Raw genomic sequence first — 57177 nt, 5'->3', positions numbered from 1 at the left:
AGCCGCAGCAACGCCATTTCCTCGTCCCAACCGATAGCGCCAATCTTTATCTTCACACAGCGGAAGCCCTGGCGGAGCTTCTCTTCCATGCGCTGCAACATCTCGTCGTAGTTGCCCATCCACACCAAGCCATTGATAGGAATGCCCTCTTCACCACGACTAAACGGCGTGTTGAACAACGCCAAAGAGCCTCTTTGCGCATGAAGGACAGCCGTTTCCAGACCGAAGACCATCGATGGGAACGGGCGCAACTCGTCAAAATCCGTCTGTCCGGAGCGTGCCACCACTTCACAGGCATCCGCCAGCATCTTCTCATAATCCGGCAAATCATCGCATGAGAGCTGCGGAAGCGGTGCACACTCGCCCACTCCCATGCGCCCTTCCTCGTCCGTCAGCCGCACCAGCCACGACCGCCGCGTCCGATAGACACCGCGCGAAGTGCCCGCCGGCTCACGGAAATGAAACGTCCGCTGCTCTATTTCATACACGTATTTCATTCCTCCCTCATTTTTAGATGGATACAAAAATACAGAAACTTTGCCTATCACGCAAAATAAATACACCTTTGTTTTGCATTTTCCAACAAATCTTTTTATATTTGCAAACAGCTTGGGGGGAATCGTGGCACTTGCCATCGCATGAAAATCCTGAGCAAAAATGCATAAGCTTATTATTTCGCACTTAACCGAAAAGACCTCGGAAATCTGTTTGGAATAGTTCGATATAATAACAAGGGGAAACCTATGTGGGATTTTTTCCTACTCACAAACGTAACTATGCACACGCTTTGGCGTAGTACATTCTTATTTGTGAGTAGGGGTTCCAATCCGAGGTCTGCCCCTCAGGTTAAGTGCATAAGAATGGCTGCGCCATTATTCATGTCCTTACCTTTTGTGCATAGTGGTGAAATCGAACTATAACATTTTTAATTTTAAAATATTCGAACTATGGAGGAAACAAAAAAGTGTCCATATTGTGGCGAAGAAATCAAGGCAATAGCCAAGAAGTGTAGATACTGTGGCAAATGGATGGAAACTTCAGAATCATCCACTGAAACTCCCCATGCGTCCAATTCTACAAATATGGCTTCAAATGAGTCTGAGACTGGCACAAATCGAGTAATGGAATTGTATCAATTTAACCCATGGAAATATGCCAACATAGCTTTTGTTCTCGTTGTTGTTGGCAGCATTTTATCCTTCTTGGGTACTGCCTACGAATTTGAAAATGACATAGACGATAGTTGTGCTCTGTCTGTTTTAGGTGCCTTTCTAAACACAACAGGTTGTGTGTATTTACTTATTTCTTTAGCCAATGCTATTCAAAAAATAAATGAAGTTATGGGCACAAACAAAAGAATTGACATCTACATATATATATTAGTAGGAACTACAATCCTTTATCTTTTTATTGATGATATAGACTTTATTATCCCATTTTTAATTGATACCTTACTTTGTGCTTTCATTGGTATTGAACTCATGCTAAATTACACAAAGAGGATAAAAAAGACTGGTATGGCTTTTTTACTATACGCATTTTCTTTTGGTACAGCGATTGGCTGGATGTCATTTGCTATGAGTGCTATAACTATAGATGGTATTCTTGAAGAACTTGGAGAAAAAACTATTTTTGAATCTACCAAGCATTATTTATCTGTTCTTTTAGCGGGAGAATTTATCTTAATGGTAGTAGAAATCTATGTTTACAATGTAATAAGATTGGCTCTAACGAAAAAAGACGATATAAACAACAATATTATTTAATTTAAATATTAGAGTTATGAGAAAGAAAGTAATCATTTGCTTGTATGCACCTGCAAACAAAGGGAAAACGAGCACCATCAGAAAAGTTTATGAACTTCTCGGTGGAAAAAAAGAAGTCCTCGAGTCGAGTTATGAAATCTCCGACGTTGTCATGCGTGGAGACATTAAGATTGGATGTGAAAGCCTTGGAGATCCAGATTCCGATCAAAAAGAATGGCTTGAAGATTTGCTGAAGAAACAATGTGATATTATTGTCACCGCATCCCGCACAAAAGGGGACACTGTAGGCAACGTAGATGCATTAGCAGAACAATATGAATATTCCATTAAATGGATTTCTCCAATTTATGGATATGAAATAGAGAAAGATGATATATTAGATATATTCCATCAAGCTAATGCTGAAGTTGTTATAAGTTTAATTGATAAAATAATAGGAGGAGAATTATGAACGGAGAAACAAAACAATGTCCTTATTGCGGCGTGTGGATTCGTAGAAAAATATATGCTTAATGCCACTGTCAATATTTCTAAAAACATTCGTAATATAAAAATAACTTAAAAAAAGAAAAAACATGAAAACAAAGATTTTAAGAACAATTTCAGTGATAATATTTGTTGTTACTGTACTATTAAATTATTCATGCAGTCAGTCCAATAATTCTGTAGAGTATTGGAAACCAACTGTTTTTAAGAAGTTCGCGTATTCTAAAGCTTGCGATGTCATAGATGATTATTTGGACGAAAGATTTAATTCTTTCCTGACTTCGTCAATGCGCCACCCAAATTAAGATTTGTTGCCAGATATGTCGAAAAGTGGTTTCACTGCGAGGTGCTTCTCCGTCAAGAAGAGTGTCTTAGTGAAGTAAGTCCCGTTTTTAGGCATCCTTACCCTGATTGTCGTGATAGTTTTGGCTGCCTCAAGCACCTTATCGACACTCATCCCAATCTTGTTAATGGCAATGAGTCGCTCCAGTTCCTTATATACCTTATAGGCGATGAAGCAAATGCAGACATGTGCCTCTATCCTACGTTCTGTAAAATGAAACATCGGACGCATTTCCAGAGTTCCTTTTGAAATACGGAATGCACGTTCCACCACCCAGAGTCCATGATACTCGGCAATGACACGCTCGGCGTCAAGGTCTGTATTGGTGATGTAGCCCTTGAGTCCGTCCCACTGGCAGTCCTCTGCAATCTTCTCTTCGCTGATGACGACTTCTATGTCCTTGCTGATTTCAAGAAACTTGTTGTAGCCACGCTTGTTCACCTGACTCTTCGTGATGCGTCCGGTCTTATAGGCTTTTCTCAATCGGACAATTCCGCGGTCACGGTTGTAGGCATCCTTCTTTGCACGCTTGTCGGAATAACTGACGATAAGTCTTTCCCCATTCTCACGTTTGTAGTCGTAACAGGCTTTATCAACCTTCTCTAAAGAGAGAATCCATTGCTTCACGCTTGCGCTCTCGCTCTTGATGCGGGCTCCAAGTATGTAGTTGTAGCCAGCCTCCTGCAGCAAAGTGACATTGTTCTTGTTCATCAAGCCTGAGTCTGCCACCACAACAAAATCTTTCCCCAGATTGAAACGCTGCTTGAAGTCATCTATCATTGGTATCATGGTGAAGCCCTCATACTGGCTGCCGTTGAACAGAGAGTATGAAAGCGGGTAGCCTCCTTCTGATACAAGCAGACCGAGTATAACCTGTGACTCTGCCGTCTTTCCATCCTTTGAAAACCCCGGTTCACGCAATACGTCCGTCTGTGCTGTCTCAAAGTAGAGCGTCGTCACGTCGTAGAACATCAATCCAATCTTGCCTCCGAACAGTTTCCGGGTGTGCTCTACGCTAATCTGCTGCGCAAGCTCCATCTGGGTATTGTAGAGCTTGTCCATGTAGCGATAGATGTGGTTGAGGTCAACATCTTCATCATAATATGACTTCAGGTAATCTACTGTGGCAAGTTTGCTTCTGGGCTGCGACACCCTTGCGATTACCAAATGACGCAGAATCTCATCGGGAATCCGGTTGAAGCCGATGCTGTCATAGACTTGATCAAGCAGAAGCCGAGTACCGTTTATCAACACGTTGTCAATATTGCTAAGGAAACGCTCTGTCTCCTCGACTTCCTTTCCCTTGCGGTCATCAAAGTCAAGTTCTTGCTGACCGCCAAATGAACGTATCCATGCAGCAGCCTTATCGCATAATGAATGTATTTCCTCTTCGGATGTAGAGGAGCCAAACGATTTTATTTCTTTATACTTTCCACTCGCTTTACTGACCACTACCACACTTGTAGAGCCGGAACGATTGTGTTTCTTGCGTACATACATGGTGCAAAGGTACACGTTTTTCGCTTGCGCCACCCAAACCACCCAATAATTTTACGTAACTCGCTGATTATCATTGTGCGCTATATGATGGCGCAAAAAAGTGATGAAGTCAGGAGTATTGGAAACCAACTGTTTTTAAGAAGTTCGCGTATTCTAAAGCTTGCGATGTCATAGATGATTATTTGGACGAAAGATTTAATTCTTTGGTAAAAACACCAAATGAATATCAGTCTGCATATTTAGAGATAGCTAAAGAGTTTTGTAAACGTAAATTGGATTTAAGAGGTGAAGAAAACTTGCCAGAAAAGATTCAGAATTATATAGGTTCTATAACGATAGAAGATGAAATCGTTATGGCTAATCTAAAATCTCATCCAGATTTGTATGTTGAGAATGTTCTTAAAATTATCGGTTCTGTGGATGATTTGAGAAAAGCTCTTGCAGAGCATGTAAAAGTGGAGAAAGTTGTCAACGAGAAAGTCTCTGGCTATAAGCGGCATAATGTGTTGTACAACATAGCAAATGAAGCGTATGCCATCTGCTGTATAACCGAAAAAGATAAAATACATAGTGAAATACAATTTATTGAAAATAGCAATAGCATAAATGACATTCTCGATTATTGGCAAATGTATGAATCGTTAAAATAAGTTTGAAATATGAGAAAGATAAAAGAAATAGCATTTATATATATTGCTGTATACATCTTTACTGCATGTCAAGGAACTAGCAGTTCGAAAAGTCAAGGTCTTAGTTATGATAAATCGCTTAGCAACGAGCAACAAATAGAGTTGTTGAAGTCTCAAGCAAAGAGTTTTGCAGACTCAATTCGCTCAATAGGTTATGATGTTTTAGGAACTTTTATAGATAAAAAAAATCATTCTGTATTTTATATTAAGAAGGGATTGACAATAAACTATGAAGAAGGTCATATGCGTTTGCTCCCGATAAAATGCAAAGATATCAAGACTGGGGAAGTGAATGATTTAAAAATTCCTGCAACGATGGATGGTCATACTGTTAAAGTTAATTTGTTATTGGGCTCTTATGCAGCAGATAACAAGATGCTATTATTATCAACAAATAAGAACTCTGCGGAAATAAATGATGATTATTCGCGACCATTTAGTCAAGAACCGATTGACGTCTTTCTCATTGATGTTAATGATTTATCGTTTCATTATGTAATAGGAGGACGGCATTGGATGATAGGTAAAGAAGGTTATGGTGACGATGCTATTCCTTTCCTTACTTGTTATGATGAAAGGAATTTAAAGATTCCTTTGATACAGATTTTTGACGGGACTTATAGTAAAAAAAACGTAGTTGAAAACTCTAAATCGTTCTCATTGACTCCAGATGCTGGTGCATATTCAATGGATGTATCGGAAGAGAGCAGTGCAAACGGCTATGAAAGCGTGTTGTCCAAAAGAAAATTATCTTATTCTGACTTGAGTAATAAGACGACAAAAGAACTTGAGATAATGAGAAATAGTATCTATGCTCGTCATGGCTACAGATTTAAGCGTGATGATTTGTTTAGCCATTTCTCGCAGTATTCTTGGTATAAGCCAACGACAAGCGACGTGTCAGCCGTATATAATTCAATGTCTGCCATAGAGAAATACAACGTTGATTTTATCAAGAAACATGAATAAAACAATGCGAATATTCTTGATTTTTTCTTGTTTATTGCTCATCTTTTTTGACAACATGTCAGACAAGCAAATATATTCAATATTGTCTTCTGATACTATTGATGTTTCAGAAAATAGTATTGTTGTTAATACTGATACGATACCATTGTTTGCAAAAAAGATTATTAAAGCTTATCTTGACTTTGATATCAAGTATTTAGATAATTCTCTTATTTTTTCTGATGGAACTAAAATCATATATGACGATGGTAAAGATAAGAGTTTTATTGAGAAATTGGATAACTGTGACATAGAGGATATGTTTTCAATGACCTATGACGTCGAACGTTCAGAACCATTGTATCTAAATGATTGTGGAAGAGGACGGTGTGAAGCTTTTTTCAAAAAGATGTATGGCAATAATGAAGCGGCAGTTCGTAAGAATTTAGTTCCCGTTGATTGGTTTGGTCAGAAAGTGCCATTTACGAAAATCAATGGTGCTGCTGACAAGTTAGGGAAGGTTGCATCAGAATTATCACAACACCCTGAGTTTCATAAATATCTCAAAAACGCTTCTTCTTTTTATTGGAGAAAAATAAAAGGTACAAATAGACAAAGTGCACATAGCTATGGAATTGCAATAGACATAAATACTCAATATTCAAATTATTGGTTGTGGTCTAATCCTAAAAGTTCCGAAAAAGACAAACTAAAATATGAAAACCATATCCCACATGAAATAGTTAGGGTATTCGAGAAGTATGGTTTTATTTGGGGAGGTAGGTGGTATCACTTTGACACTATGCATTTTGAATATAGGCCTGAAATTTTAAATTCCGAGTCACTATTGTGAGATTTTGGACCTAACTTCAAAATCGTGATTAAGTGAGGGCAAAGTGAATGGGTGTTTGACTAATGCCCTATTATCATCAACAAGAGCCACCCGGAAAAAGGTGACTCTTGTTGTTTAATCATCTATAATCTCTCAGCCATCTACACAATATCTCCTTCCCACAACTGATGCAGGAAATCCATTGCATATAGACATTCTATATTGTCTATTGTACGATTGAAAATATCGAGAGACACTATGATTCGGCGGCTATCGGGATATTCAGCGGCAAACGATTTCAAATTCTTTAAATGCTTGTTCAATACTTCCTCCACTGATTTTATCTCTATGGCAATGCGTGCCTCTCCCACTATAAGATCCACTTCAACACCAGTATATGTGCGCCAATAGCTAAGTTTCTCATCACAATGGAAATAATGCATATAAGCCACCAGTTCTTGAACAATGAGATGCTCAAAGGCATGTCCATATTCAGGAGTTCCTCGTTTAAGATCTTTGCGATGCAAGAGATGATTCATTATACCAACGTCAAAGAAATAGAAACGGGGAGATTGTACTAATCGACGCTTCATGACCTTCGTATAAGCAGGAATACGTCTCCCGACAAGTGTATCTTCAAGAATATCAAAATATGCGTTTACCGTAGTGGCACTGACTCCACATTCTTGAGCTATGTTATTGTAATTAACCACTTCACCATTCGTAAGTGCTGCCACTTCCAAGAAACGTTGAAAAGCATTGAGGTTGCGTACCAAAGCTTCTTCCTTGATTTCTTCTTTGAGATAGATGTCTATATAACCAGAGAGTAAACGTGACGGATTATTTGTAGCCAGATAGTGAGGAGGCAACATTCCCACAGTGACAGCCCTGTCAATATCGAAATTAGGAATTTCGGCACTTACCAAAGGGAAGAGATAAGCAGGAAAGGCACGTCCGCCCAATGTATTATGCCCCTTCCGCTTTAGCTTTCTGGCACTTGAACCGCAAAGAATAAAACGCAGGTGATGCTGAGACATCAGCCGATGAACCTCATTAAGAAGCTCTGGAATTTCAGGAATCTCGTCAATGATAACCAATGTGTTTTCTGCTTTATCTTTAAGCATTTCATAGAGCAGGAAAGGATGACGTTGAAGTCTTCTTTTCATTTCAGTGTTAAGCAAATCTATAAAAATGGCATGAGGGAATTGTTGCCTGAGCAATGTTGTCTTCCCAGTTTGACGTGCCCCAAATAAAAAAACACTTCCTTCTAATTCATGATTTAATTGGTAAATACGCGTTAACATAATATTTTCCCTTTCTGTTTTCAGTAGAGATTATTCATTTAAAATCACAAGTACAACTTTGGATTTTCATTTAAAATCACAAGTATAACTTTGGATTTTCATTTAAAATCGTGCACAAAAATACAATTATATTTGAAAACGACAATAAAAAATCGCTCTTTTTTCAAACCTCTGCTGCAGATTGGCGCAAGTTTGTTGTATATTTGCACAAAAATCGTTGAATGATGATAGATCACGAACGAAGACAAACTTATTTGATTTTTGTCGAGAGCAAGTTATATTTATTGAAATATAAGGAGGATTGAAAATGCGAGATTTTGCAGCTATAGATTTTGAGACGGCTAACAATGAGCGCAGCAGCGTATGTTCTGTAGGAATCGTCATTGTTCGTAACGGTGAGATTGTAGATTCGTTCTACTCTCTTATCCAGCCAGAGCCGAACTATTATAATTATTGGTGCAGTCAGGTTCATGGCCTTTGTTGTCATGATACGGATGATGCTCCTATATTCCCTAAGGTGTGGGAGCAGATAGAACCATTGATAGAAGGTCTTCCACTGGTAGCCCACAATAAGCCTTTCGACGAGGGTTGTCTAAAAGCCGTGTTCCGTGTTTATCAGATGGACTACCCTGACTATGAGTTCTACGATACGCTGGCAGCCTCACGCAGAGCCTTCCGCTATCTTGAGAACCACCAACTCCAGACTGTTGCAGCCGAATGTGGTTACTGCTTAGAGAACCATCATAATGCCCTTGCCGACGCAGAGGCATGTGCATGGATAGCAAGAGAGATATTGTAATGAAGTATCAAACAAAATAATATATAAACAATTACAGATATTACAACTATGAGTAGAGATAACGCAAGAACTATTTTTACGACGGCGGAGTTTGAACAGATAGAGATACTTGTCCGTCAGCTTGAGAAGGCCCCAGCAGACAAACAGAAGAGTATTCGTGGTAAGATACGGCGTATTGGCTTGTATTGGAGCGAGGTCGCTAGTGGAAAGTCATATACAGTACAGAATCTACAACGCTTAGTTGATAAAGCCGTTATCAAGGTTAGTGATGCAACTAAACCTGGCTCTCAAATTACTAAAACTAAGGGAAGGTCCGGTTCAGATGAATACTATATTATTGGTTTGTGTAATGAGGCACTGGGGATGAAGGCTGAGCAACAATATAAGTTTCCATTCCTTCTGGGCGATTCAGGAAGAGCATTACCGGTGGATGCGTATTACCATGAACTGAACCTGGTTATTGAGTACTATGAGAGGCAGCATACTGAAGATGTGAAGTTCTTTAATCGCCGGATGACTGTGAGTGGTGTTTCTAGGGGTGAGCAGAGGAAGATTTATGATGAACGCCGCAAGACAGAACTTCCTAAACACGGAATAAAGTTCGTGGTCATTAGCTATACGGATTTTGGAACCTCGAAAACACTTAAGAGGGAACATGATGCGGATCTGGCTGTGGTGAAAAGATTATTGAGGAAGAATGGGATTAAAACGAAATAGAATATATTATTGACCATATAATAATTTGAGGGATGTTCTAAAAATTAACAAACTGATAGTCAGATGTTTCTGACGATAATTTGATATAATTTTGTATCTTTGCAGTACCAAACGACGTAATCATGAAGAAAACGACGGTATATAGGAGACCGATGGATGAGAATCTCTTTGAGGGTGGACTCACCATAGAGGCTCTGTCTGCAATGGGTAATCCACTTGAGCAACTATCTTCCCTTGTGGACTTCGAGATGTTCCTATCAAATGGACTATCCTGACTATGAGTTCTACGATACGCTTCGTGTTTCACGGCGGGTACTCCCTGATTTAGAAAACCATCAACTCCAGACAGTCGCTGCTGCATGTGGCTTTAACATGAAAAATCATCACCACGCCCTTGCCGATGCCGAAGCATGTGCGTGGATAGCAAGGGAGATATTGTGAATGAACTAAAAGTTCATCCTATTTGTGAGGCGCTATAATTCCCAGATTACAAGTCTTCCCCACATGACCAGTTAAACCCGAATCGGTCATTAGAATGCTATCAGATATTTTTGTGGTTATTTTCTGCTCTTCGTGTCATAACATTATTTGCTTCGGCATCTGCCTCCAACCTTTCTCTCACCGTAGCCCGCTACGCCGTCGAGAAAGGTTGAATACATCTGCACAAAGCAAACAACATTCTGAACACAAAGTCTAATGACCGATTTGGGTCAAATAGGCATCCTCACGGAATCTTCGGATATTGCTCGAAGTCGGGCTTGCGCTTTTCGAGGAATGCCTTGCCGCCCTCCTGCGCTTCGTCAAGGAAGTAGTAGAGCATGGTGGCGTCACCGGCAAGTTGCTGGATGCCAGCCTGTCCGTCGAGTTCGGCGTTGAGACCTGCCTTAATCATGCGCAGCGCTATGGGCGAACGCTCCATCATCTCCTCTGCCCAAGCCACGCACTCGTCTTCCAATTTGTCTTGCGGAACCACCTTGTTGACGAGTCCCATGCGCTCGGCTTCGCGTGCGTCGTACTGCCGACAGAGGAACCATATCTCGCGCGTCTTCTTCTGTCCGATGCAGCGTGCCATGTAACTTGCGCCGAATCCGGCATCGAACGATCCCACTTTCGGTCCTGTCTGTCCGAAGATGGCATTCTCGGAAGCGATGGAGAGGTCGCAGACGAGGTGCAGCACATGTCCACCACCGATGGCATATCCGTTGACCATGGCGATGACGGGTTTCGGCAGTCGGCGTATCTGCATCTGCACATCAAGCACCGAGAGACGTGGCACGCCGTCATCGTCGATATATCCGCCCCGTCCTTTCACGTGCATGTCGCCGCCCGAACAGAAGGCTTTGTCGCCCGCTCCTGTAAGGATAACCACTCGGATGCGTGCCAGTTCCCGACAGATAGCGAACGCCTGCGACAGTTCGAGTGTCGTCTTTGGTGTGAAAGCGTTGCGATAACGTTCGCGGTTGATGGTGATTTTGGCGATGCCGTTATACTCTTCGAACAGGATTTCCTCAAAATCCCTGATTGTTTTCCATTGTCTCATATCTTCATTGTTTTATAATATTCTTTATAGATGCGGTCGTCCTCGCTGCTGTCGGTAAACACTTCGAGCAGCATCGGGCGGTCGCTGTCTCGCTGCAGCAGCCATTCGATGCCGTCTGCCAACTCTGAAAGATTGTTCACACTGCGATAGTAAACATCGTTTTGCTGGCAGATTCCCGCTGCCGACGTCTGGTGCGAAGCCGCAATATAGCGGTCGCGGGCTTGACTTTGTTCCAATCCGCGCAACTGTCGGAAGATTCCGCCGCCACCGTTGTTGAGCAGCAGGATGCGGAAATTGCCACGCAGATTCTGGTTCCACAGCGCATTCTGGTCGTAAAAGAAACTCAGGTCGCCAATGACGCAAAACGTTTTTCTCTCCGAAACGACCGAGAAACCGGCTGCGGTAGAGAGCGAGCCGTCGATGCCGTTCACACCGCGGTTGCAACAAACCGGCTTTGCGGCATAGATGTTCGCCAGGCGGATGGCTGAGGAATTGGCGTAATGAACAGCCGCTTTCGCTCCGCATATACGTTCTTCAAACAGTTTCACTGCTGCCATCTGCGAATATCCAGGCATGAAAGTCTCTTTTTTCGTCGCGACTTGGTGGAGCAATGCTTGCCATTTCTCATAAAAAGCCTGCTTCTCCTCGAATTTTAGCGCATCAGCCTGTTTGCGTTTTTCGTAATCAAAATAGCCACAAGAGATGACCCATTCCGTCAAGAAACGTTCAAACGAGCCTATTTCTATCACCCCTGCCAGCCGCTTGAACACGTCGTTCACCGCGCCGTCGGCATTCACATGCCACACTTCGGCTTCCGAATTGCGGATGAACTGCTTCACCCGCTTGCTCACGAGCTCGCCTCCCAGAAACACCAACAAGTCGGGCTCGTAACTTCTGTCGTCGCCTATCACATACAGCGCCTCATCCATTCCCATCGCACCGATGCTCAATGCTTCGTGAAGAACGGGCACACATGCGCTGACGGTATTCAGGTTGCTGGTCTCGTGCAGGAGCGAGCCGTCATCGCTTTGTCCCAAAATGACCATCGGACGCTCTGCCTGTTCGAAGTCGTAAACGAATTCTTCGAACGCCATCTCGGCGGGTACATCGTCTTTCTCTATCAGACTGATGCTGCGCTCGTCGGGCAATTCTCCGGTCTCGAACTCGAACAGCGGTTCCGAGATTGGCACATTGATGTGTACCGGACCGCCTCCGTGCCGCTTTGTTGCCAGCAGCGCCTCGTTCACCAGGCGGTTGCAGTACCACCGTTCATCATCGTTGTGCGGCTCGGGCAGCGTGACGGCACGTTTCACGAAGCGTCCGAGGGCATCCGTTTGTGGCAGCGTCTGTCCGTCGAGCTGGTCAATCCACTGCGGCGGACGGTCGGCAGAAACGATTATCAGCGGCTGTTTCCGATAGAATGCCTCTGCCACGGCAGGCAAAAGATTGAGCAGTGCCGTGCCCGAAGTGACACAAACGGCAACAGGTGAGCACGTCGCCTCTGCCATTCCCAGTGCATAAAAACCCGCCGACCGCTCGTCGGTGACCGGAAAACACGCAACATCAGGGCATGCGTTCAGGTTGTGAACGATGGGTGCATTGCGACTGCCGGGACACACGACGGCATGACTGACACCGTGTTTTGCCAGCAATGCCGTGAGTATATTTACATTTTCTTTGTTCGAATACATCGCAGGTTCTTCTTAAAAATACTTGATTTTCTATCAATCAGCAAAGGAATTGAAACAACATCGGAAACGAGACTGGCGACATCGGCTTCCCCTCCATTTGCTTTCACCTGCAAAAATAGCAAATAATTCCCACACTTTCACCATTCAAAACAAAAATTTCTGCAACCCGTTTCTTGATGTATCAAAAAACAAATTCAGTGAATTTGAAGACCAAATTCAGTGAAATTGGTGAGCAAATTCAGTGAATTTGGTTTTCTGAAGTTGAACTTTTATTTCTCAAAAAGCTGCCGCATTGCCTCCATTTTGGCTTCCGTCTCCAGCCATTCGCTCTCCATCACGCTCTCACGGAGCAGTCCGCCACCGGCATATAGGCGAATTTTGTTGCCAAGCATCTGCATGCAGCGCAGGGAAACATAAAGAGAGGTCTGGCTGTTGGCATCGAAAAGCCCACAGAAACCGCTGTAATAAAGGCGTGGAGAATGTTCGTTGGCAAGAATAAACTGCCGCGCTTCGGCTTTCGGAATGCCGCAGACAGCGGGCGTCGGATGCAGTTGTTCCACCAACTCCGCCACTTCCATCCGCTCATTCATGGTGAAACGGAAGTCGGTCTGCAGGTGCATGACGTTGGCAGCGCGGACGGTTTGTGGCTCGCCGATGCTTGTCTTTTCGGAAAAAGGAGCAATCGTCCGTGCTATATAATCGCCTACAAGTCGCTGTTCCTCCCTATTCTTATCCGTCCACACGGGTTGTTTCGTAGCCAGAATCGTTCCTGCCAGCGCCATCGTATAGCCATCTTTCCCTTCCATCCGCAACAACACTTCGGGTGTGGACATAAGCCAGATGCCATGGTCGGGCGTTTTTACAAGTGCGACAAAGGCATTCGGATAGGCACGACAAGCACGGAAGAACAGGCATTCCGGCGCCACCTCGCCTGTCACAATCCACTCACTGCTACGTGAGAGCACCAGTTTCTGGAAATCATTTGTCAGCAAACGCCCGTGAAAACGTTCAAAATCAACAGCATACGATGCCCGTTCCTCGTCAATGGAGAGTATTCTTTGCAAATGGAACTCCTGCCGTTCCACCTCAGGCAACGCACAAGTTTCCGCATCATCGGCATCGAACATCAGAATCGGCGTGTCTTTATCCGACGCGAAAGGCGCAAAGACAAAGCCTCGCCTGCCGTCCAAATCACGACAACAGGACAACGCCTCAGGTTCCGTTTCGCCCCTCCCGAGCCGTACATACTCCTTCTTTCCGGGCAATCTATACAACACTTGAGTGGTCATTTGCTTTTTCCTCTCACGCTATTTCTTCCTTCAGATAGTCGTAAATATAGGCGGGGCTTTGCAGGTAGAGTCCTGTTTTGGTATTCGTCAGCTTTTCATAGATTTGAGATGTGTACACTTTTTCAAAAGCATCAATCAGCGAAAGATGATACTCTTTTTGCAAAAGCAAAACAATTTCTTCCACATCGCTGTTAATAATAAATTGCTGTTGTTTCTTAGTCAGTCTCATATCCTTTTCAATTGTTGTATGGCATGCTCCGTTCCGAAATAATATTGGCGGTTGATTTTCTTATAAGAAAGCTCTTTCACGAGTGTATCCATCGTTATCAGCCGTTGCATGTAAAGATTCAGTTGATAGACAACGCCGTCATCGGCAACTGGTCCTACGACAATATCGTATTGATGTACAGGCTTCTTACCTGCTTTTCGGTTTTGCAGGATGAACAGTGCCCATTCTTCGCAGACTTGTTCAAAAACCTTTACGCTCATCTCTTGACTTTTTAAGAAAGTCTCATCAAACTCATAAACCTGTACAATGGGATTCCCCTTACCTTCAAATTCACATCTCCGGACAGCCATTGCTTGCGCTTGCGAGCGAATGTCAGTCAAATAAAAACCTTTTCCGAAATCTTTATTCGGGCGGCATTTGGATAATTCTATCGTCTGGAAGTCCGTATTTGTGCCATGATATAGTTTCATTCAACAGTCCCTCCATGTCGCTTACAATACGTTTTCAAGTCGCTAAGTGTATTTTCAAGGGAGAGTAAATGTTCCGCATCGTAGCATTTATCAAGGAATTCCAATCCCCGATAAGTTTTCAGATAATTGAAAGCCATTGCCGAAGACATTTTGAATTTCTTTCCAAACTCGACAATACACATATTGATATAACGTATTTTATTCATCAGAAAAAATTTTCTTTTTGCGCAAAGATAATATTTATTTTTGAAAAGCAAGCGAAAACTCCCCTATTTATTCTTCGGAGAGATGATATAGTTTGTCACGTGAACGGTGGAAATCAGGTCGCCCGCTGAGTCGGTGATATCTACCGTCCACACATGCAGCGAGCGTCCTTTCTGCACGAGGTGTGCCACGGCGGTCACCGTGTCACCCTCGGCAACTGCCTTCACATGGCTGCCGCTGACGCTGATACCCACACAGATTTTGCCTTCACAGAGTGCTGACGAGCCGACACCTGCAAGGTTTTCTGCCAATGCCAGCGACGCACCGCCACTCAAGAAGCCGAAAGGCTGGCGGTTGCGCTCATCCACCCTCATCGTTGCCATGCACATATCCTCGTCGGGAGTGGAGATAAATTCCATGCCCAATGCCGTCGAAAGGTTCGGCTGACGGTTGATTATCTCCCGTATTCTATCTACATTCATATCTGAAATATTTTCTGCAAAGTTAGGCACATTTTCCCAACCTACAAAGTTTTTATTTGAAAAACGGAAAGAACTTCTTTTTTTTTCGTAACTTTGCAGAAGGTAAACTGCATCTCAGCATAAAAAAATAAATAGATTTATTTTGTTCTGCGTTCGATTTGCATTACCTTTGCACGCAATAAACATTACGAAATCATATACGATATGAACATTTTAGAACTGAGTGAACAAGAGATTGGACGCAGGGAAAGCCTGCAGGAGTTGAAAAAGATGGGCATCAATCCCTACCCCGCAGCGGAATATCCCACGAATGCGTTCTCCACCGACATAAAGGAACAATTCAAGGACGAGGAGCCCCAACGTGAGGTCTGCATCGCCGGACGCATGATGGGACGCCGCGTGATGGGTAAGGCATCCTTCGCCGAACTGCAAGATTCGAAAGGCAGAATACAGGTATATATCACCCGTGACGACCTCTGTCCCGGCGAAGACAAGGAGCTCTATAACACGGTGTTCAAACGCCTGTTGGACATCGGTGACTTCATCGGTGTGAAAGGCTTTGTCTTCCGCACACAAACGGGAGAAATCTCCGTGCATGCCAAGGAACTGACCGTGCTGTCGAAGAGCCTCAAGCCGCTGCCCATCGTGAAATATAAAGACGGTGTGGCGTACGATAAGTTCGACGACCCCGAGCTGCGCTACCGCCAGCGCTACGTCGATTTGGTAGTCAACGAGGGTGTCAAGGAGACTTTCCTGCAGCGCGCAACGGTTATCCGCACCATGCGTCGCGTGCTCGACGAGGCAGGATACACGGAAGTGGAGACCCCTACCCTGCAATCCATCGCCGGCGGAGCCACAGCGCGCCCGTTCATCACCCACTTCAATGCGCTTGACCAAGATATGTATATGCGCATCGCCACAGAGCTGTATCTGAAACGACTCATCGTGGGCGGTTTCGAAGGTGTCTATGAAATCGGAAAGAACTTCCGCAACGAAGGCATGGACCGCAACCACAATCCGGAGTTCACCTGCATGGAACTCTACGTGCAATACAAGGATTATAACTGGATGATGGCGTTCACCGAGAAACTCCTTGAGACTATCTGTATCGCCGTGAACGGCACGACGGAGCGTGAAGTGGACGGACAAATCATCTCGTTCAAAGCACCCTACCGCCGACTGCCTATCCTCGAAGCTATCGAAGAAAAAACCGGTTTCGACTGCAACGGAAAGAGCGAGGACGAAATACGCGCATTCTGCAAGGAGAAAGGGTTGGAGGTAGATGAGACCATGGGCAAGGGAAAACTTATCGACGAACTGTTCGGAGAATTTTGCGAAGGCACCTACATACAACCTACGTTCATCATCGACTATCCCGTGGAGATGTCGCCGCTGACGAAGATGCACCGCTCAAAGCCAGGACTGACCGAGCGTTTCGAACTGATGGTCAACGGAAAAGAACTGGCAAACGCCTATTCGGAGCTGAACGACCCCATCGACCAGGAAGAACGGTTCGTGGAACAGATGAAACTGGCAGACAAGGGCGACGATGAGGCGATGATTATCGACCACGATTTCCTCCGCGCCCTGCAATACGGTATGCCGCCGACGAGCGGTATCGGTATCGGTATCGACCGACTGGTGATGCTCATGACGGGCAAGACCTTCATACAAGAGGTGCTCTTCTTCCCACAAATGAAACCGGAAAAGAAAGCACCACGCAGCACCAAAGAAGAATGGGAAACGCTGGGCATCGGTGAAGAATGGATTCCTGTGCTGAACAAATGTGGATTCTATCTGACACAAGACATCCGCGACGAAAAAGCGCAAGGACTTCAGCAGAAAATCGGGGAAGTTGTGAAGAAATACAAACTCGACATGCAGAAGCCAAGCGTCGATGAGGTACAGAATTGGATTGACAACGTAAACAAATAGGAAAAGATGTTTGATTGCGGAAAAATAGCAATCATCGGAGGAGGAAGCTGGGCGACTGCCATTGCCAAGATTGTCCTCAGTCACACGCAGCACATCGGATGGTACATGCGCCGCGACGACCGTATTGAGGACTTCAAGCGCATGGGACATAACCCCGCCTATCTGACCAGCGTGCATTTCAACATAGAGAACATTTTCTTTTCGAGCGATATCAACGAGATTGTGAAGAGTTATGACACACTTATCTTCGTCACACCATCGCCGTATTTGAAAAATCACCTGAAGAAACTTAAGACACGCATACGAGACAAGTTCATCGTCACAGCCATCAAGGGCATCGTGCCCGACGAGAATCTCGTATGCTCAGAATATTTCCATCAGGTGTATGACGTGCCCTACCAGCAGCTTGCCTGCATCGGAGGTCCTTCGCATGCTGAGGAAGTGGCTCTCGAACGGTTGTCATACCTGACCGTAGGATGCGCGGATGTTGAGAAGGCAAAAGCACTGACCGACGTGCTGTCCAGCAATTTCATCAAGACAAAAACCAGCACCGACGTGGTCGGAATAGAATACTCATCGGTGCTGAAAAACGTCTATGCCATTGCAGCAGGAATATGCAGCGGACTGAAATACGGCGACAACTTCCAGTCGGTGCTCATGTCGAACGCCGTGCAGGAGATGTCGAGATTCCTCAAGTCCGTACACCCCATCGAACGGAGCATCGAAGACTCCGTATATCTGGGCGACTTGCTGGTCACGGGATATTCCAACTTCTCACGAAACCGCACCTTCGGAACGATGATTGGAAAAGGATACAGCGTGAAAAGCGCACAAATCGAGATGGAAATGATTGCCGAAGGCTATTTCGGAACCAAGTGTATGAAGGAAATCAACCGACACATGCACGTCAACATGCCCATCCTCGATGCAGTATATAACATCCTGTACGAGCGCATCAACCCACAAATAGAAATCAAACTGCTGACGGACAGCTTCAGATAGACATTAACCAACAATAATATATATTATGAACAAAAACGAACAATTCATCATAACCATCAACCGCGAACTGGGTTCGGGCGGTCGTTCCATTGGTGAAAAACTCGCGAAGACACTTAATGTGCCTTTCTTCGACAAGGCACTCGTAAAGGCACTGAGAGACAAATACAATCTTACTATTGAAGAGATTGAAAAACTGAAAGGAAAGAAGGTGTCGTGGTGGAATGACATCGTGCGCGGAATACAGCCTTTCTACAATGCCGCCAAAGAACACTATTACAAAGAGCCTGAAGAAATCACAAGCGGCGAAATATTCCGAACAGAATCACAGATTCTTAAAGAGATTGGGGAAAAAGAATCGTGCGTCATCGCCGGAAGAAGCGGATTCTTCATCTTCCGCGACCATCCCAACCACATCAGCATCCTCATCCAGGCACCCATGGAATATCGCATCAACCGCCTGATGACAAAATACAACAAGACGCGCGAAGAGTCCATCAAATCCATACAAGAAGTGGACACATGGCGTGAGAACTATATCAAAAGGAACACGAACACATCGCGTTACGATGCACGCAACTACGACCTTGTCATCAACATGGAAGACCTGACGGAAGACAATGCCGTTGAGCTCATCCTCGACTTCATTGACAAAACAAATAGCCTTTAAGCAAATGAAAAATATTAGCCTTGACATCAGAAAAGCAGACTGTTTCCTTGAGAATGGCACAGTAAAAGCTTTCGAACAAACAATAAAAGAGGTACAGACTGCTCTTGAGAAAGGCACTTGCTCAGGCAACGACTTCCTTGGCTGGTTGCACCTGCCTTCCACGACAACCGAAGAGTTCCTCAACGACATACAAACCACGGCAGACGTGCTGCGCAAGGAATGCGAAGCAGTAGTCGTGGCTGGCATCGGCGGAAGCTATCTCGGAGCACGGGCTGTGATTGAAGCACTGGCAAATGTGTTCCCCGCATGCTGCAAAGAAGAAAACTCCCCGCAAGTGTTGTTTGCTGGAAACAACATCAGCGAGGACTATCTCTCCGAACTCTGCCATTACCTGAAAGACAAGCGCTTCGGTGTCATCAACATCTCGAAAAGCGGAACGACAACCGAAACAGCGCTGACTTTCCGCCTATTGAAGAAACAATGTGAACAACAACTCGGGAAAGAAAATGCGAAACGCGTCATCGTTGCCATCACCGACGCAGTAAAAGGAGCTGCACGTGCCGCTGCCGAGAAAGAGGGCTACAAGACATTCGTCATCCCCGACAATGTCGGCGGACGCTTTTCCGTTCTCACACCGGTCGGACTACTTCCCATCGCCGTTGCGGGATTCGACATCCGACAACTCATCAAAGGGGCTGCCGACATGGAGAAAGCCTGCGGAGCTGACGTGCCGTTCACGGACAACATCGCGGCACAATATGCTGCCGTCCGCAATGCACTCTATCGCAACGGAAAGAAGATTGAAATCATGGTGAACTACCACCCCAAACTCCATTTCATCGCCGAATGGTGGAAACAACTCTATGGGGAAAGCGAAGGAAAAGGCGGCAAAGGAATCTTCCCTGCTGCCTGCGACTTCACCACCGACCTCCACTCCATGGGACAATGGATACAAGATGGCGAGCGCACTATCTTCGAAACCGTGCTCAGCATTGAGCAACCAAACAAGGAACTGTCTTTCCCCTACGATGAGGAAAATCTCGACGGACTGAACTTCCTTGCCGGAAAGCGGATTGACGAAGTGAACAAGATGGCAGAACTGGGCACACGCCTCGCACATGTGGACGGCGGAGTTCCAAACATCCGCATCACACTGCCAGAACTGAACCCCTATTATATCGGGCAGCTGCTCTACTTCTTTGAAGTGGCATGCGCCATCAGTGGGCTCGTGCTCGGTGTCAACCCGTTCGATCAGCCAGGCGTGGAGGCATATAAGAAAAACATGTTTGCCTTGCTCAACAAACCCGGCTACGAAGAAGCATCAGCTGCCATCAGAAAACGCCTGACCGAAGAATGAACGAAAGAATCAAACAAGCCATCCGGCAATATACCGAGCGCAACGGTCTGAAAGCATTCCGCCCACGGGCAGTGCTGTTCGACATGGACGGCGTTCTCTATGACTCCATGCCCAGACATGCACGAGCCTGGCACGAAGCGATGCAGAAGTTTGGCATTGACATGCCCGAATACGAAGCATTCCGTGTGGAAGGAATGCGCGGAGTGGAAATCTGCCAGATAAAGGCACGCGAACAACTGCACCGAGAGATTACTGAAGACGAGGCGGAAAGGATGTATCAGGAGAAAGCAAAGCATTTTGCTTCATACGGCGACCCGCTCAAAATGGAAAGTGTGGAAGAACTCATGCGGAAGATGAAAGCCGACGGAATGCGCATCGGCGTAGTGACAGGAAGCGGACAGCGCCCGCTCATCCAACGCCTATGTCGTGATTTTGAAGGACTTATCGAATCTCCATTTATCGTTACGAGTTATGACGTGACACGCGGAAAGCCAGAACCTGACCCTTACCTGAAAGGACTTGAAAAAGTGGGAGCCGCAGCTACGGAAACAATTGTCGTGGAAAATGCGCCTTTGGGGGTGCGGGCGGCAGTGGCAGCAGGCATATTCACCGTTGCCGTGAACACAGGACCACTTCCCGAACAGATGCTCACAGATGAGCATGCAGACCTCGTATTCGAACGAATGTCTGATTTTTGTGAGGCGTGGGACAATTTTTCGACAAACAATGAGTTGATATAATAACAAATAAAACAAAAAACGATGAAAATGAAATGTATTAAATTGATGACATTGCTCATGGTTGCCGCTTTGGCAACGGTCACCTTCACGGCTTGTGGAGACGATGACAAAATAGAATTACCCGAGCGTACAACGGTAAAATACACTGTCTCAATCAGTGGAGACATGCTTCGCTTCTACGACATAACAATTAATTATCTCACTCCCACTGGTATTGAGAGAAACGAGACATTAAGCGAGCATACCTGGTCATATAATGAGACCGTAGAAGGACGGTATTATGAGTTCAAATTTATTGTACGCGCTATACTTAAAACCAATTTCAGAGAGCTTGTCGAGGAATACAAAAACATTCCAGACGGACCAACAACGGCAAACCTTCAGACTTCCCCGATATATAGCGCATATTTTACAAATAATACGGCAGCCAATACATACGATAACCGCAGACAAGAGGCCGAAGAACAAAATGTACATGTTACTGAGTTGGAGACGTATCTCGAAAACAACTCTTCTTTAATTCTGGTTAGCTTCCCTGAAAACGTAAAATAACATCTCCATATAACAAAAAAAATGATGAAAATGAAATGTATTAAATTGATGACATTGCTCATGGTTGCCGCTTTGGCAACGGTCACCTTCACGGCTTGTGGAGACGATGATGAGCCGATTGTACGACCAAACTACACGAAAGTGAAATATACTTGTTCGCTGGGAGAGAACTTCCTGCAGTTCTACGACGTGACCGTTACTTACACTGACATCAACGCACAGGAAGTCATTGAGCGTATGTCACAAAGAAACTGGCAATATGAAGGAAAGAAAGATGGTTTGCAGCCGGGCATGCGCTGCCAGGTTGTTGCCACACTCAAGAGCGACCACGGCGATTTGTCGGCTACATCCTACGACCTGTCGTATGCCTATACCGTGTATAAATACGATAAAGAGACAAGTGCTTTAGAGCGTAACGAGAAGGTTGAGAATGTCGTTTTGAAGGAAAACCTTGAGACATTTCTGAGTGAAAACCAGACTATTGTGATATTCACTTTCCCTGAATAAGCGAATCCATCCGATTCACATTATTATATAATATAAGGCTGGACATGCAGGAACGCCCTGATGTCCAGCCTTATATTTTTTCACTTCGGGGCTAAAGGACGACAGCCGTCCCACTACATGACACCATAAGCATCGAACCGCTTTGCCCGATTGTTTCGTAGTCGAAATCTATTCCGACGACAGCATTGGCACCAAGTTTCATCGCCTCGGTTTCCATTTCGCGCTGAGCCGCTTCCCGCGCCTCGCGCAACACTTTCTCATAAGTGCTGCTGCGTCCTCCGAAGAAATCGCGCAGTCCTGCCTTAAAGTCTTTCCACACGTTGGCTCCAATAATGGTTTCACCAGTAACGACACCCAAATACTTCTGTATCGGTTGTCCTTCGATTGTCGGTGTTGTTGAGAGTATCATTTTTCCTGTTTTTTAGTTAGACCTTTCCTTATAAAGTAATCTCACCGCTTCCGAAACAGCGGTGATGATTTTCGTCGTAGATGACGCAGAACTGCCCTGGCGCCACACCATGAATCGGAGCATCGGAATGCACCATGAAACTGTCTTCCGACGTCTTCTCTATGCGTGCTTTGAAATATTCGGGCGTATGGCGAATCTTAAACGTCACGTCGGCGGGCAGCAGATTTTCGCCACCGCTCTCACCGTTCCACGTCACGAAATGGAAGCCATGCACCTTAAAGTCACTCTGGTAGGCTGTCTCCGGGTCGTATCCTTTGCTGACATAGAGAATGTTTTTCTCCATATCTTTCTTAATGGCAAACCACGGTCCGCCGCCCAAGCCGAGTCCTTTTCGCTGTCCGATGGTGTGAAACCACAAGCCCTTGTGCGCTCCGATGCGCTTGCCCGTTTCCCACTCCACGACATCACCCTCCTGTTCGCCCAGATAGCGCCGCAGGTATTCGTTGTAGTTGATTTTCCCCAGGAAACAGATTCCCTGCGAGTCTTTACGCTTGGCGTTGACCAGATGCTCACGCTCGGCTATCTGCCGCACCTCGTCTTTCATGTAATGACCGATGGGAAAGAGTGCTTTCCGCAACTGCCAGTCGTAGATCTGAGCAAGAAAGTCGGTCTGGTCTTTCACCGGGTCGGGACTGGTGACGAGCCATTTCCGCCCGTCCGCCCATTCCGTCTGCGCATAATGTCCCGTGGCAATCAGGTCATAGTCGTGTCCCGCCTTGGCATCAAAAGCACCGAACTTAATCAGCCGGTTACACATCACATCGGGATTGGGCGTGAGCCCAGCCTTCACCTTCTCCATGGTGTAACGCGTCACCTCGTTCCAATACTCCTGATGGCAGTCAACGACCTCGAGACGACAACCGAAACGACGCGCCACAGCCGTAGCCATCTCCACATCCTCTTCGCTCGTGCAATCCCATTCCTCCTGCTCTTCAGGACCTATCTTGATATAGAAGCTGTCAGGATGCAGCCCCTGCCGAACCAATTCGTAGAGCACGACTGAACTGTCCACCCCTCCCGAGAGGAGCACAGCAATCTTTTTATCCTGCAATTCTTCCTGTTTCATCGCTGCAAAGATACAAAATTCCTATCACAATATAGGGATTTTCCGACAGAGTTTTAGGGGTTTTACTTTTCAACTGTCTGCAAAAAGCGCTTTCTTTGCCTTCGTAAACATTTAAACACACACGATTATGAAGAAGAAAATACTATTCACCGCCATGCTCCTGTGCACCATGACTGCCATCCCTGTCTCCGCACAGCGATACTATGGCCAGCGACCAGTGCCACAATACGGCAGAAACTACATCTCTCCCAACACCTATTATGGTTTGCGACTGGGCGTTATGGCATCGAAAGTGACATCTGACGACCGCTATCTGGACGGCAGCGACACGAAAGCCGGACTGAATGTCGGTGCTGCCATCGGCGTACAACTCACCCCGCGCGCACCGCTCTATTTCGAGACGGGACTCTATTACGCAGAAAAAGGCGGAAAAGGATATTTCGAGGGCGACAAGTTCACCTACAACCTCAACTACATCGAAGCCCCTCTCGTGCTGAAATACAACTTCTACGTTGACCGCGACATCTCCATCCAGCCCTTTGCAGGAGGATATTTAGCCTGCGGAGTGGGCGGAAAAATCAAGGACTTCGGCAACCGGGAAGCCTTCAACGCATTCGACGACCACAACTTCAAACGCTTCGACGGCGGAATACGTATCGGATGCGGGGCGCAGTTCAACCTACTCTATCTGGAACTGGGCTACGATTTCGGACTCGCCAATGTCTGCGACGACAATTTTGAAACATCACGCAACGGAGCCTTCTTTGCTAACATCGGAGTCAACTTCTGATACCTTCTATACTCTATATATTTCCCACGGCTGCCTGATTCCTACGGACGGGCAGCCGTTTTTCGTTGCCTTTCTCAGCATAAAGTTCAACGCCCAAAAAACAAATTCAGTGAAATTGGTGACCAAATTCAGTGAAATTGATGAGCAAATTCAGTGAATTTGGTTGGCAAAAACATTGCGATGAAACGACGAAAACACGGCGATTACGATAGAAAAATGCACACGGAGTCGGAAAAAAGTTGCACACATCTCATAAAATAATTGCAGAAAAATTTGGTCATATCAAAACAAACACATATCTTTGCAGTATCAAAATGATATCACTTATTTAACATTTAAAAAAATATGGAAACAAAAGAATTTGCTTTTAAGGGACTAACCATCAATGGTTTCCTGATGCTTTGCATCAACCTCATTCTCACACTTGGCGGCATCACACTGATTGTGTTGTCTATCATCAATGAGAATCTGCTGTTCATACCAGGCGGAATCATTCTCATCCTGTCACTTTTTCTATGGGGAGGCCTCATCAAGCTTGAACCAAACGAAACGCTTGTAATGGTGTTTTTCGGAAAATACAAAGGAACTCTTACGCGCACGGGCTTCTTCTGGGTGAACCCGTTCCTTACAACCAAAAAACTCTCGCTGCGCTCAAGAAACCTCGACATCGACCCCATTAAGGTCAATGACAAGACGGGTAACCCGATTATGATTGGTGTGATGCTTGTCTGGAAACTGAAAGACACCTACAGGGCAATGTTTGAAATCGACTCACAGACCATCGCAAAGACCGACAACCCTGCCACCGTAGGAACAAACGTGTCGGGCGTCATGCGTGCCTTCGAGCATTTCGTGCGCATTCAGAGCGACGCCGCCCTCAGACAGGTGGCTGGACAATACGCCTATGACGATACGGACAACAGCCATCAGGAAATCACGTTGCGCAGCGGTGGCGACGAAATCAACGAAGAGTTGGAAGCCAAACTCGACGAGCGCCTCGCCATGGCTGGCATCGAGATTGTAGAGGCACGCATCAACTATCTGGCATACGCACCCGAGATTGCCGCCGTGATGCTGCGCCGCCAACAGGCAAGCGCCATCATCACTGCCCGCGAGAAGATTGTCGAAGGTGCCGTTTCGATGGTGAAAATGGCGCTGGACAAACTCTCTAACGAAGAGATTGTAGAACTCGACGACGACAAGAAGGCTGCCATGGTGAGCAACCTGCTCGTCGTGCTCTGCGGAGACGATACTGCACAGCCGGTTGTCAACACCGGAACGCTGAACCATTAAGCACCGTCATGAGGGTGACTACATAAAAAAACAGCCCCGATGAAAAACAACAAGAGTTTCATTCTTCGCATCGACGCTGATACCATGAGTGCCATTGAGGCATGGGCAGCCGACGAATTCCGCTCCACTAACGGACAGCTTCAGTGGATTATCACTGAAGCGCTCCGTAAGAGTGGGCGACTGCCGAAGAAAAACAAAGAGAAAACCGACAGAAAGGATTCGCAAACATGACGCAAGAAAACAACGAAAAGACCGAGGACAAGCTCCACATACAACGCACAAAAGAAGGTACCATATTTGAAATTGTGACTGCCATTCTGACTGTCATACTATGGATTATAGCCATCGCCCTTTACAATAAGTTGCCCGATACGGTTCCGACCCACTTCAACTTGAGAGGAGAAGCCGACGGATTCGGCAGCAAATCCATTGTCTTTATCATGGCAGGCTTAAACACTCTGGTTGCAATCTTGCTTCTAACGACCGCCTACTATCCTCAGATACAGATACGCACGCCGTTCAGAATAAGGAACAACCGGCAATATGTCCCACTCATACGCATGGTGCGCTGCCTCGCTGTAGTCTGCTCCATCCTTCTAATCGGCATCGTCATCAGGATAAGCGGCAATCCTGTCGGCACCTATCTGTTTACAGCTGCGTTGATTTTACTATTCGTTGTGTGCATATTTTTCAATATACAAGCTTACAGACTAAGGAAATGAAAAAGATATTTTTTATACTTTCAGCGCTTCTTCTCACGACAACCGTTTCGTCACAAGCGCTTGATGGAACATGGAACGGAAAACTGAAGGTTGGCGGAAACAGCCTGACCGTCGTTCTGAATATTGACGGTAACAGCTGCACGCTCGACAGTCCGGACCAAGGTGCTAGGGGAATCGCGGCAGAACTGCTCACAAAGACAGAGGATTCCCTCTCCGTCCGTGTTCCGAGCATCTATGCAAGCTATGAAGGCAAGTTGCAAAACGACACGCTGAAAGGCATCTTCCAGCAGATGGGACTGCGCTTTCCGCTCACTCTGACACGGGGACTGCACGTCGTCAAGCGCCCCCAGACACCACAACCGCCATTTCCTTATCTGACTGAAGAAGTGACATTCTCCAACGAGAGCGACGGCGCAGTGCTCTCTGGGACACTCACCTACCCCGTCGGCTACACCAAGGAGCAACGCCCTACGGTGGTTGTCATGGTCTCCGGAAGCGGACTTCAAAACCGCGATGAGGAGATTTTTGAGCACAAGCCTTTCGCCGTCATAGCCGATTACCTTGCACGAAACGGCATTGCCACACTGCGTTATGACGACCGGGGATTCGGAAAGTCAACGGGAGACGTGGCGACCGCCACTACAAAGACGTTCAAAAGCGATGCCGAAGCTGCACTCCGATTCCTCCGCGACAGCAAAAAGTTCGGCAAAGCAGGCATCATCGGGCACAGCGAAGGCGGAAGCGTCGCCTTCATGCTGGCTGGAGAGAAGAAAGCCGACTTCATCGTGACACTGGCTGCTCCCGGAGTGCGGGGCGACAGCATCATCATCCAGCAGAACTACGACTTAGCCAAACACATGGGACAACCCGTCACTTATGAGCAGTGCGCCGCCTTGATGCCCAACATCCGACAACAAATGGCGCAAAACGCATGGTATATGTGGTTCCTGGATTACGACCCGGCAGCCGATATTGCCCGCATCGCCTGCCCCACACTGATTCTCAACGGAGAGAAAGACTTGCAGGTAGATGCGGCCATCAACCTTCAAGCCATCCGTTCAAAGATGAGCAAAAGCCCTATCGGCAGCACTCAACATCAAAAAACAGATGACTTCCAAATCATCAGCTATCCCAACCTGAACCACCTTTTCCAGAACAGCACGACCGGACTGCCTTCAGAATACGGGCAAATAGAGGAAACTTTCTCGGAAAAGGTCATGAAAGACATGGTTGAATGGATAACGAAACACATCGAATAGCCGTCAGAACAGGAGTTTTATCCTACAAGACCACACTGTTTGACGCATGGCAAAATACCTTCTTCTTGACAGGAAGACCGCCTCTTGATTAGCAAGATAATAATACAAAATTAACCTGCAGCAAGGCTCTATATTTACAGGAATTATGTTAAAATTCACATAACTACCACACTATTATCTTAAAAAAATAAAATAACAAACCCAAATATATTAATTTTTATCTTTTTATAAACGAAATACGTATTTTTGCAATGTCATTTTTCAGGAAATATCAATGAGTTATGAAAACCGAATTAAAACCCCTTTTGCTTTTAATCATCTTAGTGTGTATTCCCAGCCTACTTGAAGCCCAAACTTCTACTACCATCAACGGCTTAAAATATACGCTAAACACAAACGGAACAGCTACGCTTACGGGACGTGAATCTACTTCCATTACAGAGATTTATATCCCTGCTACAATCACATATAACGATGTGGTCTATCCTGTGACGGAAATAGGCAGTAGTGCATTTACTGGAGGATATATTGACAGAAGATTCAATAATATTACCAAAGTAACTTTTGAAACTCCGAGTAATGTTGCCACCATAAGACAAGACGCATTTTATAGTACAAGTTTTGGTACAATTATCAGTGATGGAAAAGTGGTAGCTCTTGGAGGTCCATTAGTAATACCTGGAAGTGTAAAAACAATTGAAGAAGGAGCTTTTCATTGGTGTGGCATGAGTTCCATTGTTTTTGAAGAAGGAGTTGAACATATTGGCAGAGGAGCATTTTATGATTGCCGCCTTGCTCTTAAATCTATTACTTTTCCTTCTTCTTTGAAATCTATCGGCTCATTTGCATTTATGTGGTGTAACAAGGTTCCAAGCATTACGCTTCCTGAAGGTCTGAAATATATTGGTAGTTTTGCCTTTGCATTCAATTACGCTTTAAAAGAACTGCACATGCCCAGCACATTGGAACACTTCGGCAACAGCGTTTTATTCAACAACTACCAATTGTCAGACATTACCATCCAACCCAATTGCCAATATTTCACCATGGGAGAGGGAAATGAAGAGGGAATTATTTTCAATAAAGATAAGACGCGACTCATTTTCTTTTCTGCCGAACAAAAAATATTAGGGCGACGCTATCAGTATAAAGTGCCTACACATGTAAAGGAAATCGGTGGCGGTGCTTTCTCCGGAGTCAGAGATGAGCTAAAGTCCATTGTTCTTCCCTCCACATTAGAACTGATAGACTCATTCGCTTTCATTATGAACCCATTGGAACGAATTACCGTTCCAGCAAATACACAATTAATGGTTGGAGCATTTCCGAGTGATTGTAAGGAAATATACATGATGGGCAATCAGGGACCAGCACAAGTCAGAGAAGCATTAAAACCTGTGTCGCTTTATCCTTGCTCTGGAGTTACCTCGGAATATTATGGCGGTGATATTACTGCAATATTATATACAAAAGAAAGCCTTCTTGATACCTATTCCAGTTTAGCGGGAAAAACTATTGGTTATGGAGCTCCAAGCAAAATTACCGCTGTTTCATCTGAAATACCTGCAACGGCAGCGAAGCGTTTAACTTCTTTATGTCGCGACTTCGATGTGGATCTTACTGATGCAACATTGGCTAACGGAGTAAAAGCTTACATTGCTACAGAAGCAAAAAAAGGTACCATTACCGAGCTGGACGGAAATGAGTTCTCTGGAACTTATATGGTCATGACACCTATTGACTATATTCCCTCGCGGACAGGCGATGAAAACGATGATTATACTGGTGTTATCATCATGGCTGAGCCAGGAACAGAATTTAAATATAAGATGGGTGAAAACGATTGCTTTAGCAGTTCACAAATCACATTAGACCAACCTAATCTACTTGAAGGAGCACCATGTTATATGCACGTCTGGCCAACAGAAAGCGACGGCGACAAGACCTATCGCTGCTTCGGACTCAACAACGGACGCTTCAAGTCCTACTCTGCAGAGGGCACTCTGTCGTGGAATAAAGCCTATCTTCGTATTCCCAACGACTACATTTATGGTGCAAAAGAAATTGTTTTCTCTTTTGAAGAAGAGGAAGATCTACAAGTAACGGGCATCTCTACATTAGAAAAAGAGCAATCAAATGATATTATTTATGATTTGCAAGGAAGACGCCTGTCGAATAAGGAGATGCTGAAACCAGGTATATATATTATTGGAGGTAAAAAAGTGATTGTAAAATAGGAAAAATATGAAAAAGAGACCATACATATCCCCTTATGCTGAAATTATCCATCTTCAAGCAGAAAAGGACATCGCAGATTTAGTCATTGCCGTATCTGGAACCACAACACCTGAAGAATCTGATGGCAAAGGAACATTCTTTGATGATGAAGATGAAAATGATAGTGATATGGCACCAATATATAAAAAATACAGGTACAATATTTGGGAAAAAGAGTTCTAATCTTTCGTTTTTATATTCCTTTTAAACACAAATACTTGACCACTAATACGCCTCCCGATACTTGCCTTCGTCCTTATCGTCGAGCATTGAGAGGTAGGAATTGTAGCGACTTTCGGCAATATAGTGATCCTCCACCGCTTGCCGAACCGCACAATTTGGCTCGTGTGTATGCGTGCAATTATTGAAACGGCAGTCTTTTGAGAAATGGAAAATCTCGCGGAAATAGCCCGTCAGTTCTCCCCGTTCGATATCAAATGTTCCAAACCCCTTGATGCCTGGTGTATCTATCGCCCACCCGCCATCGGGCAATGGCAACATCTCACTGAACGTCGTGGTATGCATACCCGTATGATGTGCTTCGGAAATTTCAGCCGTACGCAGGTTCACATCGGGGATGAGGAGATTCAGCAAAGTGGATTTCCCTACTCCACTATTACCGCTGAAAAGTGTTACCTTATCTTTCAAGAGCGCTTTCAATTCCTCGGTGCCCTCACCAGTAGCAGCCGATATAGCCACACACTGATATCCGATGGTCTCATAGAGTTCCATCATCATCTGCTGATAATGCCGCTCTTCTTTAGAAAGCAGGTCCGTTTTGTTGAATATCAGTACGACGGGAATCCGATAAGCCTCTGCCGAAGCCAAAAAACGGTCAATAAAAGTGGTGCTCGTTTCTGGATAGTTGATGGTCACGATGAGGAATGCCTGATCCACGTTCGCTGCCAGGATATGACTTTGTTTTGAGAGGTTGGATGACTTTCGGATGATATAATTGCGCCTGTCTTCTATTTCAGTAATAAACGCCGTTCCTTCTGCATTCTTCACAATACACACCCTATCGCCCACAGCCACGGGATTAGTGCTGCGAATACCCTTCAGACGGAAATTACCTTTGATTTTACTTTCTATTACAACACCGTCATCCGTAAGGACAGAATACCAACTGCCCGTATTTTTTATGACAAGTCCTTTCATACAAAATAAAACATGGCGCAAGGAATACTCAATTCCCCTCGCCATGTCTCAATCGTTCTTTTAGACGGTCATGATTTCCTTGTTCTTATCTTCGAGCAAGTCGTCTATCTGCTTGATGTATTTATCGTGCAACTTCTGCAATTCAAGTTCGGCATCTTTTTCATTGTCCTCACTAAGTCCGTCCTTGATGGCTTTCTTCAGTCGGTCTTTGATGTCGCTACGCACATTGCGCACCTCCACCTTCGCCTTCTCACCGATTTTATTGCACTGTTTTACCAATTCCTTACGACGCTCTTCCGTGGGTTGCGGAATGTTCAGGCGGATAACTTCACCATTGTTCTCGGGCGTAATCCCCACGTCCGAATCCATAATGGCTTTCTCTATATCCTTGATTTGTTTTTTGTCCCATGGCTTAATGGCAATCGTACGGGCATCGGGCACAGACACGTTTGCCACTTGATTCAACGGCACCATCGAACCATAACTATTCACCCTCACGCCGTCAAGAATCGCTACATTGGCGCGACCGGCACGCACGCGTGCCAACGACTCCTCAAGAAAAAGGGCTGCCATCTGCATTCTCTCTTCACTCTCGTTCAAAGTTTCTTTTACGTCTATCATATCTTTTCAAATTAGTTTCTTCTACAAAAATAGTGTTTTCATTTGGATTGTACAAAAAATCTTCAAAAAAGTTTCATTTATCCCTTCGCATAGAGATTTTCTGTCATCAGGCGCGCCAACTGTTCCAGATATTTTTTGTCGGTCTCATCGAACGCATTCAGTTCATCGCTGTCGATATCCAATACACACCGGAAGTTTCCCTGTCCGTCGAACACCGGGACAACAATCTCCGATCGGCTGAGCGACGAACAGGCGATATGTCCTGGGAACGCCTCCACATCAGGAACAACGATGGTTTCACCTTGTGCCCATGCCGCACCACAAACGCCTTTTCCATAAGGAATGGTATAGCAAGCCACACTGCCCTGAAACGGTCCGAGCCGCAACTTGTCGCCGTCGCGATGGGTATAGAAACCTATCCAGAAATACCCCAAACGTTCCTTTAATACGGCAGCAATATTCGCCTGCACACCCACCTCGTCGGTCTCTCCTGCCATCAGCGCTTCCACCTGCGGAAGCAACTCCTGATAAATCTTCTCCTTATCCATCCTTATCAATATTTTCTTCGTAAGTTTTATTCAGAAAAAGTCACGTTCTCACTTCCTGCAAAGATAAACAAAATCTGGCGAACCGAGTGCAAAACTTTGCAAAAAAGTATGACAATCCGCACTCCCCGCTAAGAAAAAAGCCGATTTTATGGCGACATATCAGTTTTTTTATTACCTTTGCAGGACAATAGAAAGACTAAGAACATGATAAAAAACATCATCCGCACGATAATGACCATTGCGCTGCTGACGGTCAGTTCAGCAGGTTTTGCAGACGACTATAACTACATGAACCTGCAAAAAAGCGATGCTGCCGCGACGACCGAGTCGATTGACCTGAGCACGTTCACGGCAATCAAGTTCAACAATGGGAATCTGACCGTGCTCAACGGCTCAACCACCGTGAAGACTTATGCACTATCCACACTCCGGAAGATCACTTTCGGCAAGACGTCCACAGGCATTCGCGAGCTGGACGCCGTACAGGTCAACGCCCCGGTAGAGGTCTATACTGCGACGGGCGTCCACGTAAAGAGTGGCGATGCCGACCTCAGCGGGCTGCCGCGGGGCATCTACATTGTGAAGATGGGTGGCAAGAGCGTGAAGGTGTTGAACAAATAGCGCAAGGCGAATACAAGAAAAAGCGGCTCTGACATGGTTGTCGGAGCCGCTTTTGTTTGTCATCTGTCCGTTTGAACGCCCTGCATCCGGTCAGAGTTCGGCAGCAACAAGGTTCGTCAACTCCACAAACTCTGCCACCGTCAGCTGTTCCGGGCGCCGCGTCATCACCTCCTGCGCAAAGAACGTATCCGCCGGCTTGCGCTCACTGAAGAGCGGACGGAGCGACACGCGCAGCATCTTGCGACGTTGGTTGAATGCTGTCTTCACCACACGGCGGAACAGGCGCTCGTCGCAGCCAAGCTCCGTCACCCCGTTGCGCATCATGCGGATGACAGCACTCTTCACCTTAGGTGGCGGATTGAACACCGATTCATCGACCGTGAACAGATATTCCACGTTGTACCACGCCTGTATCAGCACCGACAGAATGCCGTAAGCCTTCGTCCCCGGCTGCGAAGCCATGCGCAGCGCCACCTCGTGCTGAATCATCCCCGTGCAACAGGGAATCAAGTCCTTGTTGTCGAGCATCTTGAAAAATATCTGCGACGAGATGTCGTAAGGGTAATTGCCCGTCAGCACAAACGCCCTTCCGCCGAACACCTCGCCCAGGTCCATGCGGAGGAAGTCGGCACCGACGATATTCTCCCGCAGACGGGGAAAATGCTCATTCAGATAAGCCACCGACTCGCGGTCTATCTCCACCACCTTCAGGTCGCGCTCCTTCGCCACCAGATACTGCGTCAGCACGCCCATGCCCGGTCCCACCTCCAGGACGGGGATGGCGGGACACGCATCCACCGTGTCGGCAATGCGGCGTGCCACGTCCAAATCGGTCAGGAAATGCTGCCCGAGATGTTTCTTCGGTCGAACTCTTTTCATATCCGTCACTTACTTTTCGCCCACAAAGATATATCAAATCCGCCAATTTCGCAAGAATATCGCTACACATAAAAAAAATGTCCGCTGATAATTGGGATATTACCAGCGGACAAATCAAGTCATTATCTTCTTCACTTGATCACGACTCGTTTTCCGTTAACGATGTAGATGCCCGGGATTGTCGGTTTGCCGTTGAGTCGCACGCCGTTGAGCGTAAACCAAACGTCATTATCAATTGTCGATTGTGAATTATCAATTGAGACGATGCCCGTCGGCAAGTCTTCAACGATGTTCAGGAAATCCTTCCATATATCCGCTGCTTGGTATTTCACCTTGCTTCCGATAGGCACATGAAGCATACAGGTGTTTGTAGGAACATAACTAAATACATTAGTTGTTATCGTTAATGGTTCTTCTATATGGCAATAAATATCCGTCAGACCGCTGCAATTATAGAATGCAACCTCTCCAATGCTCGTCACGGAGTTGGGGATGGTTACGGAGGTCAGACCAGTGCATTCTTGGAACGCACCAAGACCAATGCTCGTCACGGAGTTGGGAATAGTGACGGAGGTTAGACCGCGGCAACCGTAGAACGCACCAAGACCAATGCTCGTCACGGAGTTGGGGATGGTATATGTTCCTTGTTTCCTCCTTAGATATCGAATCAGTTCTGTTTGTGATTTATTAAACAATACGCCATCTATAGAAGAATAGGCTGTATTATTCTCATCTACATTGATTTCTGTCAGACTGCTGCAACCATAGTATTTACAAGTCGCTCTGTGTCAATATTTTACAGGCTAAATGACAGAAAAGTGATGACGCAGATTCTACAGGGGTCGAAAATGATGAAGATTTAACGTATTTAACTTTTGCAAACCACAGAAATGGAGGTGGTGTGCAAATTTTGTGCAGAAGTTATTCTTGCAAGGAATAACTCTGGCTATATACGCTCTTTTATTGCCTGCAAGGCACAAAAACTCTTAATAATCTCAAAAAACACATTCATAAATGATATTTTTTGAGTGAAAGTTCTTTTATTGTCGATTATTTTGTGTATCTTTGCGTTCAAATTAAAGATATTTGTAAATGAAAGATTTGAATCGCATCAAAGTTGTACTCGTCGAAAAAAAAAGGACGGCGAAGTGGCTTGCAGAGGAACTTGGAAAAAATCCGGCTACAGTCAGCAAATGGTGCACCAATGTGTCACAACCTGACTTGTACACGTTAGACAAAATTGCAGTTCTGCTTGACATTGACAAACGAGAACTTATAACTGGTAAAGATTAACTCATGACAGATCTTATACAAATCCAAGAATCAGAGTATGATACAATTCTGCGACAGGCTGTCGCAGTTATTGACAGAACAAGAGCTATGGTGGCAACATCAGTATGCTCTGCCATCGGTAGCGCCCATTGGGAAATAGGGAAATTGCTTCACGATAAGAAGCTTGAAAGCAAACATGGTAGTGGTGTAGTCAACCGCCTGTCCTATGATTTGAAACAACGTTATCCACAGATGGGTGTTTCTCCAAGGAACCTGTGGGACATGAAGAAATTTTATGAACGTTTCTGTGAAAGCGAGCCAAAACTGCGACAGGCTATCGCAGTTTTACCATGGGGACATACTTTGACCTTGATGCGCAAGTTCGGCGAGGATGATAATACCATATTATATTACGCGCAAGAAACTGCGTCAAAAGGTTGGAATCGTGAGCTTCTATCTAGTGCCATTTCTATGCAAATGCACAAAAGGAAGAATGAACCATCGGATAACAACTTCGAGGAGACACTACCTGCCACACAGGCGATGTTTGCCAATGAGGTGTTCAGAAGCGGTTATAATTTGGGATTCCTTGGGGTTAAAGACCCCATCCTGGAATCAGAGCTTGAAGCCCGATTGGTAGAGAAGGTAAAGCAATTCCTTTTGGAACTTGGCAAAGGATTCACTTATATTGGTAACCAACACGTACTTGAATACAACGGAAAGCGAAGCAAAGTTGACATGCTTTTCTTCCATCGTGGACTACACTGCCTTGTTGCCATTGATTTGAAGATTGGTGAATTTAGACCAGAATATGCAGGCAAGATGAACTACTACCTGTCATTACTTGACCGCTTGGAACGTAGGGAAGACGAGAAACGTTCTATTGGCATCATACTATGTGCTGAGAAAGATCGTGTAGAAGTCGAGCTTGCATTGGAAGATATGGGCAAGCCCATTGGCGTAGCAGATTATCAACTGATTGTTCCGCAGGAAGAATTAAAGAAAGTAGTAGCAGAGGAGGTGGAAGCATTTGGTAAAGAATTTCCTCTTCGTACTGAGACTGAGGGACAGGAGTGATATTCGTAAAGAAAGGAAATGATTTTTGAATCAGCAAAAAGACAAGTAAGAAAAGGATATATGAAACTATCAATAAGAACAAACCTATATAGATATTGCTTGGGCAATGATATTCCGAAAGAATGGTCTACTGAATACCATAGTCCAGAATATCATAGCGAAGAATATGGGGATAAAAATCAAATAGGCGCATTCTTTTTTTATCGTAATGAAGAAACAGCCTATAAAGTTTTGACTGAAGCAATAAAAAAAGCGGCAAAGCATGGTCAGAACTTTCAGAATAGCACTCTTACTTGTTGTCAGACTATTGAAGATATTAGTATTCTTGATTTTACAGATTGTGCTAGACCCGTACAGATGTTGAATATACTTTATGATGAAGGAATAGATGTTCTTACATCTGATTTTTTCCTTCATCCAAACAAAAAGCATTCTTTTAATAACATCAGAGGTTATCATCAATATATTATGGACAACAGGAAAACGAATGATATAAAGGTCTGTTCAAAGATTCTTAATAAGGCAGATAAAATAGATAAATTCTTTAAAGAACATGTAGGATATACAGGACAACTATTAACAGATTTTGGGAATGGTATACCATTTAAACGTCAGCTAGAGGAGAAAGGATATGAAGGGTATCAGTTTATGGAAGAAAAATCAAGCCCTACGATTTGTTTATTCAATTCTTCAAAGCTAACGTTACCAGTACATAGAATAGTGTGATGAAACAATAAAAGACATCGTTATGCCAAACAGTTATATTGTAAAAGCGTTGACTTCATACATAGAGAATCCTAATCCCTGCTATGCCCTAATGCTAAAGGGAAAGTGGGGATGTGGAAAAACATATCTTGTTAATCAATGGATAGAGGATACATTCAAGAATCCAGTAAAGAAGGATGATGTGGTTCTTGAGCCTATACGTGTGACTTTATATGGAATGACGAGTACAGAGCAGATAACAAAAGCCATTGACCGTCAAATACATCCGTTTCTTTATTCAAAGGCTGCAAAGATTGGAGCTAACATACTGAAAATAGCAGGGAAAGTTGCGTTGCGTACAGATTTGGACTTTAATAGCGATGGTAAAAATGACGCGACATTAACCACTTCGCTTGATTCTTTATCTTTTTTGGCTTCAAGAGATGATACTATTAAACCCAATTCGCTGAAATTACTTGTTTTTGATGATTTGGAACGTTCTCATATTCCTATGAAACAATTACTCGGTTATATCAATTATTTTGTAGAATATTGTGGCTGCCATGTGATGATTGTGGGAGATGAGGGTAAAATAACAGATTCTAAAGATAAAAAGATACTTGATGATTTTAAGGAAAAGACAGTAGGTAAAGAGTTCGAGGTTGAACCTAACATTGACGGAGCCATTGCTCATTTCGTAGATGAACTACCACGAGTAAATTGGATCAGTAGCCAGAAAGACTTCATTAAAAAAGTATTTATAGCTAGCCAATGCAACAACCTTCGTATCTTACGTCAATGCCTTTATGATTTAAAGTTGCAATATAACGAAGCAGATACGAACCTCCTCAAGAAGGATAAAAGCGTGATGAAAGCTCTTCTTGGTAGTTTTATAGCTATCTATTGTGAATATAAAGGTCAAAATAAAAAAGTTTTGAAGTCATGGAATAGTGGAAAGTGGGCATTCCTTTATGCAAAAGAGGATTCCCCTGAGAAAAAGGATATTTCCGAATTGTTCTCCCGATATGATGCAGAAAAGCTGGATGGAATAAATGTTCTAAATAATAGTCATATTGTTCATATCGTGGCTCATATAGAGCATGGTATTTCCATGAAAACCTACATTGATGACTTACTCGCAGAAAGTCAGAAAATGGTAGGGGTATTAACCCGTTTGGAAGGTTTTCGTGATATGGAAGATGATGTCTTTGTTCATGACTGCAATGAATTGTCAGAAAATATACTTAACGGAGAGTTTCACCAATTTCATCAAATAGGAAAGGCCTTGGCTTTTTTCTCTCTTTTTGAAAAAGAAAAACTATATATAGTAAAAGATTCTGTTATAGAAAAGGCAAAGGAGACCTTAAATCTTATTTTCGACAAAGATGTTCATGATGCAGAAATGCTATATCGCTGCAGGAATGCATTCTGGCAGGGAATGAATACCGTTGAGAGCCGAAATGACGAATATCGTATTCATAAAGAGATGACCACCTTTTTCAACGAGGTATTCAAAGCCTATGAGAAAAAACTACCAAACAAAATGCAAGAAACGCTTAACAACTTGAATAATGAAAATGTCCAACATCTAATACAATTAGATCAAGAAGCGACTCCAGACAATCATTCTCCATATAGTTTGACGCCAATATTGAGAGATCAGGATGCCATTGCCCTTATGGAAAAGATAAAAGAGCTGAAGAATTGTAACATCAGGATGTTTGCACGCTTCCTTTCTCAGCATTTTATGCTTAGCTATGACCTTAGGAGTGATTTTACAGAAAGGTTCAAAGATGATCGTGATACTCTTAATATGTTGAAGTTGCTTACCGAAAGAGAATCGGAAAATACAACAGGAATCCGAATGTTGGCTTTCCAGTATTTGTTAAAAGTGATCAATGGTTGTGTCCAAAGATGTGAGGGAGTGCGTAATCCACTTAATTACATGTGATAGATGGCATCATTTATAAATGTGTTGAAGAAGAACGTAAGATACAATATGAAAATCCTATACAACGGCTGATAAGTTTGTAGAGAAACTGTAATATCTCAAGAAGTTAAGAGGAAAAATGATAATAAAGATAAATTATGTTGTTAGATAAAGAATTGATTACGCAACATATCGAATGAAAGTTCTCCGTTTATAATGTTTTCGTTCCATTATCATTGTCTGAAAGTTGAACTTTCGACTTAGCAAAGGGAAACGGTTCGGCTATCTGCATACATCTATGAGTGTATTTATACCTGTATGTGACTTGATAAATATGCGCTTAATCGATTTATTAAAGAAATAATTTTGCTTTTCAACCAATTTGCACTAACTTTGCAAAGGTAAAAACTTGTTTTACTGGTGGCAGGAAAAATTCTCAAGATAGTTCTCCCGTTGTTGTTTGGCGGCGCCATACTCTACTGGATGTACCGGGACTTCGACTTCCGGCACGTGGGCGACGTGATGCTACACGAGATGGACTGGACGTGGATGCTGCTCTCGCTGCCTTTCGGCATTCTGGCGCAGATGTTCCGTGGCATCCGTTGGCGACAGACGCTCGAACCGCTGGGCGAACATTCCCGGACTTCCACGCGCGTGAACGCCGTATTCCTGTCGTATGCCACCAGCCTAGTCGTGCCCCGCATCGGCGAGTTTGTGCGTTGCGGTGTGCTCAAGCGCAAGGACGGCGTGTCGTTCCCGAAAGCGCTGGGCACGGTGGTGACCGAGCGAGCCATCGACACGCTGCTCATGCTCTGCATGGTGGGGCTGACGCTGCTCATCCAGCTGCCCGTCTTTGCCGATTTTTTCTCGAAGACAGGCACCAGCATCAGCGGTTTCTTCGCCAAGTTCTCCACCGCCGGATGGATTGTCACCGCCCTGTGCGGCATCGTGGCTGTGGTGTTTCTGTGGTGGCTGGTCAGGAAGATGAGTCTGGAAGAAAGCGACAAGCGCGAGGGGCGGAGTAAGAACGCGCCTTATATATATAATAATGTAAAGAAGTCGCTCTGCGGAATCTGGCAGGGTATCATCTCGCTGAAAGACATGCGGCGCCCGTGGCTGTTCATCGCTCTGACGTTCGCGATATGGGCTTCGTACTTCGTGCACTACTACCTGACGTTCTTCTGCTTCGACTTCACCGCCCATCTGGGGCTGTCGTGCGCCCTCGTCACCTTTGTCGTGGGCAGCATCGCCGTCATCGTTCCCACCCCGAACGGTGCGGGTCCGTGGCACTTCGCCGTGAAATCGATGCTCATCCTCTATGGCGTAGCCGACGAACAGGCGCTCTATTTCGTGCTCATCGTGCACACGGTGCAGACGCTGCTCGTCGCCCTGCTCGGCATCTACGCATGGATAAGGATGATGTTCATAGAGAAAATACAACCTTTAAATACTAATCAAACAACTTAAAGACTATGAGTGAAATTAAAAATCTGAAACCGGAATGCATCTGGAGAAACTTCGATGCACTGACACAAGTTCCGCGCCCAAGCGGACATCTGGAGAAAATCCAGCAGTTCTTACTCGACTTTGCACAGCGCATCGGCGTGGAAGCCTTCAAGGATGATGCCGAGAACATCATCATGCGCAAGCCCGCCACACCGGGAATGGAAAACCGCAAAGGTGTCATCCTGCAGGCACACATGGACATGGTGCCGCAAAAGACTCCCGAAAGCACGCACAACTTCGAGACCGACCCCATCCAGATATGGATAGACGGCGACTGGGTGAAGGCTAAAGACACAACGCTGGGAGCCGACAACGGACTGGGCGTGGCAGCCATCATGGCAGTGCTCGAAGACAAAAACCTCAAGCACGGACCCATCGAAGCGCTCATCACTGCCGACGAGGAAACCGGCATGTTCGGCGCCAACGCACTGAAAGGCGGCATCCTGAACGGCGACATCCTGCTCAATCTCGACTCCGAGACATGGGGAAAATTCGTCATCGGTAGCGCCGGCGGCATCGACATCACCGCCACACTCGACTACAAAGAGGTGGAAACCGACAAGGAAGACGCTGCACTGAAAGTGACCCTCAAGGGACTTAAAGGCGGACACTCAGGACTGGAAATCAACGAAGGACGCGGCAATGCCAACAAACTGATGGTGCGCTTCGTCCGCGAAGCTATCGCCGAATGCGAGGCACGTCTGGCAACCTGGCAAGGCGGCAACATGCGCAATGCCATCCCGTTCAAGGCTGAGACCGTGCTCACCATGCCGAAAGAGAACGTGCAGGCTGTGAAAGAACTCATCGAGTCGTTCAAGGAAGAATTCACCGACCAGTTCAAAGGCATCGAGAGCGGCATCGAATTCTATGCCGAAGAGGTGCCCACACCAGCCATGCAGGTGCCCGTAGAAATCCAGGACAACCTCATCAACGCCATCTACGGCTGCCACAACGGCGTGCTCCGCATGATTCCCGCATACCCCGCAGTGGTTGAGACATCGTCCAACCTCGCCATTATCAACATCGAAGGCGGAAAAGTGGGCATCAAGATTCTGGCACGCTCGGCACGCGAGGACATGAAAGAATACATCACAAAGACCCTCGAAAGCTGCTTCTCCATGGCAGGAATGAAAATCGAGACCAGCGGCAGCTACTGCGGTTGGGACCCCAACCCCGACTCGGAACTGCTCCACCTGCTGTTGAAAGAATACAAAGAACTGTTCAACGAGGACGGCATCATACAGGTTGACCACGCAGGACTCGAATGCTCTATCATTCTCGGCAAATATCCGCACCTCGACGTGGTGTCGCTCGGACCGACGATGAAGTCGCCCCACACCACCATCGAGCGCGCATACATCCCGACGGTAGATCCGTTCTGGACCCTGCTGAAGAAAACACTCGAGGACATTCCCGTGAAATAAAAGCAGTGTGGCGTAAAAGCCAATCATCCAATTTCATCCGCAGTTTCTTTTTGATTCTGCGGATTTTTTGTATGTCTCAACGTAAGATAAGATGCACCTCGGCAAATTTAGAGTCCCTTGATAAGGGGCGGCTATAATGCGGGGATACAATAAAAAACGCTCGGTTTTACATAAAATTTTCATGCTCGAAAAAGAAAATACTTCTCTTTTTGCTCGCTTAACCAAATTTTTCATTATCTTTTCATAAGATAAGATGCACCTCGGCATAAAAAATAAACGAATTTATTTTGTTCTGCGCTCGGTTTTCATTATCTTTGCAGCCGTAAACCAATTTTTATAGAAAGAAATGGACGATTATCACGCCGATAGTTTTAATTCGTAAGCGTGAGGATTTACCTTCCCAAGGCTAATCCCCATGCTTAAACTAATGATGGAGATTAGCAACAATGAAAACCTTTTGGAACACAAATGGCGGACTGACACAACTCAACCAGTGGGAACCCAACTGCTGGCTGCAGGTGACTTGTCCGACAGAAGAGGAGCGGCAGCAACTGGAAGAGCAGTTCAGCCTTCCCGACTATTTCCTCTCCGACATCAGCGATACCGACGAGCGGGCACGCTATGAGTACGACGACGGATGGATGCTCATCATCCTGCGTATTCCCTACGTCAAGGAGATTCGCTCACGAACGCCCTACACCACCGTGCCGCTGGGTATCATCCACAAACGTGACGTGACCATCACCGTCTGCTACTACGAGACGAACATGATGATAGACTTCGTCAGCTACCAGCAGAAACGCAACGAGGGATTCGTCGATTACGTCGATATGATTTTCCGGCTGTTCCTCTCCAGCGCCGTATGGTACCTGAAACGACTGAAACAAATCAGTTCGCTGATAGACAAAGCCAAGCGCAACCTCGACCGCGAGGTGAACAACGAGAGCCTCATCGGACTGTCACGCCTGCAAGACTCGCTGACCTATTTCATCACCTCCATCCGCGGAAACGAGAACTTGCTTGCCAAACTGAAGTTCAAACTGCAAGTCGATGAGTTGGATGCCGACCTGATTGAAGACGTCAACATCGAGATGTCGCAGGCACGGGAAACGGCGAACATCTACTCGAACATCCTCGAATCGACCATGGACACCTATTCGAGCATCATCAACAACAACATGAACACCATCATGCGTACGCTCACATCGGTCAGCATCATCCTGATGTTCCCCACGCTCATTGCCTCACTGTTCGGAATGAACGTCATCAACGGCATGGAAACCAGCCGCTTCGGATTCATTGTCGCACTGGTCATTTCCGTCCTCGTATCGGTCGGTTCATGGTGGATTTTAAGGTACAAACGCCTTATTTAATAAAAAAAATATCAAAAAAAACGGATTAAGTTAGGTTAATTCGTTTTTTTTTATTATGTTTGCATGTTATTGTACAGCGATATATTCGAATCATAAACGAAAAAGGTAAATGATGGACTCTCAAGAAAAGACCCTCGACAAGGGACAAGTAATGGACGAAAACAAAGTTGAAGAATCTGTAAATGTGGAGAACACAGCTCCCACAGAAGATTCTCAGGTGAATAACACTGTAGCTGAAAACCCGGCTCCGGAAGAAGAGCCCGTAGTGGAGCTATCCGCAACAGAAGCTGAGGAGCAGAACGAAACTGCCGAACAGCCCGAAGTTCTGGCGGAAGAACCACAGAAAGAGGAAGAAAAAACAGCAGCAGAAGAGGTCAGCACCCCGAAAATCTACAAAACAAAGCAAGAGATTCTTGAGCGCATCAAGGAGATTGCACACGGCGAAGAACCTCTCGTCAAGGAAGAAGTTGACCACCTGAAGACCTTATTCTACAAATTCCACAACGCTGAGCGCGAGGCACAACTAAAGGAATATGTGGACGGCGGCGGTGATCCCGAGAGCTATCAAGTGCGCCCGGACGAATGCGAAGAAGCATTCAAAGCCGAAATGGGCATCATCAAAGAAAAAAGACAGAAACTCTTCCAGCAACAAGAACAGGAGAAGGAAGAAAACCTGAAACGTAAACTTGAAATCATCGAGAAAATAAAGGGAATGGTCACTTCACCCGAAGAGGCCAACAAATCATATCAGGAATTCAAGAAACTGCAGCAAGAATGGCGCGACATCAAAACCGTACCGGCAGAGCGTGCCAACGAACTGTGGCGCACCTACAAACTCTATGAAGACCAGTTCTATGACCTGCTGAAACTGAACAGCGAGGCACGGGAATATGACTTCAAGAAGAATTTGGAGATAAAGACAAAACTGTGTGAAGCTGCCGAGCGACTGGCTGACGAGAGCGACATCATCAGCGCCTTCCACCAGCTGCAGGAACTGCATCAACAATACAGAGAAACGGGACCCGTATCGAAAGACGTGAGAGAGGAAATCTGGACAAGATTCAAAGCGGCATCGACCGTCATCAACAAGCGTCACCAACAACATTTCGAAGGGTTGCGCGCCAAAGAAGAAGAAAACCTCGCACTCAAAACGGCATTGTGCGAAAAAGTAGAAACAATCGTCAAGGAAGAATGCAAAGGGGCTGGCGAATGGGAGAAAAAGACAAAAGAAATCATCGCCATACAGACAGAATGGAAGACCATCGGATTTGCTCCGCAGAAAATGAACGTGAAAATATTTGAACGCTTCCGCGCTGCATGCGATGAATTCTTCGGAAAGAAAACAGAATACTTCAAAGGACTGAAAGCCCAGTTTGCCGAGAACGCTGAGAAGAAACGCGCCCTCGTAGAGCAGGCACAGGCACTGCAAGACTCCACCGAATGGAAATCAACCAGCGACAAACTGATTGCACTCCAGAAAGAGTGGAAGACCATCGGCATTGTTCCTAAAAAACTGGGCGACCAGCTCTGGAACGATTTCCTTGCAGCATGCAACAAATTCTTCGAGGCGAGAAATGCCGCTAACGCCGGTTCACGCAACGAGGAACGCGAAAACCTGCAGAAGAAGCGCGAAGTTATTGAAAAACTGAAGGCTGTCTGCGAAGAAGGTGGAGACGGTGCACAAGAGAAAGCACAGGAACTGATTGACGAATACAACGGCATCGGACATGTGCCTTACAAAGAAAAAGACAAAGTCTATAAAGAGTATCATGAAGTGCTCGACCAACTCTATCAAAAGCTCAATATCAGCATCAACCGCAGACGTCTTGACAACTTTAAGAACGCACTGAAAAACGTGGCTAAGCGCGGTGAAGACGCACTTGACAACGAGCGTGCCAAACTGATGCACCGCTACGATCAGCTGAAACAGGAAATTCAAACATACGAGAACAATATCGGCTTCCTGAACGTCAGCTCGAAGAAAGGCAATTCACTCATCGAAGAGATGAACCGCAAAGTGCAAAAGCTCAGAGATGACCTCGGACTGGTGCGCGACAAAATCAAAGCGATTGATGTAGAGAACAAAGAAACAGAATCCGTGGAAGAATCTGCTGAAGAAACAGAAGGAGCAGAATAATTTCATTTGTCAGTAACAAAAACGCCCGTGCCCCACTCAGCACGGGCGTTTTTTTGCTTCCCCCACTGACGATGACTGCCGGCTATGGAAACAAAAAAACTTCCTCTCAAGATGAAAGGAAGTTTCCTGTTGGGATACTCGGACTCGAACCAAGAATGACAGGACCAGAATCTGTAGTGTTGCCAATTACACCATATCCCAATGTTCGTAAACAAAGTCCATTCGCTTACGAGTGCAAAATTACGGCATTTTTTTGAAACAGCCAAACTTTTTTCATAAAAAATCATTTTCGGCAGATTTAAATGCCATCTTTCCGCTTCTTGTTCATCCGTTTCTTCCTGTCGTTTTACCACCACACATATCTACCTTAGAAGAACTTCATTTATTTCTTTTTTTCTCCTCAACCACCTGCGTTATACGTAGTTGATATAATGAAATTATATGAAATAGTTATCGGTCACATGATTATTTGACAAGCACCTTGCGATTACCATTGATGTATACACCTGGTGTTGCTGGCTGCTTGTCATGTCGCACGCCCTCTATGGAATAACACTTGCTGTTTTCGCATTTGTCAACAACGGCTGAATTTATGGACGTGGTTACTGCCTGGAACAACTGCCGCCAATAGTCATCAACCCAATCATAGAAGACAGCAACCTCTTTATCTCCTGCCATGCCTGTCCTGAATTGTTCAACCAGTGCCTGTCCAATCTGACCGACATAGTTGTCGGCAGCCATTATTTTCTGGAGTATGCCTGTCTCCTCCTTGTTGATAAGTTTAGAGAGATCGATACTATCGGTTCTTTGTTCATCATTATGGTAGATGGTAAACACCCGATTCTTTAGTTCTACCGAATTGCTACACATCTCACTTTTATAAGTATCCGTTGCGCGTTTCAACACCTGCGGCAACACCAACGAGGGAGTGATGATAATGGGCACTGTCAGGGAACCACAAGGCCAACCCATCGTCAGCCAACTGATTGTATTTTTTGCGCTCTCGCCTTCTTTGACACCCTGCATGAGCGATGACGAAGTGCTGGTGAACCGAGGAATAAAATTACTGAAATACACATGGCGCACATCATTGAGACTATTGGGAAGATTGTCCCAAAGATCAACCTCCCTGTCTCCATGATAAAGATAGCGTGGCAGTTCGTGAGCCAACTTGATGGGATCTATCTTTCCGTTGACGAATGTGTCATCCATATATTTGCAAGCCGCCTTGTAGCGTTGTTCTCCGACATGATTGGTGGTATCGTAGTAAGGACTTGTGAAAGAATAGTTGGTGCGCACAATATAACCATTTGGTGCAACAGTCTCGTCATTGGCATCAAACTTGGTATAGCTTCTGTTGCTGGTCTCGAAAAACGCAACATTTCCAAGCGAATCCATCACGGCAAAATTGGTGCTTAACGTTAGAGAAGTTGCCTGTGCTTGTGTTTGTTGGAGCAGCGCTTCGAACTCATCAACGGTGGCACACTGTCCAAGTGCCTTCTTCATCAGCGAGCCAGCGCTGGTATTTGCCTTAGATGTGGCACTATTAAAATAATACGACAGTGTGTTGAGAATGGCAAATCCCACCTCATTATGTCCATACCAGATGCTGGTCGGACTTGCGGATGTTGAATAATTGACTACTCCTATAAACTGATATTTGGCACCTTTGAGGGTAACCAGAGAGTTATCAATACCTTCGCTGGCATCACGATTCTTGAAAATGAAAGGTCTTCCGTCAACGGTCACCTTACCAGAAGCGATTACAGCAGTGCATGCCTGACTCTCACAAAAAGTCATCACCAATAAAAGAAAAATAAAAATATGCTTCATCATTTGTATATTTTTTAGATTACAAACAATCTATACCGAGTACAATAAAATACCGACACAAAGATAGTAAAATTATGTTGAATAACAAAAGAAGGGGATTTCTTTTAAATAAAATATTTAGAGAGCATAAAAAACACAGGAAACATTGCTTTCAGAAAAAGAAAAATCCCTTTTTACCGCTTATGCGCTTCAGTATGCGACATTATCCTAACATGGTGCGTGCGATGGCTGAACGACATATCATGTACAACCAACAATTATTGTATGTAAGCGAGCGAGAAGAAGCTGGAGCTGCATTTGTCATACGTCCACCACACGCCCTGAATATCGGACACATTTCACACAATCCAGAAGAAATGAAAGCCGTTTACGATATCGGACGGACAACCGCCGAACAACAACTCGAACAAATCAAACGCTTTTGGGATAATGTCAGTCTAAACGAATGATTCCGTTGCGTTCAAGGATATGCTTCTTAATGACAATAAGGTTATTTCAATTTTATAAGGATTGCGCCATTGCCTCCTCTGACACCATAAATGGAAGCGGAAGCATCTTTTAACACGGTCACACTCTTCACATCGCGAGGGTTAAGATATGAAATATCGTTCACCATGATACCATCTACGACGAACAAGGGCTCGGTCGAAGAGTTGACGCTATTGATACCGCGGATATAGACAGACGCCGTTGTTGCACCATTCTTGACGACTTTGACACCTGGCATGCGACCTTCAAGATAATCGTAAATGGTAATATACCCCGACTTATCTGCCTCTTCCATATCAACAGATGATATCGCATAGGACAAAGCTTCTTGAGATGTTTCTCCATAGCCCATATCAACGGTTTTCAACTGTTTTTCGCGAGTTGTCCCACAAGCTGCCATTACAAGAGAAAGCAGAATGAGGAATGTACTTTTTTTGATTTCCATGTTCTTGAATTTTTATTGATTAATAATAGGACGAATGAGAAATGCCTACTTACCGAACCTGTGGCCTTTCCATTTCAGCGTTATCTTTTTCGGTTCGTTGTCATACCATATTGTAACCAAGATGTCTTTCCCTGTACGTGGCAAAGCGTAAGAAGCAAACACATTATCCCCTGTGTGATACACCACATCAACACCCGTATCGTCGCATTCCTTCATTTTCTTCGTTGCATTGTTATAGCGATAGAACGCAATGCCGTCATATTGACCGGGGCTATATTTTCCATTCGAGAACGACACCACGTTGTAGGCAAATAGCTTGTGCTTTCCGTCAGCCTCGTTCCAATAGCACATTTCCCACCTTCCCACATGCTCTTCGTATTTAGACTCATAGCATATATAGCCGTTTTTCTCGTCAACAGTAAGCGTTTCTCCCTCATCCAATGGAAGTCCCTTACGGTGCTTCATCCAAGCTTGTTTGATAGCATTAAACAATTCGTCGTAACAATCTTCTTCCTCATTATCGTTGGAAGAAAGGAGAGCCCATGCAAAATCGCTGATAGAGGGTTTAGCGCCTTTATAATTCACTTTTATGTCTCTATTCTGTGCTGCCAACACCAGTGTAAAACAGACAAGAATAATGGTCAATGATACTCTTTTCATATTATTAGGTTTTAGGAAAAACTAATTAAGACTTATAGGATGTAAATTACTGATGCAAAGATAATAAATTCCTTTTTGAAAGCAAAAAAGAGAGAGATAATCTTAAGATCGGAGGTGCTTGGAAGAGGCTAAAGATGCCGTTTGGATAGTTTAAATATGCCATTAACATAGTGTAAACATGCCGTTTACGTTTTTTGTCTATAACATAATACCACAAAGTTCTTTCCAAGTGAGGTCGGGGTTCTGAAATTCCGAACCACTCACATGTCGCCAAGGATAGGAAAAAGCATCAGAACGATGGGGTTAAACCTGTCTTTTGGTACCTGAGCGAGCAATATTTTGATATATTTTGTTCATTTTCTGAGTTTCGACATCTTAATCACCGAAAGTTAAAAATGTCGTATCTCATTGTATTTCTGCTCTTTAAATGAAAAAGAAATAACCTATGCGTTCCCGTTCCAGTTGTTCCAATTATTTTTTTGAGGTTCCCATACTCTCTTTAATTATTTATAACTATTTATATATTAGTTAGTTATATTCTCTATAAAGGGATATTTTCAATTTTCAATCATCAATTTTTAATTGGAACAACTGGAACAAAACTAAACGTCAATAGTTGATAATTCCTTTTATGACAAGCAGGTTAAAACTGTGTTATTAATTTACTATGCAAAGATAATTATTTTTTTTGAAAGCACAAAAAAGAGCCTTTCCAAAACTTACCCCAGATTTGGGCGAGAATATTTTTAATAAATCAAAAATAATTTTGTCATTTTCCCAAATTGGTTTATCTTTGTATCTTATTTAAATAACATCATTAAATGAACGAAACAAAAAAGCTGGTTGAACTCATTATTGAAGGTATTCAAGAGAAGAAAGGTTCTGGCATCGTGGTCGTCAATCTGGAGAATATTGACGGAGCCATTTGCCGCTACTTCATCATCTGCCAAGGCAACTCGCCACAGCAAGTGGAAGCCATTACCGAATCGATTGGAGATGTGGTACGGGAAAAGCTCGCAGAGAAGCCGTCGCACGTGGTGGGGTTGGAAAATGCCCAATGGGTAGCGATGGACTATTCTGACATTCTCGTGCACATATTCCTTCCGGAGGTGCGTGCCTATTATAATCTGGAAACCCTGTGGGAAGATGCGACTTTGGAACATATTCCCGATTTAGACTAATATAATATAGTATTGATTAGAAAAATATGGAAGAACAAAAGAATAACAAGCCGAATAAGCCTAAATTCAATTTGAGTTGGATTTACACTTTAGTCATTGTTGCCCTTCTCGTTGCTTTCTTTACGGGCAACTCGCAACAGCCCGGAGGCATCAGCAAAGAGGCATCCTATGCTGAATTCAAGACATGGGTGGCAAAGGGCTATGCGGAGAAAGTGGTTGTCAACAAGGATGCGAGCACACTGAAAATGTTCGTGAAAGCGAAGCATATAAGAGAAGTGTTCAATCAAGGAACGAAGCAGACGGGCAACAACCCATACATTTCCGTAGAATTTGGTTCCATCGAAAGATTGGAGACATTCCTCGACGAACAGACGACAGCAAAGAAATTCAACGGCAATCTCAAATACGAGAACGAGAAAAACAGTTTTCTGGTCTCCTTATTGATTAACATTCTTCCCATTCTGCTCTTCGTGGGACTCATCGTGTTTATCAACCGTCGCATCATGGGCGGAGGTGCCGGTGGCGGAGGCGGGCTCTTCAATGTAGGAAAGTCCAAAGCCAAGATGTACGAAAAGGGCGGCGAACTGGGCATCACATTCAAGGATGTAGCCGGACAGGAAGGAGCCAAGCAAGAGGTTCAGGAAATCGTGGAATTTCTGAAGAACCCGCAGCGCTATACCGATTTGGGAGGAAAGATTCCGAAAGGTGCCTTGCTCGTTGGTCCTCCGGGAACGGGAAAGACCCTGATTGCAAAAGCCGTAGCAGGAGAGGCGGGCGTACCTTTCTTCTCGATGAGCGGTTCCGACTTTGTGGAAATGTTCGTCGGTGTGGGTGCAAGTCGTGTTCGTGACCTTTTCCGGCAAGCGAAAGAGAAGTCGCCATGCATCATTTTCATTGATGAGATTGATGCCGTAGGACGTGCCCGTTCAAAAAATCCGTCGATGGGCGGAAACGACGAGCGCGAGAATACGCTAAACGCCTTGCTCACAGAGATGGACGGCTTCGGTACGAACAGCGGTGTCATCATACTTGCAGCAACCAACCGCGTTGACATGCTCGACTCGGCACTGCTGCGCGCCGGACGATTCGACCGACAAATACACGTTGACCTCCCCGACTTGACGGAACGAAAAGCCATCTTCAACGTTCATCTCCGTCCCATCAAGACCGATGACAGTCTCGATGTTGACTTCCTCGCACGCCAGACTCCCGGATTCTCCGGAGCCGATATCGCCAATGTGTGCAACGAGGCAGCACTGATTGCCGCCCGTCACAACAGCAAATCGGTTGGCAAACAGGATTTCTTAGACGCCGTTGACCGCATCATCGGTGGTCTGGAGAAGAAAACGAAGGTGATGACGGCGGAAGAGAAACGCGCCATCGCCGTACACGAAGCCGGACATGCCACCATCAGCTGGTTCTGCCAATATGCCGACCCACTGGTGAAAGTGTCGATTGTTCCGCGCGGACAGGCGTTGGGAGCTGCATGGTATCTGCCGGAAGAACATCAAATCACCACTAAAGAGCAGTTGCTTGACAAGATGTGTGCCCTGCTCGGGGGAAGAGCCGCTGAAGACATTGTGCTCGGCCGCATCTCTACAGGTGCCATGAATGACTTGGAGCGGGCTACCAAGAGCGCATACGGAATGATTGCCTATGCCGGAATGAGCGAGAAACTACCTAACATCTGCTATTACAACAACCAAGAATATCAGTTCCAGCGTCCTTACTCGGAAACGACTGCCAAGATTATGGACGATGAGGTTCTGAAGACCATCAACGAACAATATGAGCGCGCAAAGCAAATCCTCGAGGAACATCGCGAAGGACATAACGCACTGACCGAGATGCTGATTCGTTCGGAAGTGATATTCGCTGAAGACGTGGAGAAGATTTTCGGCAAGCGCCCATGGCTCAGCCGTTCGCAAGAACTCATCAATGAGGAGAAAGAAACGGCAGAACTCCCTGAGGCAGAAACCCCGAAAGAGCCTGAACTCCTGGAATCGACAACAGAACCGACAGAAACGGAAGAAGAAAATAAAGACTAATCACCATGACAGAGAAAGTGCAGAATTTCATCACCAGAACCATTACGGGCATCCTGTTCGTAGCCATCATCGTCACTTGTTTTCTCAGACCTTTTGCAATGGTGTTCCTATTTGCCTTGGTTACTGGGATGACGATATGGGAGTTTTGCGGTTTGGTCAACAACATTAAGTCAGTGCAGACGAATCGCTTTATCTGTACGATTGCCGGTGTGTATTTCTTTCTGGCTGTAGCTGGATTCTGCAGCGGCATGACTCCGTCGGCAGTATTCATCCCCTACCTGCTCACGGTGGTGTATCTTTTCGTTTCGGAGCTATACACCAAAGCCGAGAACCCTATCAATAACTGGGCTTACACGATGCTCAGCCAGATGTATATTGCACTCCCCTTCTCCATGCTGAACGTACTGGCATTCCAGAACGCGCCCGGACAGGACTATCCAGTTTACAGCTGGCTGCTGCCGCTGAGCGTCTTCATTTTCCTGTGGATGAATGATACGGGTGCTTATTGCAGCGGTATGCTGTTCGGAAAACACAAGCTCTTTCCCCGCATCTCACCTGCAAAAAGCTGGGAAGGAAGCATCGGAGGAGGCATTTTCGTACTGCTGATAGCCGCTATTATTGCCCATTTCGACGCTTCTGCCAACGGTGCCGGTGGAGCGGAAGACGGGAGCGCCCTGCTCGGTTTGCCCCAATGGCTCGGCTTGGGACTTGTCGTCGTTGTCTTCGGTACGCTGGGCGACTTGGTCGAAAGCCTCTTCAAGCGCACATTGGGCATCAAGGATTCAGGCAATATCCTGCCGGGACACGGTGGCATGCTCGACCGATTCGACTCGTCACTCATGGCGATTCCTGCTGCCGTGGTCTATATCTACTCCCTTACGCTATTGTAACATATAGATGAAGCAGATGTTCCTACTCGTTTTTCTTGCAATCATCATTGGCGGTCTGGCTTACTCGGCATGGCATGTTTGGTGTGTCCTGCCATTGGGCAAGCTCATCAAAGGCTGCATCATCGCCATCTTTATCCTCGCGTTCCTGCTTATCTTTGTCAATTTCACGGGAACGCTTGACAAACTTCCGCTCAACCTCGCAACCATTGTTTACGAGATTGGCAACTCCATAATTTTCATTCTCCTCTACACCGTCATGATTTTCCTGGTGCTCGACCTTGGCAGACTGGTGCACCTTGTGCCCAAGTCATGGCTTTACCAGAACGGATGGACATCGCTCGCCGTCACCCTTTTCCTGGTGGCGATATTCGTCTATGGCAACATACATTATTATAATAAGGTACGCCAGCCCCTGGATTTGCAGACGGAAAAGCCGTTAAGCAAGGACCTCCGCATCGTCATGATGAGCGATTTGCACATCGGTTATCACAACCGCCGCGCAGAACTGGCAAAATGGATTGACAGAATCAACGCTGAAAAGCCCGACCTCATCCTCATTGCCGGCGACATCATTGACATCAGCGTGCGACCACTCCTCGAAGAAAACATGGCTGAAGAGTTCCGACGCCTCAATGCGCCCGTCTATGCCTGTCTGGGAAACCACGAGTATTATAGCGGAGAACCTAAGGCACAGCGATTCTACGACGATGCCGGCATCCACTTATTGCGCGACACGTCGGTGGTGTTCAACAACGACATCGTGATTGTCGGGCGCGACGACCGCACCAACCGGCATCGCCGCAACCTACAGACCATTGCCAAGCACATCGACAAGACAAAATACACCATCCTGCTCGACCACCAGCCCTATCACCTGGAACAAGCCGAAAGAGCAGGCGTCGATTTCCAGTTCAGCGGCCACCCCCACCACGGACAGGTATGGCCCGTCAGTTGGATTACCGAACACATCTACGAAAAGGCTTTCGGCAGTCACCAGCGAGGCAACACACATTATTATATTACCTCCGGCATCGGCATCTGGGGCGGTAAGTTCCGCATCGGCACCCGTTCCGAATACGTTGTAGCAACCCTTCACAATCAGAGATAGGCTACTTCATTCTTCCAAAGCGCAGTCTGTCTTATATAAAAGCATTACTTTCTACCCTTATAAGTCGGCTTATAAGTGATATAGTTGCGTAGAACGGCGTGTTTGGTTGGTTTTTTGAATTCAAAAGAATAAGGACTATCCGCACGGTTAATCCATTCCGCTATCTTGTCAACCAGCATGGCATGTGCCTGGAACGTGGGATGCACGCCGTCTTTCATGCGCGCCATCTTGATGTTCGAACAGTCAAAGAAGCGTTCCTTCCCGACGACCCGCTCAATCGCAGCCCCCATCCCGCCATCTTTCACGCGCGGATGGCTCGCCGGACCAATCCAGATGAAAGGGATGTCGCCAAACGTCTTCACTATCTGGCGCACATAATTTTCCCGTGTCTTGTAATCATGGTACCCTATCTCGTTCGTTCCCAGGCTCATGATGATAAACGTGGGATGCTCCTGACTGATATGCCATGCCAACTCTTTGGTCGTAGCCCAATGCTTTGACGTAGAGCCGTACCAGATGACGGTGCGCAGATAGTGCCCGTTGGCATCGGCATAGTCCTGAAAACGGCGCGACAGCCCGTCGAGCATCGAGTCGCCAATGAGCAAGATGCGCTGCGGCTCGCCGGGTGTTTCCTCCGTTTCATCCGCATGATTCATGGCGCGCAACACCTGCGTCGCCGCCACAAACGCCAAGAGCATCAAGCCGAACAATATGTTTTTCTTCATGACAACCTAACTACTTGCAAGTTCGTTCTTCTTACGCTTCTGCCAGAGTTCCAGACTGTTGACAAGGTTCTGCCAGAGAATATAGCAACCGGGACCTACCGACGACACGGGATTGAAATAGGTGTATGCCATCCAGACGGCAAAAGCGGTATTCTTCTGACCCAATCCTTGTCCTGCCTCCGTTACCCGATTTGAGAATTTTCCGACATATCGTCCCACTACAAACTGAATGATGCACAGCACCAATGCCAAGCCGGCAATCAAGAAGAGGAACGCTAACGATGTGTCGGCATGGGCAATGTTCTTCACAGTCGTTCCCGTCACGATGGTCAGCGACGCGCCCCAGACATAGAACGACAGGTCTTTCACGCTCACTATCCACGCATGGAGGCGGTGCATGTGGTGCTTCACGATATAGGCGAGCAGCATCGGAAGAACCAACACCAGGCACACCTTATATAATATTAAGAAGAAGGCGGTCAGGAAACTCATGTCCACATCTTTGTCAATCATAGGGAAAAAGAGCGGAACCATCAATGCCGTAATGAAATTGGAAAGGAAGGTGTAGGATGTCATCTGCTCCAAATCGCCGCCCAGTTTCGCCGTGACAACTGGTGCCGCAGCTGCGCACGGACTGATGATACACGTCAGGAGCGCTTCCATTAAAATGAGGTTGTTGCCCTCTATATGAAAAGCTAAGATAGAAAAAACAATCAACAGGACGAAAGTTATCTGAAAATAGGCTATCCAATAATGCCACTTCACTGGGCGCAGCCTACGGAAATCGACCTTGCAGAACGTCACGAACAGTATCATGAACATGAAAAACGGGAAAATCTGATCGATGATTGGTCCGAGCGTGTCGCCGATTTCATCCAATGCCGGCACCCAGGCAAATATCAGATAGACAATCGTTCCGCAGCACATTGCTGCAGGAAGCGTCCAGTTTTTCAGAAAGTTCAACAGTCCCATGATTCCCGTAATATAAAGGGAAGGGAATCTTTATTTCCCCACCCTTTTCTTGTTTTCCAAAACAACCTGTCGCCTTTAAATCAGATTGTCTTTCTCAATATCCTTGAAATACTTGTAAGTGCCTACGCGCAGTTCGTCCGTTGCCGGCTCGTCGCAGACGATAATGCCATGGCGGTGCATCTGCAAGGCGCTGATAGTCCACATGTGATTGACCGAACCTTCAACGGCAGCCTGCAAAGCGCGTGCCTTATGGTGTCCGTTCACGAGAATCATCACCTCACGGGCATCCATCACCGTTCCCACTCCTACCGTCAGCGCCAGCTTCGGCACCTTGTTCACGTCGTTGTCGAAGAAGCGCGAATTGGCAATAATCGTGTCGGTGGTCAGCGTCTTCACCCGTGTACGGGAGGCGAGCGATGAGCCCGGCTCGTTGAAAGCGATGTGACCGTCGGGACCGATGCCGCCGAGGAACAGGTCGATGCCGCCAGCCTCACGGATCATCTCCTCGTAGTGGGCGCATTCCGCCTCCAAGTCCGGCGCGTTGCCGTTCAAGATATGAATATTCTCTTTCGGACAGTCGATGTGGTCGAACAGGTTGCGCGCCATAAACGAATGGTAGCTCTCCGGATGGTCTTCGGGCAGTCCCACGTACTCATCCATGTTGAAAGTCAGCACGTGCTTGAAACTCACACGTCCTTCCTTGTTGGCTTTCACAAGCTCAGCATACATTCCTTCCGGTGAGGAACCGGTCGGAAGACCGAGCACAAAGGGGCGGTCGGCAGTCGGCTTGAATTCATTGATACGCTTAATCACGTGTTCCGCTGCCCATTGCGACATTTTTTGGTAATTCGGTTCAATAATCAGTCTCATTGTCGTTTCTATTTAATTAAACATAAAAAAAATTGTTTCACAAAAGTCATTCATAGAGCTGCGAAGAATCATTCATTGCTGCAAATTCGTGAAGGAATTTGGCATAGACAGCAATCGTTGCCTCCACAAAACGTTTTCCTTTCTCTGCGGTCGATGCCATCGGGTTTCCGATGCCCGTATCTTTGGTGACACGACTCCAGTCGCGCGGCATCCAGACGCTGCCTTCTCGCAATGCCTGCAGACGGAACTGGCGCCCTTCCCCTGCTCCTGCATCCTCCAGACGGACCCACTCCGGATGGAAATACATCATCACCGAAGTCTCTATCTCATCAGCATGGTCACCGGGATGCTCGAAATAGTCTTTAGCATTCACCTGCCTATACCATTCGCTACTGGCAATCATCATGTCCGGGAACGCAACATTCAAATCGCGAATCATCCCCTTGAACTGATTGCCTCCATGCCCATTCACAATAAGCAGCCTGCGGAATCCCTGATGATGCAGCGACGCCACAATATCGTTGAGCAGAGCCTCTTGCGTCGATTGGCGTGTATGTATGCAGAAAGGCAATTCGCGCTGCCCCGGATTCTGTGCCCCGAATCCCACCGGCGGCATCACCATCGTCAGCACGCCGTCATCATCGTAGGCCTTCTTCGCGGCGGCAACGGAGATGTCGTGCGCCAGGATGCTATCCGTCCAATAGGGCAGATGCAGGTTGTGCGGCTCGGTAGCTCCCCAAGGGAGAATCACCACCTCATATTCATGCTGCCTCACCTCGC

General features: G+C 45.7%; 59 protein-coding genes, 1 tRNA gene and 2 pseudogenes (2 of these 62 only partly in view). 37 read left to right on the top strand and 25 right to left on the bottom strand.

The window, feature by feature from the left end:
- Window positions 1–497, bottom strand: partial view of an o-succinylbenzoate synthase gene (gene menC / locus GRF55_RS02930; protein ID WP_220369064.1) — the beginning only. The gene continues 553 nt to the left of window position 1, outside the view; 497 of the gene's 1050 nt are visible here — the first part of the coding sequence; its start codon is at window positions 495–497; its stop codon lies beyond the left edge, outside the window.
- A 450-nt stretch (window positions 498–947) separates the two neighbouring features.
- Between menC and GRF55_RS02925 the strand changes: the two genes are divergently transcribed.
- Window positions 948–1766: a zinc ribbon domain-containing protein gene (locus tag GRF55_RS02925; protein WP_220369063.1), complete on the top strand. Its 819-nt coding sequence runs from the start codon at window positions 948–950 to the stop codon at window positions 1764–1766.
- Between the two features lie 16 nt (window positions 1767–1782).
- Window positions 1783–2217 carry a hypothetical protein gene (locus GRF55_RS02920; protein WP_220369062.1) on the top strand — a complete coding sequence of 145 codons (435 nt, stop codon included), beginning with the start codon at window positions 1783–1785 and terminating at the stop codon, window positions 2215–2217.
- Window positions 2218–2553: 336 nt separating this feature from the next.
- Here GRF55_RS02920 and GRF55_RS02915 read toward each other — a convergent pair whose 3' ends face one another.
- The gene (locus tag GRF55_RS02915) at window positions 2554–4095 is read right to left on the bottom strand and encodes an IS1634 family transposase (RefSeq protein ID WP_172774742.1); all 1542 of its coding nucleotides are present in this window, start codon (window positions 4093–4095) and stop codon (window positions 2554–2556) included.
- A gap of 203 nt (window positions 4096–4298) precedes the next feature.
- Here GRF55_RS02915 and GRF55_RS02910 point away from each other — a divergent pair, with 203 nt between their 5' ends.
- Genes GRF55_RS02910 through GRF55_RS02900 form a run of 3 tightly spaced genes read left to right on the top strand, consistent with a single transcriptional unit; the run spans window position 4299 to window position 6585 of the window.
- The gene (locus tag GRF55_RS02910; RefSeq protein WP_220369061.1) at window positions 4299–4745 is read left to right on the top strand and encodes a hypothetical protein; all 447 of its coding nucleotides are present in this window, start codon (window positions 4299–4301) and stop codon (window positions 4743–4745) included.
- A 9-nt stretch (window positions 4746–4754) separates the two neighbouring features.
- Entirely contained in the window at window positions 4755–5753 is a 999-nt protein-coding gene (locus GRF55_RS02905) for a YARHG domain-containing protein (protein WP_220369060.1), read from the top strand.
- Window positions 5746–6585, top strand: coding sequence for a M15 family metallopeptidase (locus tag GRF55_RS02900; RefSeq protein ID WP_220369059.1), 840 nt, complete (start codon window positions 5746–5748; stop codon window positions 6583–6585). The genes GRF55_RS02905 and GRF55_RS02900 overlap by 8 nt, the downstream gene beginning before the upstream one ends.
- Window positions 6586–6725: 140 nt before the next feature.
- Here the strand turns inward: GRF55_RS02900 and GRF55_RS02895 are convergent, their stop codons facing one another.
- Window positions 6726–7868 carry an ATP-binding protein gene (locus GRF55_RS02895; RefSeq protein WP_220369058.1) on the bottom strand — a complete coding sequence of 381 codons (1143 nt, stop codon included), beginning with the start codon at window positions 7866–7868 and terminating at the stop codon, window positions 6726–6728.
- Window positions 7869–8175: 307 nt separating this feature from the next.
- Here GRF55_RS02895 and GRF55_RS02890 point away from each other — a divergent pair, with 307 nt between their 5' ends.
- The 4 genes and pseudogenes from GRF55_RS02890 to GRF55_RS02880 form a co-directional block, all read left to right on the top strand.
- Window positions 8176–8667: a 3'-5' exonuclease gene (locus tag GRF55_RS02890; RefSeq protein ID WP_220369057.1), complete on the top strand. Its 492-nt coding sequence runs from the start codon at window positions 8176–8178 to the stop codon at window positions 8665–8667.
- Between the two features lie 48 nt (window positions 8668–8715).
- Entirely contained in the window at window positions 8716–9384 is a 669-nt protein-coding gene (locus tag GRF55_RS02885) for a hypothetical protein (RefSeq protein WP_220369056.1), read from the top strand.
- Window positions 9385–9506: 122 nt separating this feature from the next.
- Window positions 9507–9644: pseudogene (locus GRF55_RS11665) on the top strand (IS5/IS1182 family transposase); the annotation flags it as partial.
- Window positions 9640–9825 (top strand): annotated as a pseudogene (locus GRF55_RS02880) (exonuclease domain-containing protein); the annotation flags it as partial. The pseudogenes GRF55_RS11665 and GRF55_RS02880, both read left to right, overlap by 5 nt.
- A gap of 283 nt (window positions 9826–10108) precedes the next feature.
- On the opposite strand, the gene menB reads toward GRF55_RS02880, so the two are convergent.
- The 7 genes from menB to GRF55_RS02845 all read right to left on the bottom strand — a co-directional run bounded on the left by menB (window position 10109) and on the right by GRF55_RS02845 (window position 15289).
- Window positions 10109–10924 carry a 1,4-dihydroxy-2-naphthoyl-CoA synthase gene (menB, locus tag GRF55_RS02875; protein WP_220369055.1) on the bottom strand — a complete coding sequence of 272 codons (816 nt, stop codon included), beginning with the start codon at window positions 10922–10924 and terminating at the stop codon, window positions 10109–10111.
- Window positions 10921–12615, bottom strand: a complete 1695-nt coding sequence (gene menD / locus GRF55_RS02870; RefSeq protein WP_220369054.1) for a 2-succinyl-5-enolpyruvyl-6-hydroxy-3-cyclohexene-1-carboxylic-acid synthase — start codon at window positions 12613–12615, stop codon at window positions 10921–10923. The genes menB and menD overlap by 4 nt, the downstream gene beginning before the upstream one ends.
- Before the next feature lie 269 nt (window positions 12616–12884).
- Window positions 12885–13904: a chorismate-binding protein gene (locus GRF55_RS02865; protein ID WP_220369053.1), complete on the bottom strand. Its 1020-nt coding sequence runs from the start codon at window positions 13902–13904 to the stop codon at window positions 12885–12887.
- A gap of 13 nt (window positions 13905–13917) precedes the next feature.
- The gene (locus GRF55_RS02860) at window positions 13918–14133 is read right to left on the bottom strand and encodes a hypothetical protein (protein WP_220369052.1); all 216 of its coding nucleotides are present in this window, start codon (window positions 14131–14133) and stop codon (window positions 13918–13920) included.
- Complete coding sequence (locus tag GRF55_RS02855; protein ID WP_220369051.1) at window positions 14130–14603, bottom strand: DUF3990 domain-containing protein; 474 nt, start codon at window positions 14601–14603, stop codon at window positions 14130–14132. Before GRF55_RS02855 ends, GRF55_RS02860 begins: the two co-directional genes overlap by 4 nt.
- Window positions 14600–14785 carry a DUF3791 domain-containing protein gene (locus GRF55_RS02850; RefSeq protein WP_255563850.1) on the bottom strand — a complete coding sequence of 62 codons (186 nt, stop codon included), beginning with the start codon at window positions 14783–14785 and terminating at the stop codon, window positions 14600–14602. The genes GRF55_RS02855 and GRF55_RS02850 overlap by 4 nt, the downstream gene beginning before the upstream one ends.
- Window positions 14786–14872: 87 nt before the next feature.
- Window positions 14873–15289 carry a PaaI family thioesterase gene (locus GRF55_RS02845; protein ID WP_220369049.1) on the bottom strand — a complete coding sequence of 139 codons (417 nt, stop codon included), beginning with the start codon at window positions 15287–15289 and terminating at the stop codon, window positions 14873–14875.
- Between the two features lie 204 nt (window positions 15290–15493).
- Between GRF55_RS02845 and lysS the strand changes: the two genes are divergently transcribed.
- From lysS to GRF55_RS02810, 7 genes are read left to right on the top strand one after another with little or no spacing between them, the layout of a single operon-like run.
- Entirely contained in the window at window positions 15494–17224 is a 1731-nt protein-coding gene (lysS, locus tag GRF55_RS02840; RefSeq protein WP_220369048.1) for a lysine--tRNA ligase, read from the top strand.
- Between the two features lie 6 nt (window positions 17225–17230).
- Window positions 17231–18226 carry an NAD(P)H-dependent glycerol-3-phosphate dehydrogenase gene (locus GRF55_RS02835; RefSeq protein WP_220369047.1) on the top strand — a complete coding sequence of 332 codons (996 nt, stop codon included), beginning with the start codon at window positions 17231–17233 and terminating at the stop codon, window positions 18224–18226.
- Window positions 18227–18251: 25 nt separating this feature from the next.
- Window positions 18252–18893, top strand: coding sequence for an AAA family ATPase (locus GRF55_RS02830; protein ID WP_220369046.1), 642 nt, complete (start codon window positions 18252–18254; stop codon window positions 18891–18893).
- Window positions 18894–18897: 4 nt separating this feature from the next.
- Window positions 18898–20250: a glucose-6-phosphate isomerase gene (locus tag GRF55_RS02825; protein WP_220369045.1), complete on the top strand. Its 1353-nt coding sequence runs from the start codon at window positions 18898–18900 to the stop codon at window positions 20248–20250.
- Entirely contained in the window at window positions 20247–20990 is a 744-nt protein-coding gene (locus GRF55_RS02820) for an HAD family phosphatase (RefSeq protein ID WP_220369044.1), read from the top strand. Before GRF55_RS02825 ends, GRF55_RS02820 begins: the two co-directional genes overlap by 4 nt.
- Window positions 20991–21011: 21 nt before the next feature.
- The gene (locus tag GRF55_RS02815; protein ID WP_220369043.1) at window positions 21012–21542 is read left to right on the top strand and encodes a hypothetical protein; all 531 of its coding nucleotides are present in this window, start codon (window positions 21012–21014) and stop codon (window positions 21540–21542) included.
- A gap of 21 nt (window positions 21543–21563) precedes the next feature.
- Window positions 21564–22049 carry a hypothetical protein gene (locus tag GRF55_RS02810; RefSeq protein ID WP_220369042.1) on the top strand — a complete coding sequence of 162 codons (486 nt, stop codon included), beginning with the start codon at window positions 21564–21566 and terminating at the stop codon, window positions 22047–22049.
- Between the two features lie 91 nt (window positions 22050–22140).
- Here GRF55_RS02810 and GRF55_RS02805 read toward each other — a convergent pair whose 3' ends face one another.
- Window positions 22141–22458 carry a heavy metal-binding domain-containing protein gene (locus tag GRF55_RS02805; RefSeq protein ID WP_220369041.1) on the bottom strand — a complete coding sequence of 106 codons (318 nt, stop codon included), beginning with the start codon at window positions 22456–22458 and terminating at the stop codon, window positions 22141–22143.
- 28 nt (window positions 22459–22486) lie between these two features.
- Window positions 22487–23584: a tRNA 2-thiouridine(34) synthase MnmA gene (mnmA, locus tag GRF55_RS02800; RefSeq protein WP_220369040.1), complete on the bottom strand. Its 1098-nt coding sequence runs from the start codon at window positions 23582–23584 to the stop codon at window positions 22487–22489.
- 127 nt (window positions 23585–23711) lie between these two features.
- On the opposite strand from mnmA, the gene GRF55_RS02795 reads away from it, so the two are divergent.
- The 7 genes from GRF55_RS02795 to GRF55_RS02765 all read left to right on the top strand — a co-directional run bounded on the left by GRF55_RS02795 (window position 23712) and on the right by GRF55_RS02765 (window position 30108).
- Window positions 23712–24374 carry a porin family protein gene (locus GRF55_RS02795; protein WP_220369039.1) on the top strand — a complete coding sequence of 221 codons (663 nt, stop codon included), beginning with the start codon at window positions 23712–23714 and terminating at the stop codon, window positions 24372–24374.
- A 345-nt stretch (window positions 24375–24719) separates the two neighbouring features.
- The gene (locus tag GRF55_RS02790) at window positions 24720–25667 is read left to right on the top strand and encodes an SPFH domain-containing protein (RefSeq protein WP_220369038.1); all 948 of its coding nucleotides are present in this window, start codon (window positions 24720–24722) and stop codon (window positions 25665–25667) included.
- A gap of 39 nt (window positions 25668–25706) precedes the next feature.
- On the top strand, window positions 25707–25898 hold the full coding sequence (locus GRF55_RS02785; RefSeq protein WP_220369037.1) for a hypothetical protein: 192 nt from the start codon (window positions 25707–25709) through the stop codon (window positions 25896–25898).
- A complete protein-coding gene (locus tag GRF55_RS02780; protein WP_220369036.1) occupies window positions 25895–26389 on the top strand; it encodes a DUF1648 domain-containing protein in 495 nt (164 codons plus the stop codon). The genes GRF55_RS02785 and GRF55_RS02780 overlap by 4 nt, the downstream gene beginning before the upstream one ends.
- A complete protein-coding gene (locus tag GRF55_RS02775; protein WP_220369035.1) occupies window positions 26386–27648 on the top strand; it encodes a S9 family peptidase in 1263 nt (420 codons plus the stop codon). The genes GRF55_RS02780 and GRF55_RS02775 overlap by 4 nt, the downstream gene beginning before the upstream one ends.
- 281 nt (window positions 27649–27929) lie before the next feature.
- The gene (locus GRF55_RS02770) at window positions 27930–29885 is read left to right on the top strand and encodes a leucine-rich repeat domain-containing protein (protein WP_220369034.1); all 1956 of its coding nucleotides are present in this window, start codon (window positions 27930–27932) and stop codon (window positions 29883–29885) included.
- Between the two features lie 7 nt (window positions 29886–29892).
- A complete protein-coding gene (locus tag GRF55_RS02765; RefSeq protein WP_220369033.1) occupies window positions 29893–30108 on the top strand; it encodes a hypothetical protein in 216 nt (71 codons plus the stop codon).
- Between the two features lie 42 nt (window positions 30109–30150).
- On the opposite strand, the gene rsgA is transcribed toward GRF55_RS02765, so the two are convergent.
- The 3 genes from rsgA to GRF55_RS02750 all read right to left on the bottom strand — a co-directional run bounded on the left by rsgA (window position 30151) and on the right by GRF55_RS02750 (window position 32252).
- Complete coding sequence (rsgA, locus tag GRF55_RS02760; protein ID WP_220369032.1) at window positions 30151–31083, bottom strand: ribosome small subunit-dependent GTPase A; 933 nt, start codon at window positions 31081–31083, stop codon at window positions 30151–30153.
- Window positions 31084–31143: 60 nt separating this feature from the next.
- Complete coding sequence (gene frr / locus GRF55_RS02755; RefSeq protein WP_220369031.1) at window positions 31144–31704, bottom strand: ribosome recycling factor; 561 nt, start codon at window positions 31702–31704, stop codon at window positions 31144–31146.
- Between the two features lie 77 nt (window positions 31705–31781).
- The gene (locus tag GRF55_RS02750) at window positions 31782–32252 is read right to left on the bottom strand and encodes a GAF domain-containing protein (protein ID WP_220369030.1); all 471 of its coding nucleotides are present in this window, start codon (window positions 32250–32252) and stop codon (window positions 31782–31784) included.
- A gap of 204 nt (window positions 32253–32456) precedes the next feature.
- Between GRF55_RS02750 and GRF55_RS02745 the strand changes: the two genes are divergently transcribed.
- Window positions 32457–32873, top strand: a complete 417-nt coding sequence (locus GRF55_RS02745; protein WP_220369029.1) for a hypothetical protein — start codon at window positions 32457–32459, stop codon at window positions 32871–32873.
- Between the two features lie 90 nt (window positions 32874–32963).
- On the opposite strand, the gene rsmA is transcribed toward GRF55_RS02745, so the two are convergent.
- A complete protein-coding gene (rsmA, locus tag GRF55_RS02740) occupies window positions 32964–33752 on the bottom strand; it encodes a 16S rRNA (adenine(1518)-N(6)/adenine(1519)-N(6))-dimethyltransferase RsmA (RefSeq protein ID WP_220369028.1) in 789 nt (262 codons plus the stop codon).
- A gap of 131 nt (window positions 33753–33883) precedes the next feature.
- A complete protein-coding gene (locus GRF55_RS02735) occupies window positions 33884–34447 on the bottom strand; it encodes a leucine-rich repeat domain-containing protein (RefSeq protein ID WP_220369027.1) in 564 nt (187 codons plus the stop codon).
- A gap of 397 nt (window positions 34448–34844) precedes the next feature.
- On the opposite strand from GRF55_RS02735, the gene GRF55_RS02730 reads away from it, so the two are divergent.
- The 8 genes from GRF55_RS02730 (at window position 34845) to GRF55_RS02695 (ending at window position 45176) form a co-directional block, all read left to right on the top strand.
- Window positions 34845–35045, top strand: a complete 201-nt coding sequence (locus GRF55_RS02730) for a helix-turn-helix transcriptional regulator (protein ID WP_220369026.1) — start codon at window positions 34845–34847, stop codon at window positions 35043–35045.
- A 3-nt stretch (window positions 35046–35048) separates the two neighbouring features.
- Window positions 35049–36101 (top strand): YhcG family protein, encoded by a 1053-nt coding sequence (locus GRF55_RS02725; protein ID WP_220369025.1) that lies wholly within the window; start codon window positions 35049–35051, stop codon window positions 36099–36101.
- Between the two features lie 18 nt (window positions 36102–36119).
- Complete coding sequence (locus tag GRF55_RS02720; protein WP_220369024.1) at window positions 36120–36827, top strand: hypothetical protein; 708 nt, start codon at window positions 36120–36122, stop codon at window positions 36825–36827.
- A 22-nt stretch (window positions 36828–36849) separates the two neighbouring features.
- Window positions 36850–38757 (top strand): P-loop NTPase fold protein, encoded by a 1908-nt coding sequence (locus GRF55_RS02715; protein WP_220369023.1) that lies wholly within the window; start codon window positions 36850–36852, stop codon window positions 38755–38757.
- Window positions 38758–39156: 399 nt separating this feature from the next.
- Entirely contained in the window at window positions 39157–40203 is a 1047-nt protein-coding gene (locus tag GRF55_RS02710) for a lysylphosphatidylglycerol synthase transmembrane domain-containing protein (RefSeq protein ID WP_255563822.1), read from the top strand.
- Between the two features lie 5 nt (window positions 40204–40208).
- On the top strand, window positions 40209–41666 hold the full coding sequence (locus GRF55_RS02705) for an aminoacyl-histidine dipeptidase (protein ID WP_220369022.1): 1458 nt from the start codon (window positions 40209–40211) through the stop codon (window positions 41664–41666).
- Between the two features lie 446 nt (window positions 41667–42112).
- Complete coding sequence (locus GRF55_RS02700; RefSeq protein WP_220369021.1) at window positions 42113–43039, top strand: magnesium transporter CorA family protein; 927 nt, start codon at window positions 42113–42115, stop codon at window positions 43037–43039.
- A gap of 109 nt (window positions 43040–43148) precedes the next feature.
- Window positions 43149–45176 (top strand): DUF349 domain-containing protein, encoded by a 2028-nt coding sequence (locus GRF55_RS02695; protein ID WP_220369020.1) that lies wholly within the window; start codon window positions 43149–43151, stop codon window positions 45174–45176.
- A 129-nt stretch (window positions 45177–45305) separates the two neighbouring features.
- On the opposite strand, the gene GRF55_RS02690 is transcribed toward GRF55_RS02695, so the two are convergent.
- Window positions 45306–45377 (bottom strand) — tRNA-Gln (locus GRF55_RS02690).
- A 264-nt stretch (window positions 45378–45641) separates the two neighbouring features.
- Complete coding sequence (locus GRF55_RS02685) at window positions 45642–47012, bottom strand: linear amide C-N hydrolase (protein WP_220369019.1); 1371 nt, start codon at window positions 47010–47012, stop codon at window positions 45642–45644.
- 71 nt (window positions 47013–47083) lie between these two features.
- Here GRF55_RS02685 and GRF55_RS02680 point away from each other — a divergent pair, with 71 nt between their 5' ends.
- Window positions 47084–47458 (top strand): DUF6363 domain-containing protein, encoded by a 375-nt coding sequence (locus tag GRF55_RS02680; protein ID WP_220369018.1) that lies wholly within the window; start codon window positions 47084–47086, stop codon window positions 47456–47458.
- Between the two features lie 41 nt (window positions 47459–47499).
- Here the strand turns inward: GRF55_RS02680 and GRF55_RS02675 are convergent, their stop codons facing one another.
- A complete protein-coding gene (locus GRF55_RS02675; protein WP_220369017.1) occupies window positions 47500–47943 on the bottom strand; it encodes a TonB-dependent receptor plug domain-containing protein in 444 nt (147 codons plus the stop codon).
- A gap of 45 nt (window positions 47944–47988) precedes the next feature.
- Window positions 47989–48603: a hypothetical protein gene (locus GRF55_RS02670; RefSeq protein WP_220369016.1), complete on the bottom strand. Its 615-nt coding sequence runs from the start codon at window positions 48601–48603 to the stop codon at window positions 47989–47991.
- A gap of 821 nt (window positions 48604–49424) precedes the next feature.
- Here GRF55_RS02670 and rsfS point away from each other — a divergent pair.
- From rsfS to GRF55_RS02650, 4 genes are read left to right on the top strand one after another with little or no spacing between them, the layout of a single operon-like run.
- Window positions 49425–49784 carry a ribosome silencing factor gene (rsfS, locus tag GRF55_RS02665; protein ID WP_220369015.1) on the top strand — a complete coding sequence of 120 codons (360 nt, stop codon included), beginning with the start codon at window positions 49425–49427 and terminating at the stop codon, window positions 49782–49784.
- Between the two features lie 26 nt (window positions 49785–49810).
- Window positions 49811–51832 (top strand): ATP-dependent zinc metalloprotease FtsH, encoded by a 2022-nt coding sequence (gene ftsH / locus GRF55_RS02660; protein WP_220369014.1) that lies wholly within the window; start codon window positions 49811–49813, stop codon window positions 51830–51832.
- Between the two features lie 5 nt (window positions 51833–51837).
- A complete protein-coding gene (locus GRF55_RS02655; protein ID WP_220369013.1) occupies window positions 51838–52722 on the top strand; it encodes a phosphatidate cytidylyltransferase in 885 nt (294 codons plus the stop codon).
- A gap of 7 nt (window positions 52723–52729) precedes the next feature.
- Entirely contained in the window at window positions 52730–53830 is a 1101-nt protein-coding gene (locus GRF55_RS02650) for a metallophosphoesterase (protein ID WP_220369012.1), read from the top strand.
- 44 nt (window positions 53831–53874) lie between these two features.
- Here GRF55_RS02650 and GRF55_RS02645 read toward each other — a convergent pair whose 3' ends face one another.
- The 4 genes from GRF55_RS02645 to GRF55_RS02630 form a co-directional block, all read right to left on the bottom strand.
- Window positions 53875–54555, bottom strand: coding sequence for an SGNH/GDSL hydrolase family protein (locus tag GRF55_RS02645; RefSeq protein ID WP_220369011.1), 681 nt, complete (start codon window positions 54553–54555; stop codon window positions 53875–53877).
- A 6-nt stretch (window positions 54556–54561) separates the two neighbouring features.
- On the bottom strand, window positions 54562–55527 hold the full coding sequence (locus tag GRF55_RS02640) for a transporter (RefSeq protein ID WP_220369010.1): 966 nt from the start codon (window positions 55525–55527) through the stop codon (window positions 54562–54564).
- 75 nt (window positions 55528–55602) lie between these two features.
- Entirely contained in the window at window positions 55603–56397 is a 795-nt protein-coding gene (gene nagB / locus GRF55_RS02635) for a glucosamine-6-phosphate deaminase (RefSeq protein WP_220369009.1), read from the bottom strand.
- 46 nt (window positions 56398–56443) lie between these two features.
- Window positions 56444–57177 carry the 3' portion of a creatininase family protein gene (locus GRF55_RS02630; RefSeq protein WP_370626742.1) on the bottom strand. Its footprint extends 46 nt past the window's final position, so 734 of the gene's 780 nt are visible here — the last part of the coding sequence; its start codon lies beyond the right edge, outside the window — the gene reads right to left on this strand; it ends in the stop codon at window positions 56444–56446.

Origin of the sequence: Prevotella sp. Rep29, assembly GCF_019551475.1 — a bacterium.
Classification (GTDB): Bacteria; Bacteroidota; Bacteroidia; order Bacteroidales; family Bacteroidaceae; genus Prevotella.
The sequence above is the reverse complement of the archived record's forward strand: the minus strand, read 5'-3'. Positions and strand labels throughout refer to the sequence as shown.

Excerpts from the sequence above, each read along its gene's own strand:
- GRF55_RS02925 (WP_220369063.1), top strand. The coding sequence starts at position 948 with ATGGAGGAAACAAAAAAGTGTCCATATTGTGGCGAAGAAATCAAGGCA.
- GRF55_RS02920 (WP_220369062.1), top strand. The coding sequence starts at position 1,783 with ATGAGAAAGAAAGTAATCATTTGCTTGTATGCACCTGCAAACAAAGGG.
- GRF55_RS02915 (WP_172774742.1), bottom strand. The coding sequence starts at position 4,095 with ATGTATGTACGCAAGAAACACAATCGTTCCGGCTCTACAAGTGTGGTA.
- GRF55_RS02905 (WP_220369060.1), top strand. The coding sequence starts at position 4,755 with ATGAGAAAGATAAAAGAAATAGCATTTATATATATTGCTGTATACATC.
- GRF55_RS02900 (WP_220369059.1), top strand. The coding sequence starts at position 5,746 with ATGAATAAAACAATGCGAATATTCTTGATTTTTTCTTGTTTATTGCTC.
- GRF55_RS02895 (WP_220369058.1), bottom strand. The coding sequence starts at position 7,868 with ATGTTAACGCGTATTTACCAATTAAATCATGAATTAGAAGGAAGTGTT.
- GRF55_RS02890 (WP_220369057.1), top strand. The coding sequence starts at position 8,176 with ATGCGAGATTTTGCAGCTATAGATTTTGAGACGGCTAACAATGAGCGC.
- GRF55_RS02885 (WP_220369056.1), top strand. The coding sequence starts at position 8,716 with ATGAGTAGAGATAACGCAAGAACTATTTTTACGACGGCGGAGTTTGAA.
- menB (WP_220369055.1), bottom strand. The coding sequence starts at position 10,924 with ATGAGACAATGGAAAACAATCAGGGATTTTGAGGAAATCCTGTTCGAA.
- menD (WP_220369054.1), bottom strand. The coding sequence starts at position 12,615 with ATGTATTCGAACAAAGAAAATGTAAATATACTCACGGCATTGCTGGCA.
- GRF55_RS02865 (WP_220369053.1), bottom strand. The coding sequence starts at position 13,904 with ATGACCACTCAAGTGTTGTATAGATTGCCCGGAAAGAAGGAGTATGTA.
- GRF55_RS02860 (WP_220369052.1), bottom strand. The coding sequence starts at position 14,133 with ATGAGACTGACTAAGAAACAACAGCAATTTATTATTAACAGCGATGTG.
- GRF55_RS02855 (WP_220369051.1), bottom strand. The coding sequence starts at position 14,603 with ATGAAACTATATCATGGCACAAATACGGACTTCCAGACGATAGAATTA.
- GRF55_RS02850 (WP_255563850.1), bottom strand. The coding sequence starts at position 14,785 with ATGTGTATTGTCGAGTTTGGAAAGAAATTCAAAATGTCTTCGGCAATG.
- GRF55_RS02845 (WP_220369049.1), bottom strand. The coding sequence starts at position 15,289 with ATGAATGTAGATAGAATACGGGAGATAATCAACCGTCAGCCGAACCTT.
- lysS (WP_220369048.1), top strand. The coding sequence starts at position 15,494 with ATGAACATTTTAGAACTGAGTGAACAAGAGATTGGACGCAGGGAAAGC.
- GRF55_RS02835 (WP_220369047.1), top strand. The coding sequence starts at position 17,231 with ATGTTTGATTGCGGAAAAATAGCAATCATCGGAGGAGGAAGCTGGGCG.
- GRF55_RS02830 (WP_220369046.1), top strand. The coding sequence starts at position 18,252 with ATGAACAAAAACGAACAATTCATCATAACCATCAACCGCGAACTGGGT.
- GRF55_RS02825 (WP_220369045.1), top strand. The coding sequence starts at position 18,898 with ATGAAAAATATTAGCCTTGACATCAGAAAAGCAGACTGTTTCCTTGAG.
- GRF55_RS02820 (WP_220369044.1), top strand. The coding sequence starts at position 20,247 with ATGAACGAAAGAATCAAACAAGCCATCCGGCAATATACCGAGCGCAAC.
- GRF55_RS02815 (WP_220369043.1), top strand. The coding sequence starts at position 21,012 with ATGAAAATGAAATGTATTAAATTGATGACATTGCTCATGGTTGCCGCT.
- GRF55_RS02810 (WP_220369042.1), top strand. The coding sequence starts at position 21,564 with ATGATGAAAATGAAATGTATTAAATTGATGACATTGCTCATGGTTGCC.
- GRF55_RS02805 (WP_220369041.1), bottom strand. The coding sequence starts at position 22,458 with ATGATACTCTCAACAACACCGACAATCGAAGGACAACCGATACAGAAG.
- mnmA (WP_220369040.1), bottom strand. The coding sequence starts at position 23,584 with ATGAAACAGGAAGAATTGCAGGATAAAAAGATTGCTGTGCTCCTCTCG.
- GRF55_RS02795 (WP_220369039.1), top strand. The coding sequence starts at position 23,712 with ATGAAGAAGAAAATACTATTCACCGCCATGCTCCTGTGCACCATGACT.
- GRF55_RS02790 (WP_220369038.1), top strand. The coding sequence starts at position 24,720 with ATGGAAACAAAAGAATTTGCTTTTAAGGGACTAACCATCAATGGTTTC.
- GRF55_RS02785 (WP_220369037.1), top strand. The coding sequence starts at position 25,707 with ATGAAAAACAACAAGAGTTTCATTCTTCGCATCGACGCTGATACCATG.
- GRF55_RS02780 (WP_220369036.1), top strand. The coding sequence starts at position 25,895 with ATGACGCAAGAAAACAACGAAAAGACCGAGGACAAGCTCCACATACAA.
- GRF55_RS02775 (WP_220369035.1), top strand. The coding sequence starts at position 26,386 with ATGAAAAAGATATTTTTTATACTTTCAGCGCTTCTTCTCACGACAACC.
- GRF55_RS02770 (WP_220369034.1), top strand. The coding sequence starts at position 27,930 with ATGAAAACCGAATTAAAACCCCTTTTGCTTTTAATCATCTTAGTGTGT.
- GRF55_RS02765 (WP_220369033.1), top strand. The coding sequence starts at position 29,893 with ATGAAAAAGAGACCATACATATCCCCTTATGCTGAAATTATCCATCTT.
- rsgA (WP_220369032.1), bottom strand. The coding sequence starts at position 31,083 with ATGAAAGGACTTGTCATAAAAAATACGGGCAGTTGGTATTCTGTCCTT.
- frr (WP_220369031.1), bottom strand. The coding sequence starts at position 31,704 with ATGATAGACGTAAAAGAAACTTTGAACGAGAGTGAAGAGAGAATGCAG.
- GRF55_RS02750 (WP_220369030.1), bottom strand. The coding sequence starts at position 32,252 with ATGGATAAGGAGAAGATTTATCAGGAGTTGCTTCCGCAGGTGGAAGCG.
- GRF55_RS02745 (WP_220369029.1), top strand. The coding sequence starts at position 32,457 with ATGATAAAAAACATCATCCGCACGATAATGACCATTGCGCTGCTGACG.
- rsmA (WP_220369028.1), bottom strand. The coding sequence starts at position 33,752 with ATGAAAAGAGTTCGACCGAAGAAACATCTCGGGCAGCATTTCCTGACC.
- GRF55_RS02730 (WP_220369026.1), top strand. The coding sequence starts at position 34,845 with ATGAAAGATTTGAATCGCATCAAAGTTGTACTCGTCGAAAAAAAAAGG.
- GRF55_RS02725 (WP_220369025.1), top strand. The coding sequence starts at position 35,049 with ATGACAGATCTTATACAAATCCAAGAATCAGAGTATGATACAATTCTG.
- GRF55_RS02720 (WP_220369024.1), top strand. The coding sequence starts at position 36,120 with ATGATTTTTGAATCAGCAAAAAGACAAGTAAGAAAAGGATATATGAAA.
- GRF55_RS02715 (WP_220369023.1), top strand. The coding sequence starts at position 36,850 with ATGCCAAACAGTTATATTGTAAAAGCGTTGACTTCATACATAGAGAAT.
- GRF55_RS02705 (WP_220369022.1), top strand. The coding sequence starts at position 40,209 with ATGAGTGAAATTAAAAATCTGAAACCGGAATGCATCTGGAGAAACTTC.
- GRF55_RS02700 (WP_220369021.1), top strand. The coding sequence starts at position 42,113 with ATGAAAACCTTTTGGAACACAAATGGCGGACTGACACAACTCAACCAG.
- GRF55_RS02695 (WP_220369020.1), top strand. The coding sequence starts at position 43,149 with ATGATGGACTCTCAAGAAAAGACCCTCGACAAGGGACAAGTAATGGAC.
- GRF55_RS02685 (WP_220369019.1), bottom strand. The coding sequence starts at position 47,012 with ATGATGAAGCATATTTTTATTTTTCTTTTATTGGTGATGACTTTTTGT.
- GRF55_RS02680 (WP_220369018.1), top strand. The coding sequence starts at position 47,084 with ATGTTGAATAACAAAAGAAGGGGATTTCTTTTAAATAAAATATTTAGA.
- GRF55_RS02675 (WP_220369017.1), bottom strand. The coding sequence starts at position 47,943 with ATGGAAATCAAAAAAAGTACATTCCTCATTCTGCTTTCTCTTGTAATG.
- GRF55_RS02670 (WP_220369016.1), bottom strand. The coding sequence starts at position 48,603 with ATGAAAAGAGTATCATTGACCATTATTCTTGTCTGTTTTACACTGGTG.
- rsfS (WP_220369015.1), top strand. The coding sequence starts at position 49,425 with ATGAACGAAACAAAAAAGCTGGTTGAACTCATTATTGAAGGTATTCAA.
- ftsH (WP_220369014.1), top strand. The coding sequence starts at position 49,811 with ATGGAAGAACAAAAGAATAACAAGCCGAATAAGCCTAAATTCAATTTG.
- GRF55_RS02655 (WP_220369013.1), top strand. The coding sequence starts at position 51,838 with ATGACAGAGAAAGTGCAGAATTTCATCACCAGAACCATTACGGGCATC.
- GRF55_RS02650 (WP_220369012.1), top strand. The coding sequence starts at position 52,730 with ATGAAGCAGATGTTCCTACTCGTTTTTCTTGCAATCATCATTGGCGGT.
- GRF55_RS02645 (WP_220369011.1), bottom strand. The coding sequence starts at position 54,555 with ATGAAGAAAAACATATTGTTCGGCTTGATGCTCTTGGCGTTTGTGGCG.
- GRF55_RS02640 (WP_220369010.1), bottom strand. The coding sequence starts at position 55,527 with ATGGGACTGTTGAACTTTCTGAAAAACTGGACGCTTCCTGCAGCAATG.
- nagB (WP_220369009.1), bottom strand. The coding sequence starts at position 56,397 with ATGAGACTGATTATTGAACCGAATTACCAAAAAATGTCGCAATGGGCA.